Annotated in this window: 49 protein-coding genes and 5 tRNA genes (2 of these 54 cut by a window edge); 35 read left to right on the forward strand and 19 right to left on the reverse strand. The window is 61.7% G+C overall.

Translation table 11 applies throughout. From position 1 onward, the window contains the following. From ASF84_RS11165 to ASF84_RS11175, 3 genes are all read left to right on the forward strand, one after another. A protein-coding gene (locus ASF84_RS11165) for an ABC transporter ATP-binding protein (protein ID WP_162241259.1) crosses the window boundary here: on the forward strand, positions 1-558 show its final stretch. 1,233 nt of this gene lie to the left of the window's left edge; 558 of the gene's 1,791 nt are visible here — the last part of the coding sequence; the start codon falls outside the window, past its left edge; it ends in the stop codon at positions 556-558. Between the two features lie 110 nt (positions 559-668). Then, positions 669-3,140 carry an EAL domain-containing protein gene (locus tag ASF84_RS11170; protein WP_056838252.1) on the forward strand — a complete coding sequence of 824 codons (2,472 nt, stop codon included), beginning with the start codon at positions 669-671 and terminating at the stop codon, positions 3,138-3,140. Beyond that, complete coding sequence (locus ASF84_RS11175; protein WP_056838254.1) at positions 3,137-3,928, forward strand: TenA family transcriptional regulator; 792 nt, start codon at positions 3,137-3,139, stop codon at positions 3,926-3,928. The genes ASF84_RS11170 and ASF84_RS11175 overlap by 4 nt, the downstream gene beginning before the upstream one ends. 9 nt (positions 3,929-3,937) lie before the next feature. Here ASF84_RS11175 and ASF84_RS11180 read toward each other — a convergent pair whose 3' ends face one another. The 5 genes from ASF84_RS11180 to ASF84_RS11200 form a co-directional block, all read right to left on the reverse strand. Further along, the gene (locus ASF84_RS11180) at positions 3,938-4,873 is read right to left on the reverse strand and encodes a GGDEF domain-containing protein (protein ID WP_056838256.1); all 936 of its coding nucleotides are present in this window, start codon (positions 4,871-4,873) and stop codon (positions 3,938-3,940) included. 211 nt (positions 4,874-5,084) lie between these two features. Then, the gene (locus ASF84_RS11185) at positions 5,085-5,825 is read right to left on the reverse strand and encodes a YciK family oxidoreductase (protein ID WP_056838259.1); all 741 of its coding nucleotides are present in this window, start codon (positions 5,823-5,825) and stop codon (positions 5,085-5,087) included. A 37-nt stretch (positions 5,826-5,862) separates the two neighbouring features. Further along, positions 5,863-6,534, reverse strand: coding sequence for an N-acetylmuramic acid 6-phosphate phosphatase MupP (gene mupP, locus ASF84_RS11190; RefSeq protein ID WP_056838261.1), 672 nt, complete (start codon positions 6,532-6,534; stop codon positions 5,863-5,865). Between the two features lie 2 nt (positions 6,535-6,536). After that, the gene (gene ubiG, locus ASF84_RS11195) at positions 6,537-7,235 is read right to left on the reverse strand and encodes a bifunctional 2-polyprenyl-6-hydroxyphenol methylase/3-demethylubiquinol 3-O-methyltransferase UbiG (RefSeq protein ID WP_056838263.1); all 699 of its coding nucleotides are present in this window, start codon (positions 7,233-7,235) and stop codon (positions 6,537-6,539) included. An 84-nt stretch (positions 7,236-7,319) separates the two neighbouring features. After that, positions 7,320-8,651 (reverse strand): TRZ/ATZ family hydrolase, encoded by a 1,332-nt coding sequence (locus ASF84_RS11200; RefSeq protein ID WP_056838265.1) that lies wholly within the window; start codon positions 8,649-8,651, stop codon positions 7,320-7,322. 218 nt (positions 8,652-8,869) lie between these two features. Here ASF84_RS11200 and mtnA point away from each other — a divergent pair, with 218 nt between their 5' ends. From mtnA to fabF, 15 genes are all read left to right on the forward strand, one after another. Continuing rightward, entirely contained in the window at positions 8,870-9,946 is a 1,077-nt protein-coding gene (mtnA, locus tag ASF84_RS11205; RefSeq protein WP_056838268.1) for an S-methyl-5-thioribose-1-phosphate isomerase, read from the forward strand. Between the two features lie 313 nt (positions 9,947-10,259). Then, positions 10,260-12,926, forward strand: coding sequence for a DNA gyrase subunit A (gene gyrA, locus ASF84_RS11210; RefSeq protein ID WP_056838270.1), 2,667 nt, complete (start codon positions 10,260-10,262; stop codon positions 12,924-12,926). A 197-nt stretch (positions 12,927-13,123) separates the two neighbouring features. Next, positions 13,124-14,209 (forward strand): 3-phosphoserine/phosphohydroxythreonine transaminase, encoded by a 1,086-nt coding sequence (gene serC, locus ASF84_RS11215; protein WP_056838271.1) that lies wholly within the window; start codon positions 13,124-13,126, stop codon positions 14,207-14,209. Continuing rightward, positions 14,209-15,303, forward strand: coding sequence for a prephenate dehydratase (gene pheA / locus ASF84_RS11220; RefSeq protein WP_056838273.1), 1,095 nt, complete (start codon positions 14,209-14,211; stop codon positions 15,301-15,303). Before serC ends, pheA begins: the two co-directional genes overlap by 1 nt. Before the next feature lie 28 nt (positions 15,304-15,331). Beyond that, positions 15,332-17,539 carry a bifunctional prephenate dehydrogenase/3-phosphoshikimate 1-carboxyvinyltransferase gene (locus ASF84_RS11225; RefSeq protein ID WP_056839059.1) on the forward strand — a complete coding sequence of 736 codons (2,208 nt, stop codon included), beginning with the start codon at positions 15,332-15,334 and terminating at the stop codon, positions 17,537-17,539. Then, complete coding sequence (gene cmk, locus ASF84_RS11230) at positions 17,536-18,225, forward strand: (d)CMP kinase (RefSeq protein ID WP_056838275.1); 690 nt, start codon at positions 17,536-17,538, stop codon at positions 18,223-18,225. Before ASF84_RS11225 ends, cmk begins: the two co-directional genes overlap by 4 nt. 119 nt (positions 18,226-18,344) lie before the next feature. Next, positions 18,345-20,030: a 30S ribosomal protein S1 gene (gene rpsA / locus ASF84_RS11235; protein ID WP_056838277.1), complete on the forward strand. Its 1,686-nt coding sequence runs from the start codon at positions 18,345-18,347 to the stop codon at positions 20,028-20,030. 283 nt (positions 20,031-20,313) lie between these two features. Continuing rightward, the gene (ihfB, locus tag ASF84_RS11240) at positions 20,314-20,628 is read left to right on the forward strand and encodes an integration host factor subunit beta (protein WP_056838279.1); all 315 of its coding nucleotides are present in this window, start codon (positions 20,314-20,316) and stop codon (positions 20,626-20,628) included. A 3-nt stretch (positions 20,629-20,631) separates the two neighbouring features. Further along, complete coding sequence (locus ASF84_RS11245; RefSeq protein WP_056838281.1) at positions 20,632-20,874, forward strand: LapA family protein; 243 nt, start codon at positions 20,632-20,634, stop codon at positions 20,872-20,874. Positions 20,875-21,293: 419 nt separating this feature from the next. Continuing rightward, positions 21,294-22,748, forward strand: a complete 1,455-nt coding sequence (locus ASF84_RS11250; protein WP_056838283.1) for an MBL fold metallo-hydrolase RNA specificity domain-containing protein — start codon at positions 21,294-21,296, stop codon at positions 22,746-22,748. 369 nt (positions 22,749-23,117) lie between these two features. After that, on the forward strand, positions 23,118-24,098 hold the full coding sequence (locus ASF84_RS11255) for a UDP-glucose 4-epimerase family protein (RefSeq protein ID WP_056838286.1): 981 nt from the start codon (positions 23,118-23,120) through the stop codon (positions 24,096-24,098). Next, positions 24,091-25,107: an MraY family glycosyltransferase gene (locus ASF84_RS11260; protein ID WP_056838288.1), complete on the forward strand. Its 1,017-nt coding sequence runs from the start codon at positions 24,091-24,093 to the stop codon at positions 25,105-25,107. The genes ASF84_RS11255 and ASF84_RS11260 overlap by 8 nt, the downstream gene beginning before the upstream one ends. Before the next feature lie 114 nt (positions 25,108-25,221). Then, positions 25,222-27,216 carry a polysaccharide biosynthesis protein gene (locus ASF84_RS11265; protein WP_056838290.1) on the forward strand — a complete coding sequence of 665 codons (1,995 nt, stop codon included), beginning with the start codon at positions 25,222-25,224 and terminating at the stop codon, positions 27,214-27,216. 146 nt (positions 27,217-27,362) lie between these two features. Next, on the forward strand, positions 27,363-27,695 hold the full coding sequence (locus ASF84_RS11270; RefSeq protein ID WP_056838292.1) for a ComEA family DNA-binding protein: 333 nt from the start codon (positions 27,363-27,365) through the stop codon (positions 27,693-27,695). Positions 27,696-27,853: 158 nt separating this feature from the next. Next, complete coding sequence (fabF, locus tag ASF84_RS11275; protein ID WP_056838294.1) at positions 27,854-29,128, forward strand: beta-ketoacyl-ACP synthase II; 1,275 nt, start codon at positions 27,854-27,856, stop codon at positions 29,126-29,128. On the opposite strand, the gene ASF84_RS11280 is transcribed toward fabF, so the two are convergent. After that, positions 29,129-29,683: a TetR/AcrR family transcriptional regulator gene (locus ASF84_RS11280; protein WP_056838296.1), complete on the reverse strand. Its 555-nt coding sequence runs from the start codon at positions 29,681-29,683 to the stop codon at positions 29,129-29,131. 294 nt (positions 29,684-29,977) lie between these two features. Here ASF84_RS11280 and ASF84_RS11285 point away from each other — a divergent pair, with 294 nt between their 5' ends. Next, positions 29,978-31,255 (forward strand): serine/threonine transporter, encoded by a 1,278-nt coding sequence (locus tag ASF84_RS11285; RefSeq protein ID WP_056838298.1) that lies wholly within the window; start codon positions 29,978-29,980, stop codon positions 31,253-31,255. 48 nt (positions 31,256-31,303) lie between these two features. Here ASF84_RS11285 and ASF84_RS11290 read toward each other — a convergent pair whose 3' ends face one another. The 3 genes from ASF84_RS11290 to ASF84_RS11300 form a co-directional block, all read right to left on the reverse strand. Then, positions 31,304-31,501 (reverse strand): hypothetical protein, encoded by a 198-nt coding sequence (locus tag ASF84_RS11290; protein ID WP_056838301.1) that lies wholly within the window; start codon positions 31,499-31,501, stop codon positions 31,304-31,306. Between the two features lie 140 nt (positions 31,502-31,641). Continuing rightward, positions 31,642-32,124, reverse strand: coding sequence for a GreA/GreB family elongation factor (locus ASF84_RS11295; RefSeq protein ID WP_056838303.1), 483 nt, complete (start codon positions 32,122-32,124; stop codon positions 31,642-31,644). Positions 32,125-32,127: 3 nt separating this feature from the next. Beyond that, on the reverse strand, positions 32,128-32,517 hold the full coding sequence (locus ASF84_RS11300; protein WP_056838305.1) for a hypothetical protein: 390 nt from the start codon (positions 32,515-32,517) through the stop codon (positions 32,128-32,130). Between the two features lie 118 nt (positions 32,518-32,635). On the opposite strand from ASF84_RS11300, the gene earP reads away from it, so the two are divergent. After that, a complete protein-coding gene (gene earP, locus ASF84_RS11305; protein ID WP_056838307.1) occupies positions 32,636-33,769 on the forward strand; it encodes an elongation factor P maturation arginine rhamnosyltransferase EarP in 1,134 nt (377 codons plus the stop codon). A 99-nt stretch (positions 33,770-33,868) separates the two neighbouring features. Then, positions 33,869-34,438 (forward strand): elongation factor P, encoded by a 570-nt coding sequence (locus tag ASF84_RS11310; protein ID WP_056838310.1) that lies wholly within the window; start codon positions 33,869-33,871, stop codon positions 34,436-34,438. A gap of 68 nt (positions 34,439-34,506) precedes the next feature. Here ASF84_RS11310 and ASF84_RS11315 read toward each other — a convergent pair whose 3' ends face one another. From ASF84_RS11315 to ASF84_RS11325, 3 genes are all read right to left on the reverse strand, one after another. After that, on the reverse strand, positions 34,507-34,926 hold the full coding sequence (locus tag ASF84_RS11315) for an organic hydroperoxide resistance protein (protein WP_056838312.1): 420 nt from the start codon (positions 34,924-34,926) through the stop codon (positions 34,507-34,509). A gap of 304 nt (positions 34,927-35,230) precedes the next feature. Continuing rightward, positions 35,231-37,330, reverse strand: a complete 2,100-nt coding sequence (locus ASF84_RS11320) for a TonB-dependent receptor (RefSeq protein ID WP_056838314.1) — start codon at positions 37,328-37,330, stop codon at positions 35,231-35,233. 187 nt (positions 37,331-37,517) lie between these two features. Continuing rightward, on the reverse strand, positions 37,518-37,982 hold the full coding sequence (locus ASF84_RS11325) for a MarR family winged helix-turn-helix transcriptional regulator (protein ID WP_056838315.1): 465 nt from the start codon (positions 37,980-37,982) through the stop codon (positions 37,518-37,520). A 126-nt stretch (positions 37,983-38,108) separates the two neighbouring features. Here ASF84_RS11325 and ASF84_RS11330 point away from each other — a divergent pair, with 126 nt between their 5' ends. Continuing rightward, complete coding sequence (locus ASF84_RS11330) at positions 38,109-38,855, forward strand: sulfite exporter TauE/SafE family protein (RefSeq protein ID WP_056838317.1); 747 nt, start codon at positions 38,109-38,111, stop codon at positions 38,853-38,855. A gap of 31 nt (positions 38,856-38,886) precedes the next feature. On the opposite strand, the gene ASF84_RS11335 is transcribed toward ASF84_RS11330, so the two are convergent. Next, positions 38,887-40,233: a class II 3-deoxy-7-phosphoheptulonate synthase gene (locus ASF84_RS11335; RefSeq protein ID WP_056838319.1), complete on the reverse strand. Its 1,347-nt coding sequence runs from the start codon at positions 40,231-40,233 to the stop codon at positions 38,887-38,889. A 174-nt stretch (positions 40,234-40,407) separates the two neighbouring features. Between ASF84_RS11335 and ASF84_RS11340 the strand changes: the two genes are divergently transcribed. Beyond that, positions 40,408-41,163, forward strand: coding sequence for a spermidine synthase (locus ASF84_RS11340; RefSeq protein ID WP_056838322.1), 756 nt, complete (start codon positions 40,408-40,410; stop codon positions 41,161-41,163). 409 nt (positions 41,164-41,572) lie between these two features. Then, positions 41,573-43,291: a DEAD/DEAH box helicase gene (locus ASF84_RS11345; RefSeq protein ID WP_177339464.1), complete on the forward strand. Its 1,719-nt coding sequence runs from the start codon at positions 41,573-41,575 to the stop codon at positions 43,289-43,291. A 208-nt stretch (positions 43,292-43,499) separates the two neighbouring features. On the opposite strand, the gene ASF84_RS11350 is transcribed toward ASF84_RS11345, so the two are convergent. The 3 genes from ASF84_RS11350 to ASF84_RS11360 form a co-directional block, all read right to left on the reverse strand. Then, positions 43,500-44,267, reverse strand: coding sequence for a DODA-type extradiol aromatic ring-opening family dioxygenase (locus ASF84_RS11350; RefSeq protein ID WP_056838326.1), 768 nt, complete (start codon positions 44,265-44,267; stop codon positions 43,500-43,502). A gap of 153 nt (positions 44,268-44,420) precedes the next feature. Further along, a complete protein-coding gene (gene htpX, locus ASF84_RS11355) occupies positions 44,421-45,308 on the reverse strand; it encodes a protease HtpX (protein ID WP_056838328.1) in 888 nt (295 codons plus the stop codon). 207 nt (positions 45,309-45,515) lie between these two features. Then, a complete protein-coding gene (locus tag ASF84_RS11360) occupies positions 45,516-46,727 on the reverse strand; it encodes a pyridoxal phosphate-dependent aminotransferase (RefSeq protein WP_056838329.1) in 1,212 nt (403 codons plus the stop codon). A 202-nt stretch (positions 46,728-46,929) separates the two neighbouring features. Here ASF84_RS11360 and msrB point away from each other — a divergent pair, with 202 nt between their 5' ends. Both msrB and ASF84_RS11370 read left to right on the forward strand, forming a co-directional pair. Continuing rightward, complete coding sequence (gene msrB, locus ASF84_RS11365; protein ID WP_056838331.1) at positions 46,930-47,349, forward strand: peptide-methionine (R)-S-oxide reductase MsrB; 420 nt, start codon at positions 46,930-46,932, stop codon at positions 47,347-47,349. Between the two features lie 12 nt (positions 47,350-47,361). Further along, a complete protein-coding gene (locus tag ASF84_RS11370; protein WP_056838333.1) occupies positions 47,362-47,844 on the forward strand; it encodes a glutathione peroxidase in 483 nt (160 codons plus the stop codon). 19 nt (positions 47,845-47,863) lie between these two features. Here the strand turns inward: ASF84_RS11370 and ASF84_RS11375 are convergent, their stop codons facing one another. Then, positions 47,864-50,236 carry a hybrid sensor histidine kinase/response regulator gene (locus ASF84_RS11375; protein ID WP_056838334.1) on the reverse strand — a complete coding sequence of 791 codons (2,373 nt, stop codon included), beginning with the start codon at positions 50,234-50,236 and terminating at the stop codon, positions 47,864-47,866. A gap of 81 nt (positions 50,237-50,317) precedes the next feature. Between ASF84_RS11375 and ASF84_RS11380 the strand changes: the two genes are divergently transcribed. Together ASF84_RS11380 and ASF84_RS11385 are read left to right on the forward strand one after the other, a co-directional pair. After that, complete coding sequence (locus ASF84_RS11380) at positions 50,318-51,208, forward strand: ATP-binding protein (protein ID WP_056838336.1); 891 nt, start codon at positions 50,318-50,320, stop codon at positions 51,206-51,208. Continuing rightward, entirely contained in the window at positions 51,205-51,687 is a 483-nt protein-coding gene (locus tag ASF84_RS11385) for a GAF domain-containing protein (protein WP_056838338.1), read from the forward strand. Before ASF84_RS11380 ends, ASF84_RS11385 begins: the two co-directional genes overlap by 4 nt. Before the next feature lie 55 nt (positions 51,688-51,742). Here the strand turns inward: ASF84_RS11385 and ASF84_RS11390 are convergent, their stop codons facing one another. Next, positions 51,743-52,501, reverse strand: coding sequence for a hypothetical protein (locus tag ASF84_RS11390; RefSeq protein WP_109511973.1), 759 nt, complete (start codon positions 52,499-52,501; stop codon positions 51,743-51,745). Between the two features lie 285 nt (positions 52,502-52,786). Here ASF84_RS11390 and ASF84_RS11395 point away from each other — a divergent pair. The 5 genes from ASF84_RS11395 to ASF84_RS11415 all read left to right on the forward strand — a co-directional run bounded on the left by ASF84_RS11395 (position 52,787) and on the right by ASF84_RS11415 (position 53,406). Further along, positions 52,787-52,862, forward strand: a tRNA-Glu gene (locus ASF84_RS11395). Positions 52,863-52,866: 4 nt separating this feature from the next. Next, positions 52,867-52,942: transfer RNA gene (locus tag ASF84_RS11400), tRNA-Gly, on the forward strand. A gap of 99 nt (positions 52,943-53,041) precedes the next feature. Beyond that, positions 53,042-53,117 (forward strand) — tRNA-Glu (locus ASF84_RS11405). A gap of 5 nt (positions 53,118-53,122) precedes the next feature. Beyond that, positions 53,123-53,198, forward strand: a tRNA-Gly gene (locus ASF84_RS11410). A 132-nt stretch (positions 53,199-53,330) separates the two neighbouring features. Continuing rightward, positions 53,331-53,406, forward strand: a tRNA-Gly gene (locus ASF84_RS11415). Between the two features lie 97 nt (positions 53,407-53,503). Here ASF84_RS11415 and kdgR read toward each other — a convergent pair. Beyond that, positions 53,504-54,289 (reverse strand): DNA-binding transcriptional regulator KdgR, encoded by a 786-nt coding sequence (gene kdgR, locus ASF84_RS11420; protein WP_056838342.1) that lies wholly within the window; start codon positions 54,287-54,289, stop codon positions 53,504-53,506. A 151-nt stretch (positions 54,290-54,440) separates the two neighbouring features. Here kdgR and ASF84_RS11425 point away from each other — a divergent pair, with 151 nt between their 5' ends. Both ASF84_RS11425 and manD read left to right on the forward strand, forming a co-directional pair. Continuing rightward, complete coding sequence (locus tag ASF84_RS11425; protein WP_056838344.1) at positions 54,441-55,442, forward strand: sugar kinase; 1,002 nt, start codon at positions 54,441-54,443, stop codon at positions 55,440-55,442. 5 nt (positions 55,443-55,447) lie between these two features. Further along, on the forward strand, positions 55,448-56,406 hold the 5' portion of the coding sequence (gene manD / locus ASF84_RS11430; protein ID WP_056838345.1) for a D-mannonate dehydratase ManD. Its footprint extends 253 nt past the window's final position; only the first 959 of its 1,212 coding nucleotides appear in the window; the start codon lies at positions 55,448-55,450; its stop codon lies off the right edge, out of view.

Raw genomic sequence — 56,406 nt, forward strand, 5'->3', positions numbered from 1 at the left:
GACAGTGGCAGTATCCGCTTCGGCGGGGCGACCGTGCAGGACATCGGTCTTGCGCGGGTACGCGAGCAGGTGGCAGTGGTGCTGCAGCATCCGGCCCTGTTCAATGACAGCGTGCGCGCCAACCTGACCATGGGCCGTCCTTGCAGCGATGAGGCGTGCTGGCAGGCCCTGGGCATTGCGCAGTTACAGGACACCGTGCGCAGCATGCCGCTGGGGCTGGATACCATTCTGGGGCGTTCCGGCGTACGGTTGTCCGGTGGTCAGCGTCAACGCCTGGCGATTGCACGCATGGTGCTGGCCGAACCGAAGGTAGTGATTCTCGACGAAGCCACCTCGGCGCTGGACGCGGCCACCGAATACAACCTGCACCAGGCCCTTGGACGATTCCTGCAAGGGCGCACCACCTTGATCATTGCGCACCGTCTGTCGGCGGTGAAGCAGGCTGACCGGGTGCTGGTGTTCGATGACGGGCGCATTGCCGAGGATGGCGATCACCAGCAGTTGATGGCCGAGGGTGGTCTGTATGCCCGGCTCTATGGTCATCTGCAGCAAGTCTGAGGCCTGTTTCAACGTTATGCAGGGTCAATGACCGAATCGGCCTGCCGGCTCGATGGATCTGACCTAGTCTGAGGGCTGGATCATCAGTCGGCAGTCGGTGAACGCACCCCATGAAGTCCTCGCGACCCTTTGCCAGGCCCCGTTTTCTGGGCATTGTCTGGCCTTTCATTGCCGTGGCGCTGTTCCAGGCGCTGCTGGGCTGTTTCAGCCTGTACCTGATGTCGGCCGTGCGCAGCTACGTCGGTGGCGAAAGCCTGTGGTCCAAGGGCCAGAAAGACGCCATTCATGCGCTGGACCTGTATGTGCTCAGCCGCCATGAACGCGACTGGTTGCGGTATCGTCAGGCCATGCTCATTCCCGAAGGTGACCGGTTGATGCGCGAGGCGCTGGACCGGCCCGAGCCGGACACGGCCGCGGCGCGCAGCGGCATTCTGCAAGGCGGCAACCATGCGCAGGATGTCGCCGGGATCATCTGGCTGTACCGCTATTTTCGCGATGCCCCGCCCATGAAGGAGGCCCTTGGCTGGTGGGCGCTGGGCGACACCTACCTGAGCGAGCTCGACACCCTGGCGCAGAGCGTGCGTGTGCGTATCGCCCAGGGCGAGCCGACGCCTGCCGAGGTGACGGCGTGGCGCACGCAGATCGATACGCTCAACGCCAGGATCACGCCGGCAGCCGTGGCATTCAGCAATGCGCTGGGTGCAAGCTCCCGGCAAATGCTGGCGCTGCTGGTGGGCATCAACCTGATCACGGCGGCGGGCCTGATCGTGCTGGCGCTGTGGCGAACCCACAAGCTGCTGGCCTTGCGTCGTGCCGTTGCCGATGCCCTGCGTATGGAAAAGGAGCGGGCGCAGGTGACGCTTGCTTCCATCGGCGATGGCGTGATCAGCACCGACGTGCATGGCGCCATTGTCTACATGAACCCGGCCGCCGAGCAACTCACGCACTGGCAAGGCGCGCAGGCCGCCGGCATGCCTCTGGCGGCCCTGTTTCATCTGCTGGACGAGAGCGAACGTCACGACAGCTCGACGCTGATCGAGCATATCCGGCGCGGCCAGTTCAAGCGCGGCAGTGTGCATTGCCGGCTGATCCAGCGCCTGGACGGCAGCACCGTACCCGTGGCGCTGGTGGGGTCGCCGATCCACACCGACGGTCAGGTCAGTGGCATGGTGCTGGTGTTGCACGACCTGACCCAGGAGCGCCAGTACGTGGCCAATCTGTCCTGGCAGGCCGCCCACGACGCGCTGACCGGACTGGTCAATCGCAGCGAATTCGAATACCGCCTTGAGCAACTGCTAGGCCATGAGGGATCGTGCCATGCGCTGTTGTTGCTCGACCTGGACCAGTTCAAGCTGATCAACGATGGCCATGGCCATGCAGCCGGTGATCAACTGTTGCGCCATTTGTGCACCGTACTGCCGCAGAGCCTGCGTGAAGGCGACACCCTGGCGCGGCTGGGAGGCGATGAGTTCGGTATCTTGCTGTACCAGTGCTCGCCACAGAGTGCCCGGGAAATCGCCGAAGGCTTGCGGCGCATTGTCGAAAACCTGCACTTCGTCTTGAAAGGACGTACGTTCATGGTCACTGCCAGTATCGGCATGGTGCTGATCGACAGTGCTTGCCAGCGCCTGGAAGATGCCCTGCGCGGTGCTGACCTGGCCTGTTACATGGCCAAGGAAAAAGGCCGCAACCGGGTTCAGGTCTATCACCCGGACGATCTGGATCTGTCATTGCGCTCCGGCGAAATGGCCTGGATCCAGCGCCTGCACATGGCGCTCGAGGAGGATCGTTTCTGCTTGTACGCCCAGGAAATTGCCGCGCTGGATCCTGAAGGCAAGGATCATGGCCCGCGCCATATTGAAATTCTCCTGCGCCTGCGCGATGAGTCCGGCGCCATTGTCGTGCCGGACCGGTTCATCCCGGCGGCCGAACGCTTCGGGTTGATGACGACCCTGGACCGCTGGGTGGTGCGTACGGTGTTCCGGCTGCTCGCTCAGAGCCGTGAGCATGAAGCGGGTGGGGCATCGCCGGCGCTGTGCTCGATCAACCTGTCGGGGTCCAGCATTGGTGACAGCGCTTTTCTGGAGTACCTCAAGCAGCAGTTCCACAGCCATGGCGTGGCGCCAGGCATGATCTGCTTCGAGATCACCGAAACCACCGCCATTGCCGACCTGGGGCGGGCCATCGCCTTTATCAACGAACTCAAGGCGTTGGGGTGCCTGTTTTCGCTGGACGATTTTTGTGCGGGTATGTCCTCGTTCGCCTACCTCAAGCACCTGCCGGTGGACTTTCTCAAGATCGACGGCAGTTTCGTCAAGGACATGCTCGACAACACGGTCAACCGCTCGATGGTCGAGGTGATCAATCACATCGGCCATGTCATGGGCAAGCGCACCATCGCCGAATACGTCGAAACGCCATTGATCGAAGAGGTCCTGCGCGAGATGGGCGTGGATTTTGCCCAGGGCTACCTGATCGGTCGCCCAGAATTGTTGACCCGTGACAGTCTTTACAGGGAGCCGGTACGGCTTGGCGGGCGCCACTACCCACGCAAGGATTTTTCAACAGGAGTTACACAGTGATCGATACTTTCGTCAGAACCGGTCCGCTCATGGAAGCCAGCAGTTATCCCCTCTGGGCGCAGCAACTGATCAGTGACTGCAGCGAGGCCAAGGCGCGTGTAGTGGAGCACGAACTCTATCAGCGGATGCGCGACGGGCGTCTGAGTCCTGCGATCATGCGTCAGTACCTGATCGGCGGGTGGCCGGTGGTCGAGCAGTTTGCGGTGTACATGGCGCAGAACCTGACCAAGACCCGCTTTGCCCGCCACCCCGGCGAGGATATGGCGCGGCGCTGGCTGATGCGCAACATTCGTGTCGAGCTCAATCATGCCGATTACTGGGTCAACTGGTGCCAGGCCCACGATGTGAGCCTGGACGATCTCAAGGCCCAGCGCGTGCCACCCGAGCTGCATGCCCTGAGCCATTGGTGCGCACAGAGTTGCGCCAGCGACAGCCTGGCGGTGGCCATGGCGGCGACCAACTATGCCATCGAAGGCGCCACCGGGGAATGGTCGGCACTGGTGTGTTCCACGGGCGTCTATGCCGAGGGCTTCCCCGAGGCCTCACGCAAGCGGGCCATGAAGTGGCTGAAGATGCACGCCCAGTATGACGATGCCCACCCGTGGGAGGCGCTGGAGATCATCTGCACGCTGGTCGGCCGCCAGGCCAGTGAGGCCCGACAGCATGAGCTGCGCCAGGCGATCACGCGAAGCTATGACTACATGTACCTGTTTCTGGAGCGCTGCCTGCAACCTGAGCGGCAGGAGCGCAGTCGTCCGGTACGTGAACGGGCCGCGCAGTCGGCATAGCCAGGCCGTTCAGCCGGCCATCATCATCCGGTTGCGCCCCTCGCGCTTGGCCGCGTACAGGGCGCTGTCGGCGCGGCGCAGCAGGCTGTCGGTGGACTCGGCCGGCAGCAAGGTAGAGCACCCCAGGCTGATGCTCGGCCTGAGGCTGCCCAGGCTGCTGAAGTCCAGATCGTTTACGGCCTGGCGCAGGCGTTCACCCACCAGGGCTGCGGTGTCGCGGTCCGTGTTGGCGAGGATGATCACGAATTCCTCGCCGCCATAGCGGAACACCCGGTCGACATTGCGCACCTGGCTTTTCAGGGTCTGGGCGACACGCTTGAGTACCTGGTCGCCGTGGTAATGGCCATAGGTGTCGTTGATGCGCTTGAAGTGATCGATGTCCAGCATCAACAGCGACAACGGCTGGCGATGACGGCACGACGCTTCGGCTTCGCGCGACAGGGTCTGTTCCATGGCGATGCGGTTGCCGGTTTCGGTCAGCGGATCACGCATGGCGTTCTGGATGGCCAGGCGATAGAGCAGGGCATTGCGCAGCGGGTACAGCAGGTGGCTCAGCAGGCTTTCGAGCTCGGTGTGCTGCGCATCGTCCAGCGGCTGGCGCCGGTGCAGGACCAGTTCGCCGAGCGATTCGTGCTCATGGCTGAGGCTGTAGCTGGCCACCGCCAGAGTCCGTTCGCCCAAATGCAACTGCAGGTCGCTGACCGCATGGCTGTAGAGCAGGCCATCAAGGTTCAGGTAAGGCTGCAGGTTCTGAAAAAACAGGCTCAGGATGCGGTCGGCTTCCAGGCTGGTTTGCAGTTGCTGGGCCAGGAGCAGGCTCAGGTGCGGCAAATCCATGGCCGGGCGAGTGACGGGCGAACGGTCCTGCGCGCGATCCTGCGCATGCAGGTGCTGCACGACGCGGGTGTCGATATCCACTGACCCGATCCGGGTGGGAGAACTCATGTCTTCACTCCTGCGCACATTCCTTGCTGGCTGGTTGGGTTAGAGCGAAACGCGTGCCATTCGGTTCATTCATCCCTGAGTTCTTGAAAATCAACGGTTTGCTGGCAGGGTTCAGAGCAATACGGCGGCAGTTGCTTGGCGTTTTAACGGTTTTAACCGGTCAAGGCGTCAGCAGGTGTCGACTGGCCGTCACCGCTGAGCTTTCTTTATATCACTGGGCGTTGAGGGCCTGGCCATTGATGGCTGCGCTGTCGGGGCCCATCAGGTACAGGTAGACCGGCATGATCTGCTCGGGCGTCGGGTTGCGCATCGGGTCTTCCGCCGGGTACGCCTGGGCGCGCATGTCGGTGCGAGTGGCGCCCGGGTTGACGCTGTTGGCGCGTACCAGGGTCACACCGTCAAGCTCGTCGGCCAGGGTCTGCATCAGCCCTTCGGTGGCGAATTTCGAGACCCCGTAGGCACCCCAGTGGGCACGGCCCTTGCGCCCGACACTGCTGGAGGTAAAGACCACCGAGGCATCGACCGATTGCTTGAGCAGCGGCAACAGAGCGTGGGTCAGCATGTGCACGGCATTGACGTTGATGTGCATCACACGCATGAAGTGCTCGCCCGGCAAGTGCTCCAGCGGCATGCGCGGACCGATGATCGAGGCGTTGTGCAGCAGGCCGTCGAGGACCCCGAATGCATTTTCGATCATTCGCGCCAGTGCATCGTACTGCTGCGGTCCTGCCGTTTCCAGGTCAAGAGGGATCACCACCGGGGGCACGTGGCCGGCCGCGACGATCCGGTCGTGAACCTGGTTCAGGTGGGCTTCGGTCCTGCCCAGCAACAGGACAGTGGCGCCATGCGCGGCAAAGGTGCTGGCGGCAGCGGCCCCGATGCCGCGCCCGGCACCGGTGACCAGAATGACCCGGCCCTTGAGCAGGTCGGGGGATGCGGTGTAGTCGAACATCGTCAACCTCCTTGTCAATGACGTATCAGGTGCGGTATCAGCAACTGCACAGGGCGTTGTCGAGTACCTTGCGCAGCTCCAGCGGGTGGTCGACCACCACGTCGGCACCCCAATGGTCGGGGTTGTCGTTGGGATGAATGTAGCCGTAGCGTACCGCAGCGGTGCGGGTGCCGGCATCACGGCCCGACTCGATGTCACGCAGGTCGTCACCGACGAACAGCACGCTGGCAGGGTCCAGGTCCAGTTGCGTGCAGGCCAGGATCAAAGGCTCCGGGTGCGGCTTGCTGTAGGTGACATGGTCCGGGCAGATCAGCAGCGCCGAGCGCTCGGCCAGCCCCAGGCGGGCCATGATCGGTTCGGCGAAACGCACCGGCTTGTTGGTCACCACGCCCCAGATCAGGCCGGCTTTTTCGATGTCGGCGAGCAAGGTGTCCATGCCGTCGAACAGCCGGGTGTGCACGGCACAATCGGCCTGGTAGCGCTCCAGGAACTCCAGGCGCAAGGCCTCGAACTCCGGTGCGTTGGGCGACAGGGCGAAGGTCGCGGCGACCATGGCCTTGGCACCGCCGGAAATCTCGTCGCGAATCAGTTTGTCATCGACCGCCGGAAAGCCGCGTTCGGCCAGCATGGCCTGGCAGATGGCAATGAAGTCGGGCGCGGTGTCCAGCAAGGTGCCGTCCATGTCGAACAGGATTGCTCGCAGGCGCATGCTCAAGCCTCCCGTACGGTCTGGATCATGTAATTGACGTCGACATCGTTGGCCAGCTTGTAGTGCTTGGTCAGCGGGTTGTAGGTCAGGCCGATGATGTCCTTGACCTGCAGGCCCGTGGCCCGGCTCCAGGCGCCCAGTTCGGAAGGGCGGATGAATTTCTTGAAGTCATGGGTGCCGCGTGGCAGCAGGTTGAGCACGTACTCGGCGCCGACGATGGCAAACAGGTAGGCCTTGGGGTTGCGGTTGATGGTCGAGAAGAACACCTGGCCGCCCGGCTTGACCATGCGGTAGCACGCGGCGATCACCGAAGACGGGTCGGGCACGTGCTCAAGCATCTCCAGGCAGGTCACTACGTCAAACTGCTCGGGCATTTCCAGGGCCATGTCTTCGGCGGTGATCTGCCGGTACTCGACTTCCACGCCAGACTCGAGCTGGTGCAGGCGGGCCACGGCCAGCGGTGCCTCGCCCATGTCGATGCCGGTCACGGTGGCGCCGCGCAAGGCCATGGCCTCGCTGAGAATGCCACCGCCGCAGCCGACGTCGAGCACTTTCTTGCCGGCCAGGCTGACGCGCTCGTCAATCCAGTTGACGCGCAGCGGGTTGATGTCGTGCAGGGGCTTGAACTCGCTTTCGCGGTCCCACCAGCGATGGGCAAGGGCCTCGAATTTGGCGATTTCTGCGCGGTCGACGTTGCTCATGGGATGTCCCTCTTCAACTCTGGATTCGGTGTGGTCCGGCGGCCGGCGCAAGGCCTGGCACTGATGATGGGCCGGTGCTGCATGTTATTGGTCCTGGCCGGCAATGCGCCGTCCCCAGGCCATGGCGGTGTCGCGCAGGACCTGTTCGTCCATGCGGGTCAGGCGGCCGTCTTCGAGCAAGGGCTTGCCGGCAACCCACACATGGCGCACACAGTCGCGGCTGCAGGTGTAGATCAATTGCGAGACCGGGTCATAGACCGGTTGCTGGTTCAGCCCGCTGAGGTCGAAAGCGACCATGTCGGCTGCCTTGCCAGGCTCCAGCGAGCCGGTTTCTGCCTGGATGCCCAGGGCCCGGGCGCCGTTGAGCGTGGCCATGCGCAAGGCCCGGTGGGCGTCGAGCGCAGTGGCGGAGCCGGCCACAGCCTTGGCCAGCAAGGCGGCGGTACGGGTTTCGCCGAGCAGGTCCAGGTCATTGTTGCTGGCCGCGCCATCGGTGCCGATAGCCACATTGACGCCGGCCTGCCAGAGACGTTCCACCGGGCAGAAGCCGCTGGCCAGTTTCAGGTTCGATTCGGGGCAATGGATCACGCTGGTGTTGCTTTCGACCAGCAGCGCCAGGTCGTCCTCGCTGATCTGGGTCATGTGCACCGTTTGCAGGCGCGGACCCAGCAGGCCGAGCCGATGCAGGCGCGCCAGCGGGCGTTCCTGATGCTGCTCGAGGGATTGCTCGACTTCGAAGGCGGTTTCGTGCACATGCATCTGGATCATGGCATCGAGCTCGTCGGCGATCACCCGCACGCGCTCCAGGTTTTCGTCACTCACGGTGTAGGGCGCATGCGGGCCGAACGCGACCTTGATGCGCGAATGGTGCGCCAGGTCGCTGAACAGCTCAATGCCGACGTGCAGGGCCTCGTCGATGTTTCGCGCTCCCGGAACCGGAAAATCGAGCACCGGTACGCAGATTTGTGCACGCATGCCGCTGTCGTGGACGCGCTCGGCGGCCACCTTGGGGTAGAAGTACATGTCTGAAAAACAGGTGATGCCACCCTTGAGCTGCTCGGCGATGGCCAGGTCGGTGCCGTCGCGCACGAAGGCCTCGTCGACCCATCGGCCTTCGGCGGGCCAGATGTGCTCCTGCAGCCAGGTCATCAGCGGCAGGTCGTCGGCCAACCCGCGGAACAGGGTCATGGCTGCATGCCCGTGGGCGTTGATCAGGCCGGGGGCCAGCAGCATGCCGGGCAACTCGATGACTTGTTCACAGGGGTGACGCAAGCCCTCGTCACGTGGCCCGATCCAGGCGATCAGTCCGTCGCGGATGCCAATGCCATGACCCTGCAGCACCACACCCGCAGGTTCGACCGGCACCAGCCAGGCGGGCAGGAGCAGCAGATCGAAGGGCGCAGGAGGTGTTGACATGACAGGGCTTCCGGGGGTTTGTTCAGCGAGTGTGAAGGACCTGCATGGCCGCGAGGCTGGCCAAAGGCTTGCAAGCGAGGCTCAGGTATCGCACGTGCTGCGTCTATAAAGGTCTGTACCAAGGGTGATGGCGAAGTATACCCGAGCACCCTCAGGGTGGGCTCGCTATAATCGACCGCTTTTTTATTCGGGTTTTGACTGTGATAACGGAGTTGGCAATGCGCGATCGGTTATTGGCTGCGGAGAAAGTACAGGCCATCGATTGGCGGGATGACGCTCTTTATTTGCTGGACCAGCGGGCATTACCGTTTACAGAAACCTGGCTGCCCTATGACAGCGCGGCCGGCGTGGCCGAGGCGATTCGCACGATGGTGGTGCGCGGCGCCCAGGCCATCGGCATCAGCGCCGCCTATGGCCTGGTGCTGGCGGCTCGTACCCGCCTGGCGGCCGGGGGTGACTGGCGAGCGGCGCTGGAGGCGGATTTTGCCCTGCTGGCCAGGGCACGGCCTACAGCGGTGAATGCGAGCTGGGCACTCAATCGCCTGCGTGAGCGGCTGCAGCGCCTCAAGGAAAACGAAGATCCGCTGGCGGTACTCGAGGCGGAGGCGGCGGCCATTCATCTGAGCGACCGTGAGGCCAACCTGACCATGGCGCAACTGGGCACCGAGCTGATTCGCAAGCATCAGGGCAATCTGCAGACCGTGTTGACCCATGGCAACGCCGGCGCCCTGGCCACGGGCGGCGTGGGCACCGCGCTGGGCGTGATCCGCGCCGCTTATCTGGAGAGCATGATCGAACGGGTGTATGTCGATGAAACCCGCCCCTGGCTGCAAGGTTCACGACTGACCGCCTGGGAACTGGCCAGCGACGGTGTGCCGGTCAGCCTCAATGTCGATGGGGCTGCGGCGCACCTGATGCGTACCAAGGGCATCACCTGGGTGATCGTCGGCGCCGACCGCATTACCGCCAACGGCGATGTGGCCAGCAAGATCGGCACCTACCAACTGGCAGTGGCGGCCATGCACCACGGCGTGCGCTTCATGGTGGTGGCGCCCAGTTCGAGCATCGACATGAGCATGCCCAGCGGTGATGACATCCTGCTCGAGGAGCGCCAGGGGCGCGAGCTGCTGGAGCTGGGCGGGCAACGGCTGACGACGACGGTCGAGGTGGTCAATCCGGTGTTCGACGTGACGCCGGCGGACCTGATCGACGCCATCGTCACAGAAAAAGGCATTGTCGAGCGTCCTGACACCGCCAAGCTGGCCCAGTTGATGAGCCGCAAGCACCTGCATTGAGTGCCGGCGGTTGCGACAGGGGATCGTGTTTGTCCTGCGGGGTCGTCTGTGCGGGGCTGTGAGCGCTTCTCGGGCGATTCAGGCCTGGATGGCTCATTTGCGGCCTGAGCAAAGGATAGGAGCGTAGCGGCGATTGTGGTAACATCCGGCGGTTTCCGGGGACGCTAATCGCCGTCCCTCCTACTGCGCAGATCCATGGCGTAACTCGTTGATTTGTCGTAAGTCGCTGCATGGCCATTGGCCTGCGGCGACGAGCCTTTGCCGTTTCGCAGGGAATGGCGGGCTTTCACCAGAAAAAGGAATCAGGCTTCTCATGGGTGAACTGGCCAAAGAAATTCTCCCGGTCAATATCGAAGACGAGCTGAAACAGTCCTACCTCGACTACGCCATGAGCGTGATCGTCGGTCGAGCGCTGCCGGACGCGCGCGATGGCCTGAAGCCCGTGCATCGGCGTGTGCTGTATGCCATGAGCGAGCTGGGCAACGACTGGAACAAGCCGTACAAGAAGTCCGCCCGTGTGGTCGGCGATGTGATCGGTAAGTACCACCCGCACGGCGACACCGCTGTCTACGACACCATCGTGCGCATGGCGCAGCCGTTCTCGCTGCGCTACCTGCTGGTCGACGGCCAGGGCAACTTCGGTTCGGTCGACGGTGACAACGCAGCAGCCATGCGTTACACCGAAGTGCGCATGACCAAGCTGGCGCACGAGCTGCTGGCCGACCTGCACAAGGAAACCGTGGACTGGGTGCCCAACTACGACGGCACCGAGCTGATCCCGGCGGTCATGCCGACCCGGATCCCCAACCTGCTGGTCAACGGTTCCAGTGGTATTGCCGTGGGCATGGCGACCAACATTCCGCCGCACAACCTGGGCGAAGTCATCGACGGTTGCCTGGCCCTGATCGACAATCCCGAACTGTCGGTCGACGACCTGATGCAGTACATCCCCGGCCCCGACTTCCCGACGGCAGGTGTGATCAACGGTCGCGCCGGCATCATCGAGGCCTACCGCACCGGTCGCGGGCGCATCTACATGCGGGCCCGCTCCACGATCGAAGACATCGACAAGGTCGGTGGTCGCCAGCAGATCGTCATTACCGAACTGCCGTACCAGCTCAACAAGGCGCGCCTGATCGAGAAGATCGCCGAGCTGGTCAAGGAGAAGAAGCTCGAAGGCATCACCGAGCTGCGTGACGAGTCCGACAAGGACGGCATGCGCGTGGTCATCGAGCTGCGCCGTGGCGAAGTGCCCGAGGTCATCCTCAACAATCTTTATGCCCAGACCCAGCTGCAAAGCGTGTTCGGCATCAACATTGTTGCCCTGATCGACGGCCGTCCGCGCATTCTCAACCTCAAGGACCTGCTGGAAGCCTTCGTGCGTCACCGCCGCGAAGTCGTGACCCGCCGCACCGTGTTCGAACTGCGCAAGGCGCGCGAGCGCGGGCACATCCTTGAAGGCCAGGCCGTGGCGCTGTCGAACATCGACCCGGTCATCGCCCTGATCAAGGCCTCGCCGTCGCCGGCCGAGGCCAAGGAAGCGCTGATCAGCACCGCGTGGGAATCGAGCGCCGTGGTCGAGATGGTCGAGCGCGCCGGGGCCGACTCGTGCCGCCCGGAAAACCTTGATCCGCAATATGGCCTGCGCGACGGCAAGTATTTCCTTTCGCCCGAACAGGCCCAGGCCATTCTCGAACTGCGCCTGCACCGCCTGACCGGGCTGGAGCACGAGAAGCTGCTGGGCGAGTACCAGGAGATCCTCAAGCAGATCGGCGAGCTGATCCGCATCCTCAACAGCGCCGAGCGACTGATGGAAGTCATTCGCGAAGAGCTGGAGCTGATCCGCAGCGAATACGGCGATGTGCGCCGCACCGAGATCCTCGATGCGCGCCTGGACCTGACCCTGGGTGACCTGATCACCGAGGAAGACCGCGTGGTGACCATTTCCCACGGCGGCTACGCCAAGACCCAGCCGCTGACCGCCTACCAGGCCCAGCGCCGTGGCGGCAAGGGCAAGTCGGCCACCGGTATCAAGGACGAAGACTACATTTCGCACCTGCTGGTCGCCAACAGCCACACCACGCTGCTGATGTTCTCCAGCAAGGGCAAGGTGTACTGGCTCAAGACCTACGAGATCCCGGAAGCCTCGCGTGCTGCGCGCGGTCGTCCGCTGGTCAACCTGCTGCCGCTGGATGAGGGTGAGTACATCACCACCATGCTGCCGGTCGAGGAGTACACCGAAGGCCACTACATCTTCATGGCCACCGCCAATGGCACCGTGAAGAAAACCCCGCTGGAGCAGTTCAGTCGTCAGCGCAGCGTGGGCCTGATCGCCCTGGAGCTGGACGAAGGCGATGTGCTGATCCGTGCAGCGATCACCGATGGCGAGCGTGAGGTCATGCTGTTCTCCGACGGTGGCAAGGTCACTCGCTTCAAGGAGTCCGATGTGCGAGCGATGGGCCGTACCGCCCGTGGTGTGCGCGGCATGCGCCTGGCCGAAGGCCAGAAGCTGATTTCCATGCTGATCCCGGAGGAGGGCAGCCAGATTCTCACCGCCTCCGAGCGCGGCTATGGCAAGCGTACGGCGATTGACGAGTTCCCCGAGTACAAGCGTGGCGGCCAGGGCGTGATCGCCATGGTCAGCAACGATCGCAACGGCCGTCTGGTCGGCGCGATCCAGGTGCTCGACGGCGAAGAGATCATGCTGATCTCCGACCAGGGCACCCTGGTGCGTACCCGTGTCGGTGAAGTGTCCAGCCTGGGTCGTAACACCCAGGGCGTGACCCTGATCAAGCTGGCCAGCGACGAGAAACTGGTGGGCCTGGAGCGGGTGCAGGAGCCTTCGGAAAGCGAAGACGACGAAGTATCCGTACTGGACGACGAGGCGCTGGAGGCGGATCTTGACGCCGATGAAGCCGGTGACGAGGCGGGCGATGAGCTGTCGGCCGACACCGCAGGTGATGAAGAGCCTCAGGGCTGAGTCATGAAGTAAATCAGTCGGGGGCCGGTTCGTTTGTGCATGCGCACCTTCGTACCTGCCCTCGCTGCGTTTCGGCCGTTCTGCAGATCGCGGACGGTCGATGCGGATTTCCTGCGCAGGCAGGCCAGGGCCATCGAGCGTCCTGCCGGCTGTGCAACGTTGCGCGAACAGACCCAACGCATTTGACGAGAGTGGATATGAGCAAGCGAGTCTTTAACTTCTGCGCAGGTCCTGCTGCGCTCCCTGAAGCTGTGCTGTTGCGTGCCCAGGCCGAGCTGCTGGACTGGCATGGCAAGGGCCTGTCGGTCATGGAGATGAGCCATCGCAGCGATGAGTTCGTGTCGATTGCCAACAAGGCCGAGCAGGATTTTCGCGATCTGCTGCATATCCCTGCCAACTACAAGGTCCTGTTCCTGCAGGGCGGTGCCAGTCAGCAGTTCGCCCAGATTGCCCTGAACCTGCTGCCGGAGAACGGCGAGGCCGACTACGTCGACACCGGGATCTGGTCGCAGAAGGCCATCGAAGAAGCGTCGCGCTATGGCAAGGTCAACGTGGCCGCCACCGCCAGGCCCTATGACTACTTCGCCATTCCGGGCCAGGACGAATGGACCCTGTCGAAAAACGCGGCCTACGTCCATTACGCGCCCAACGAGACCATCGGCGGCCTGGAATTCAACTGGATTCCCGAGACCGGTGACGTACCGTTGATCGCCGACATGTCCTCGGACATCCTGTCGCGCCCTGTCGATATTTCCCGTTTCGGCATGATCTACGCCGGCGCCCAGAAGAACATCGGCCCCAGCGGCGTGGTGGTGGTCATCATCCGTGAAGACCTGCTGGGCCGCGCCCGCGCCCTGTGCCCGACCATGCTCAACTATAAGGTCGCGGCCGATAACGGCTCGATGTACAACACCCCGCCGACCCTGGCCTGGTACTTGTCGGGCCTGGTGTTCGAGTGGCTCAAGGAGCAGGGTGGCGTTGAAGCCATGGCCCGTGTCAACGAGGCCAAGCAGCGCCTGCTTTACGACTACATCGATGCCAGTGCGCTGTACAACAACCCGATCAACAAGGCCGATCGCTCGTGGATGAACGTGCCGTTCCGCCTGGCCGATGATCGCCTGGACAAGCCGTTCCTGGCCGGCGCCGATGCCAACGGCCTGCTCAACCTCAAGGGGCACCGTTCGGTCGGTGGCATGCGCGCCTCGATCTACAACGCCGTGGGCCTGGATGCGGTCAATGCGCTGGTCACCTACATGAAAGACTTCGAGCGGGAGCACGGTTGATGTCAGAGCAGGAACTCAAGGCACTGCGGGTGCGCATCGATGCACTCGACGAAAAGATCCAGGACCTGATCGGCGAGCGTGCGCGCTGCGCCCAGGAAGTGGCGCGGGTCAAGATGTCGTCCCTGGCCGAGAACGAAGTGCCTGTGTTCTATCGCCCGGAGCGTGAAGCCCAGGTGCTCAAGCGGGTCATGGAGCGTAACCGCGGCCCGCTCAGCAATGAAGAAATGGCCCGGCTGTTCCGCGAGATCATGTCTTCGTGCCTGGCCCTTGAGCAGCCGCTCAAGGTGGCTTACCTGGGGCCTGAGGGGACCTTTACCCAGGCGGCGGCCATGAAGCATTTCGGCCATGCGGTAATCAGCCGGCCGATGGCGGCCATCGATGAAGTGTTCCGTGAGGTGGTGGCCGGTGCGGTCAATTTTGGTGTCGTGCCAGTGGAGAACTCCACCGAAGGCGCGGTCAACCACACCCTCGACAGTTTCCTCGAGCACGACATGGTGATCTGCGGCGAAGTCGAGCTGCGCATTCACCACCACCTGCTGGTGGGCGAGAGCACCAAGACCGAAAGCATCACCCGTATCTACTCCCATGCCCAGTCGCTGGCGCAATGCCGCAAGTGGCTTGACGCCCATTACCCGAACGTCGAGCGCGTGGCCGTGGCCAGCAATGCCGAGGCGGCCAAGCGGGTCAAGAGCGAATGGAACTCGGCGGCCATCGCCGGCGACATGGCGGCCGGCCTTTATGGCCTGACGCGCCTGGCAGAGAAGATCGAGGATCGCCCGGACAACTCCACGCGTTTTCTGATCATCGGCAGCCAGGAAGTGCCGCCGACCGGTGACGACAAGACCTCGATCATCGTGTCGATGAGCAACAAGCCCGGTGCCTTGCATGAGCTGTTGGTGCCGTTCCACGAAAATGGCCTGGACCTGACCCGCATCGAGACCCGCCCTTCGCGCAGCGGCAAATGGACCTATGTGTTCTTCATCGACTTCGTCGGGCATCACCAGGACCCGCTGGTCAAGGCGGTGCTCGAGAGCATTCGCCAGGAAGCCGTGGCCCTGAAAATACTGGGTTCGTACCCCAAAGCGGTGTTGTAGGGCGATGGTCGTGCAAGCAAGCGGGCCTGTGATCGGTCGCCTGGTGGTGGTCGGACTCGGCCTGATCGGTGGCTCCTTTGCCAAGGGCATCCGCCAGAGCGGCCTGTGCCGCGAAGTGGTTGGCGTCGACCTGGACCCGCATTCGCGCGGTCTGGCGGTCGAGCTGGGCGTGGTCGACCGCTGTGAAGCGGACCTGGCCGACGCCTGCCGGGGGGCAGACGTGATCCAGCTGGCGGTGCCGATCCTGGCTATGGAAAAAGTCCTGGCCCGGTTGGCGCCGCTTGACCTTGGCAATGCCATCCTCACCGACGTCGGCAGCGCCAAGGGCAATGTGGTGCGTGCCGCGCAACGGGCATTCGGTGCCATGCCGGTGCGCTTCGTCCCAGGCCATCCGATTGCCGGTTCGGAGCAGAGTGGGGTGGAGGCGTCCAATGCCGACCTGTTCCGTCGCCACAAGGTGATTCTCACGCCGTTGCCCGACACCGATCCTGATGCGGTCAGTGTGGTGCACAGGCTGTGGGCCGCGCTGGGCGCCGATGTCGAACACATGCGCGTCGAGCGCCATGACGAAGTATTGGCCGCGACCAGCCATTTGCCGCACCTGCTGGCGTTCAACCTGGTGGACTCGCTGGCCAAACGCAACGAGAACCTGGAAATCTTCCGCTATGCGGCCGGTGGTTTTCGTGACTTTACCCGCATTGCCGGCAGTGATCCGGTGATGTGGCATGACATCTTCCTGGCCAACCGCGAGGCGGTCCTGCGTACCCTGGACCTGTATCGCAGCGACCTGGACGAGCTGCGCGAGGCGGTTGAGGCCGGGGACGGGCATCAACTGCTCGGCGTCTTCACCCGGGCGCGCATGGCGCGTGAGCATTTTGGCAAGATCCTTGCCCGGCGGGCCTACGTCGAGCCCCAGGTGCAGGTCGATCAGGTCTTTGTCGCCAGCCCGGGCGGGCAGGTCAACGGCTGCCTGCGGGTGCCGGGCGATAAGTCGATTTCCCACCGGGCGATCATTTTCGGCTCGCTGGCCGAAGGCACGACCGAAGTCGAAGGTTTTGTCGAAGGCGAAGATGGCCTGGCGACGCTGCAGGCGTTCCGCGACATGGGCGTGGTCATCGAGGGGCCGCACCATGGCCGCGTGATCATTCATGGCGTGGGCCTGCAGGGCCTGAAATCGGCGCCCGGGCCGATCTACCTGGGCAACTCCGGCACCTCGATGCGCTTGCTGTCGGGCCTGTTGGCGGCGCAGAGCTTCGACAGCACCCTGACCGGCAATGCCACCCTGTCCCGGCGCTCGATGAGCCGGGTGATCGAGCCGTTGCGGGCCATGGGCGCGGTCATTGAAACCGCCCCGGAAGGGTGTGCGCCGCTGGTGATCCGTGGCGGACACACGCTGAGAGGGCAGGTGTGCGAGTCGCCGCTGGCCAGCGCTCAGGTCAAATCCTGCCTCTTGCTGGCCGGCTTGTATGCCGAGGGCAGCACCACGGTGGTCGAGCCGGCGGCCACGCGTGATCACACCGAGCGCCTGCTGCAGGGGTTCGGCTATCCGCTGGAACGCAGTGAGGGCCATGTCACCCTGGAGCCAGGTCATCACCTGCAGGCTGCCCGTATCGAGGTGCCCGGCGACATCTCCTCGGCGGCGTTCTTCATGGTGGCTGCCACGATTGCCGACGGTTGCGAGCTGCTGCTCGAACATGTCGGGGTCAACCCGACCCGGACCGGGGTCATTGATATCCTGCGCCTGATGGGGGCTGATATCAGCCTGGAAAACATGAGGCAGGTGGGCGGCGAGCCGGTGGCCGATGTGCGGGTGTGTTCGGCGCCGCTGGTCGGTATAGAGATTCCCGAGGCGCTGGTGCCGCTGGCCGTCGACGAGTTCCCGGTGCTGTTCATCGCGGCCGCCTGCGCCCGAGGGCGTACGGTGCTGCGCGGTGCCCAGGTGCTTCGTGGCCGGGACTCTGACCGTATCGCGCTCATGGCTGACGGCTTGCAGGTGCTGGGAATCAGTGCCCGGCCGACGGCGGATGGCATCATCATTGACGGTGGCGCGCCGGTCGGGGGCGACATCGATGCCTGTGGCGACCATCGCGTGGCCATGGCCTTCAGTGTCGCCGCCTTGCGGGCGGCGGCACCGATCCGGATCCGTGACTGTGCAAATGTCGCGACATCCTTTCCTAATTTCCTGGCGCTGTGCGCTCAAGTCGGCATGTCTGTCGCGCAAGAGGAACAACCGTGAAGATCAAAGCTCCCGTTATCACCATCGATGGACCCAGCGGTTCGGGGAAGGGCACCATTGCCGGTCTGCTGGCCGGCAAGCTTGGCTGGTGCCTGCTCGATTCCGGCGCGCTGTATCGCCTGCTGGCGTTTGCCGCCAGCAACCATGGGGTCGACCTGACCAACGAAGAAGCCCTCAAGCTGCTGGCCGCACACCTGGATGTACAGTTCGTGGCCGGCGCCAATGGGCAGAGCCAGCGCATCATCCTCGAGGGTGATGAGGTGACCCAGGCGATTCGCAACGAGCAGATCGGCAGCGGTGCCTCGCAGGTGGCTTCGCTGCCGGCGGTGCGCGATGCCTTGCTGCAGCGCCAGCGCGCCTTTCAGGAAGCACCGGGTCTGGTGGCTGACGGTCGGGACATGGGCACCGTCGTGTTTCCGGATGCGCCCCTGAAGATTTTCCTGACCGCCAGTGCCGAGGAACGTGCGCGTCGTCGCTACCTGCAGTTGAAGGCAAAGGGTGATGATGTTAGTCTTACGAGTCTGCTAGATGAGATACGTGTCCGCGACGAGCGTGACACCCAGCGAGCGGTCGCACCGCTCAAGCCGGCGCACGACGCCATACAGCTGGATTCCACGGAATTGTCCATCGAGCAGGTGCTGCAACGCATCATGAGTGAAGTCGCACTCCGCGACCTCGCCGGGTGACCAAGAAGCCTCGGGAGACCAGACAACGGCCCGCAGGTATCTTCTATATGAACGAAACCCACGTGGTCTGGAACGTGGCAGATGGGCGTATTCTTCGCCCTTGATCAACAGGAATTAAAATGAGCGAAAGCTTTGCAGAACTTTTTGAAGAAAGCCTGAAAACCCTGAATCTTCAGCCGGGCGCAATCATTACCGGTATCGTTGTCGACATCGACGGCGACTGGGTAACTGTACACGCCGGTCTGAAGTCCGAAGGCGTCATCCCGCTCGAGCAGTTCTACAACGACGCTGGCGAGCTGACCATCAAGGTTGGTGACGAAGTTCACGTAGCGCTGGACGCGGTCGAAGACGGCTTTGGCGAAACCAAGCTGTCCCGCGAGAAAGCCAAGCGCGCCGAGTGCTGGATTGTTCTGGAAGCAGCTTTCGCCGCTGAAGAAGTGGTCAAGGGCGTTATCAACGGCAAGGTCAAGGGCGGTTTCACCGTCGACGTCAACGGCATCCGTGCGTTCCTGCCGGGTTCGCTGGTCGACGTGCGTCCAGTGCGCGACACCACGCACCTGGAAGGCAAGGAACTCGAGTTCAAGGTCATCAAGCTGGACCAGAAGCGCAACAACGTTGTTGTTTCGCGTCGCAGTGTCCTGGAAGCCGAGAACAGCGCCGAGCGCGAAGCTCTGCTGGAATCGCTGCAGGAAGGCCAGCAAGTCAAGGGTATCGTCAAGAACCTCACCGACTACGGCGCATTCGTGGATCTGGGCGGCGTCGATGGCCTGCTGCACATCACCGACATGGCCTGGAAGCGTATCAAGCATCCATCGGAAATCGTCAATGTTGGCGATGAGATCGACGTCAAGGTTCTGAAGTACGATCGCGAGCGTAATCGTGTTTCCCTGGGCCTGAAGCAACTGGGCGAAGACCCATGGGTTGCTATCAAGGCTCGCTACCCGGAAAGCACCCGTGTGACTGCACGCGTGACCAACCTGACCGACTACGGCTGCTTCGCAGAGCTGGAAGAAGGCGTGGAAGGTCTGGTGCACGTTTCGGAAATGGACTGGACCAACAAGAACATCCACCCTTCGAAAGTCGTTCAGGTTGGCGACGAAGTGGAAGTCATGGTTCTGGACATCGACGAAGAGCGTCGTCGTATCTCCCTGGGCATCAAGCAGTGCAAGTCCAACCCATGGGAAGACTTCTCTGGCCAGTTCAACAAGGGCGACCGCATCTCCGGCACCATCAAGTCGATCACCGATTTCGGTATCTTCATTGGTCTGGACGGCGGCATCGACGGTCTGGTTCACCTGTCCGACATCTCCTGGAACGAAGCCGGTGAAGAAGCCGTTCGTCGCTTCAAGAAAGGCGATGAGCTGGACACCGTCATCCTGTCGGTTGACCCGGAGCGCGAGCGCATCTCCCTGGGTATCAAGCAACTGGAAAGCGATCCGTTCTCCGAGTACGTCACTGTCAATGACAAAGGCGCTATCGTTCGCGGTATCGTGAAGGAAGTTGACGCCAAGGGCGCTATCATCACCCTGGCCGACGACATCGAAGCGACTCTGAAAGCTTCCGAAATCAGCCGTGACCGCGTTGAAGACGCGCGTAACGTTCTGAAAGAAGGCGAAGAGATCGAAGCGAAGATCATCAGTGTTGACCGCAAGAGCCGCGTAATCAGCCTGTCGATCAAGTCGAAAGACGTCGAAGAAGAGAAAGAAGCCATTCAGAGCCTGCGTAACAAGCCTGAAACGGTAGAAAGCACCGGCCCGACCACCATTGGTGATCTGCTGCGTGCCCAGATGGAAAAACAGAACTAAGTTCTGCTGACCATTGAAAAAGGGCGACTTCGGTCGCCCTTTTTTGTGCGCGCAGGAAATGTTTAGTCACTTTTTCTTCCGACATGCCAGGCCTGTGTCGATCATGCCATTCGAGCCTCAAAGGCTGGCGGGCTGTGAGCTGCCATGCAGGAGGGAGCGATTGCCTGGGCAGGTAGGGTTTGGAGTACTTCACATAAGTCAAGATGCAGGCTGTTCAAATTCATCCGGTCATGCTAAAACCTTTGAAGCGCTGATCTAGCTGCTTGAAAAAGAAGGGAAAATTATGACGAAGTCGGAGTTGATCGAACGAATTGTCACCCATCAGGGGCTGCTCTCATCCAAGGATGTGGAGCTGGCCATCAAGACCATGCTTGAACAAATGTCCCAATGCCTGGCCACGGGCGATCGTATCGAGATACGAGGCTTCGGCAGCTTTTCGTTGCATTACCGGGCGCCTCGCCTGGGGCGTAACCCCAAGACCGGTCAGTCAGTGAGTCTGGACGGCAAGTTCGTCCCCCACTTCAAGCCGGGCAAGGAGTTGCGGGACCGGGTCAATGAGGATGAAGAAGACTTTGTCCACGAAGCGCAGAGGGATTGATCGATGCGGGCATTCAAGAAAGTGGTGTCGGTTGTGGTGTTATTGCTGATGGTCGGGGTGACCGCAGTGTTTGTCCTGGAAAACCGCCAGCCTGTAGGTCTTACGTTCTTCGGCTGGTCAGCTCCGCAGTTGTCCCTGGCTGTTCCTGTGATTCTGGCGCTGCTGCTGGGCATGCTGATCGGCCCGGTACTGGCCTGGTTTGCCGGGCTCAGAAAGAAGCGCTCGGGCGCTGTACGCTCAGCCTGAACATGGCAGTGGTCGATGTGCGGACAGTGAATGCCATTGGCTGCATGCACAGATTGTGCTGCTCTTGAGTCATGTGTGCGTCGTGCCGGCATGGCTGGCTGCCTTCGTGGCGGAAGTAGGGCTTTTCCCGGCCCGCTTAAAGAATATTCATTTTCGTTTGTAGGAATTTTCTGCAATTTAATGCGGAGGTTTCTACTACCTTTGTGGTGAATTTCTACTTGTTCTCTTCAGGTCGCTATCGGCGGTCTTCTTCGCTAAAAACGCTTGGTTCCTGACGTTACGGCAACTGTCCGGCGTCGGTTGAAAACCGGCGGTTCCCATGCAAAATGCGCCTCTTCTATTCAAGAAACCTGTCAGTCAGGCTTTCCGTGGGCCGGTCTGCAGCCTGCAGGGCTGTGTCCTGATGCCGAGGCCATTCAATGCAGTATCCGCATATTCTCCATCACGGTGCGACCGAGCGTGTGACCGGTTCCTGCCATCAGTTGTTCATGGACCCGCACACCAGCGTTCTGATCGACTGTGGTGCCGATCACGATGTTTCCAGCCCGAACGTCCTTAATGTCAGCCCTGCCACGCTCAAGGCGCTGATCATTACTCATGTACACAATGACCATGTCGGTCGTCTGCATGAGCTTCTGGCTTCAGGTTTCAAGGGGCCGATTCTGTGCAGCGAGGCATCGGCCCGATTATTGCCACTGGTCATGGAGGATGTGCTCAAGCAGGGTCGTGCCCACGACAGCCAGCAGACCAAGCGTGTTCTGGAAACCATCCGGCGCAAAATCGTCGCCTTGCCGTTCGAGCGCTGGTTCACAATGGTCGACACGCCCTTGCTGCAGTGCCGCTTGCGCCTGCAACGGGCCGGTCACATTCTCGGCTCGGCCTATGTCGAGTTTGATTTGCAGTATCCAGAGTCGGGGCATGATGCGCGCATTGTCTTTTCAGGTGATCTGGGCGCCTGTCACACCCCGATCCTGCGTCGTCCCCGCTCGCCTGAGCGTGCCGATATCCTGGTCCTGGAAAGCACTTACGGTGACCGGCTGCATGCCGATCGTACACAGCGACAGGCACGCCTTGAGCAGGTTATCGACCAGGCACTGAAGAACGGCGGCAGTGTGTTGTTGCCAGCCTTCAGCATTGGACGCACACAAGAATTGTTATACGAACTTGAGGATATCTTGCGTCGAAAGGCATTGTTAAGTCCGGCAGCGGCCCAGCCGCGCCCCGATCAGGCCCCTGTCGATTGGGCGCAATTGCCGGTCATTCTGGATTCTCCGCTGGCCAGTCGCTTTACCAGGGTTTATCGCGCCTTTCATGCTGACTGGGACGCGCAGGCGCAGCAACGGCTGGACGAGGGTCGAACCCCATTGGGGTTTGATCAGCTCATCACTGTCGATGGTCATGTCAAGCACATGCAGGTCGTCAATTACCTGGCCAAAACAGCACGTCCTGCCATCGTGATTGCAGGGCACGGCATGTGTTCAGGCGGGCGAATCGTCAATTACCTCAAGGCCATGCTGGGGGATCCCCGGCATCACGTTGTATTTGTCGGTTATCAGGCCAAGGGCACGCCCGGGCGCATGATTCAGGTTCAGGGCCGCGCATCACAGCCTGCCCAGGTCGAGCTGGACGGTGCGTTCTACGCTATCCGTGCCGGTGTCACGACCGTGGCGGGGTACTCCGCGCATGCCGATCAGCAGGGGCTGGTGTCATTCGTCACCGGCATGGCGCACTGGCCGGGTCAGATTCGCCTGGTGCATGGCGAGCACGCTGCCAAGACCGCTCTGGGGCAGGCACTTGTCAGTGTTTACCGGCAACATGACAAGGCATTGCACTTGTTGATTCCAGGCATGCGAGAGCAATCACAGCGTCTGTAGGCAATGGCCTACAGGCACTTGAGATTGATCTGACGCCTCAGCGAGTGCCGACGTGTGCAAGCAGGCGATCGCACCTGTGCACCCTGTTGCCGACCAGTGTCTGACAGGGTCTCGCTTTGGCTGCTGGGTTGCAAACGGCTGGCTCCGGGGTCGTTTCATGACAGAGGCTGCCAAGGTAGGGGGCTGTGAAGCAAGGTTTGAAGTCGAGGTTGATGTTAGACTGCCGGCCTGTTCGGAATGAGCTTTCAATCGTGTGGCAAAGGGGCTGGGTAATAAGAGCCCATCACTGCGCTGTCGCGCGCCTCCAAGTGTTGAATTCAATATCCAATAAAATCAGTAAGTTATTTTTTGTTTGATGAGAGGCGGCGCATGACAGATTCACGTGTCTCCATTGCAGTTACCGGGGCAACGGGATTTGTCGGAAGCGCCATCGTTCGACACCTTTTGGAGCGAACACCCTATCGCGTCTGCGTGGCGATACGTCGCGAGGGTGCGCTGATCGATACGCGCGCAGAAGCGGTGAAGGTAGGCGATCTTGCGCCCGACAATCACTGGCAGGCGCTGGTGGCCGGCTGCGATGTGGTGATTCATTGCGCTGCCCGTGTGCATGTGTTGAGCGACATGGCCGCCGATCCCGAGACCGAGTACTTCCGGGCCAACGTGGCCGCAACGCTGAACCTGGCCGAGCAGGCGGCGCAAGCCGGGGTCAAACGCTTTATCTTCATCAGTTCGATCAAGGTCAATGGCGAGCATTCGCAACCCGGCATGCCTTTTCATGCCGATGATCAGGCCCGGCCGCTGGACCCTTACGGAGCGTCGAAGCACGCCGCCGAAGAGGGCTTGCGTGAACTGGCCAGGCGTACCTCGATGTCAGTGGTCATCGTGCGTCCCGTGCTGGTCTACGGACCTGGGGTCAAGGCCAACTTCAGGAACATGATGCGCTGGCTGGACAAGGGCATACCGCTGCCACTGGGGGCCATCGACAACCGTCGCAGCCTGGTGGCACTGGGCAATCTGGTGGATCTGGTGGTCAGGTGCATCGATCATCCGAATGCGGCCAATCAGACGTTTCTGGTCAGTGACGGCCATGACCTGTCGACCACCCAGCTGTTGCAACGCCTGGCCCATGCGCTTGGCAAGCCTGCCCGCCTGCTGCCGGTGCCGATGCACTGGCTTACGGGCCTGGCTTCGCTACTGGGCAAGCGCGCCTTCTCGCAGCGCCTGTGCAGTTCGCTGCAGGTCGACATTGAGAAAACCCGTACGCTGCTCGATTGGACGCCTCCGGTGGGCATCGATGAAGCCATGAATGAAACTGCCGCTTATTTTCTGGAACACAAACACCATGGTTGAGTGGTTGTCGATTGTTGCGATTGCCCTGCTGTCTCTGTCATTGACCGCAGGGGTCCGGCGCTACGCCTTGTCCAGAAGTCTCATGGACATTCCCAATGCCCGTAGCTCGCATTCGGTGCCCACGCCGCGGGGTGGAGGTGTGTCGATCGTGATTGCCTTTGTGCTGGCGTTCTCGCTGCTGGGTATCAGCGGGGGGGTAGGGCGCGATTTCCTGTTGGCGATGATCGGAGGCGCAGGCCTGGTGGCGGTGATCGGTTTCATGGACGACCACGGCCACATTGCGGCGCGCTGGCGTCTGTTGGGACACTTCGTGGCGGCGGGGTGGGCACTGTTCTGGCTCGGCGGCATGGCACCGCTGGACATACTCGGCTGGCGCATGGAGTCAGGCTGGATCGGTGCGATCCTGGCGGCGTTCTATCTGGTCTGGATGCTCAATCTCTATAACTTCATGGATGGCATTGACGGTATTGCCAGTGTTGAAGCGGTAACAGTGTGCGTTGGTGCTTGTCTGATCTATTGGGCGGCAGGCTTTGGCGCACTGGTCGCTGCCCCTGCGTTGCTGGCCGCCGCCGTGGCAGGCTTTCTGTACTGGAATTTTCCACCGGCCCGAATCTTTATGGGCGATGCCGGCAGCGGTTTTCTGGGCATTGCACTGGGTGTGCTGTCGTTGCAGGCCGCCTGGGCGTCGCCGTTGCTGTTCTGGGCCTGGCTGATCCTGCTGGGCACCTTTGTGGTGGATGCCACGCTGACCTTGCTGCGCCGTCTGTCGCGCGGCGAGAAGGTTTATCAGGCCCATCGCAGTCATGCGTACCAGTTCGCTTCGCGTGACTATGGCAGCCATCTGCCGGTCACCCTGGCCGTGGCCGCTATCAATATCGGCTGGCTGCTGCCCTGGGCCTTGGTCGTGGCACTGGGCCGGGTCGATGGTCTCGCAGGCCTGCTGTTGGCGTATGCGCCTCTGGTGGCGCTGGCGTGGAAGTTCAAGGCGGGCCAGGCGGAGGGCAATTGAGCCCACGGGGCCCGGGTTTTTCATATAGATTGTCACAATCGTATCTGCGCATTTCAGACATGAACGGCTGCAGACAGGATTCAAACGAGGTGAAAGGGATTGGTTGAAGGAGTCATGGGCAAATTGCGAGCTTTTCTGCTGGCGCTGCCGCGTCGGCAAAAGCGAATAATCCAGGTCTCGACCGATGTATTGTTGGTCTGGATTGCCCTGTGGGCGTCATTCCTTGTTCGACTGGGCGTCGATGACCTGATCAATCCGCTGGAGAAACACACCTGGCTGTTCATCAGTGCGCCTGTCGTGGCGATCCCGCTGTTCATCCGTTTCGGCATGTACCGGGCGGTGATGCGCTACTTCGGCAATGATGCGCTGATTGCGATCATCAAGGCCGTCACGTTGTCTGCGCTGATCCTGGGCTGCATGGTCTACGCCTACAGCAATCACCAGCAGATCGTGCCGCGTTCGATCATGTTCAACTACTGGTGGTTGAGCATGGTCATGATCGGCGGGCTGCGCCTGGCGATGCGGCAGTACTTTCTGGGTGACTGGTTCGCTGCCGTTCAGCATGTGCCGTTCGCCAACCGCGACGATGGCCTGCGCAAAGTGGCAATCTATGGCGCCGGTGCCGCCGGCAACCAGCTGGTTGCAGCACTGCGCATGGGACGCCTGATGCGCCCGGTGGCCTTTATCGACGATGACGAGTCGATCTCCAATCGTGTCATCTCCGGCCTGCAGGTCTACAAGCCCAAGCACATCCAGCGCATGATCGAGGTCACCGGTGCCCAGGAGATCCTCCTGGCGATTCCATCCTCTACCCGTGGTCGCCGCCGTGAAGTGCTGGGCTACCTCGAAGGATTCCCGTTGCACGTACGCAGCGTGCCCGGTTTCATGGACCTGGCGGCCGGACGCGTGAAGGTCGACGATTTGCAGGAAATCGACATTGCCGACCTGCTGGGGCGTGATTCGGTGCCGGCCCGCGAAAACCTGCTGGAGCACTGCATCAAGGGCCAGACCGTCCTGGTGACCGGGGCCGGTGGCTCGATCGGCTCGGAACTGTGCCGGCAGATCCTGCTGCTCAAGCCCACCGTGCTGTTGTTGTTCGATCACAGCGAGTTCAACCTCTACACCATTCTCAGCGAGCTGGAGCAGCGCATCAGTCGCGAGTCGCTGACCGTCAAGCTGTTGCCCATCCTGGGGTCGGTGCGCAACCATCCTCGTCTGCTCGACATCATGAAGACCTGGAAGGTCGATACGGTCTACCACGCAGCGGCCTACAAGCATGTGCCCATGGTCGAGCACAACATTGCCGAGGGCGTTGTCAATAATGTGGTCGGCACGCTCAATACCGCGCAGGCGGCCTTGCAGGCGGGTGTTTCGAACTTCGTGCTCATCTCCACCGACAAGGCCGTCAGACCCACCAACGTGATGGGCAGCACCAAGCGCTTGTCCGAGATGATTCTCCAGGCCCTGAGCCGTGAAGCCGCACCGGTGATGTTCGGCGACCAGTCCAACGTGCACCAGGTCAACAAGACGCGTTTCAGCATGGTTCGCTTCGGTAACGTGCTGGGTTCGTCAGGTTCGGTGATTCCGCTGTTCCACAAGCAGATCCAGTCGGGCGGCCCGCTGACGGTGACGCACCCGAAGATCACCCGGTATTTCATGACCATCCCGGAAGCCGCGCAACTGGTTATCCAGGCCGGTTCCATGGGGCAGGGCGGCGATGTATTCGTGCTCGACATGGGTGAGCCGGTGAGGATCATCGAACTGGCCGAGAAGATGATCCATCTTTCAGGGTTGAGCATTCGTTCGGAAAAGAACCCTCACGGTGACATTTCCATCGAGTTCACCGGCCTGCGACCGGGCGAGAAGCTTTACGAAGAGTTGCTGATCGGTGACAACGTCGTGGCCACCGAGCACCCGATGATCATGAGTGCCAGCGAGGACTACCTGCCTTGGGAAACCATGAAAATGTTGCTCACCCGCCTGCTGACTGCCGTCAATGACGACGATTACAACACCGTCCGCCAGTTGCTGCGCGAGACGGTCAGCGGCTATGCACCCGATGGCGAAATCGTCGACTGGATTCACCAGGAACGCCGCCAGGAACCCTGAACAGGCGTATTGCAACCTGCATTTGTAAGCGCTTTTAAGGACATACCCCGACACGCTCCGGCCCTGTTGCGGGCCTGTAGATTCAACTAGTTTGCAAGGGCAGCACCGGATGCTGCCTCGAACCTGTGAACCTATGGAGTACCTGTATGCGCAATGTCTTGTTTTCTTCCTTGCTGACTGCACTGCTTGCCACTTTTTCGATGGGCGCCATGGCCAATTCGCCAACGGCTCCGGCTGCCGCAACCCCCCAGGCGGCCACGGCCGCGATGCAGCAATCAGTCGACAAGACCAATATCAACACGGCCGACGCCGATACCCTGCAAAAGAACCTGTCGGGAATCGGAGCCAACAAGGCCAGTGCCATCGTGGCGTACCGTGAAACCAACGGCAACTTCACTTCGGTCGATGAGCTGCTAGAAGTCAAGGGCGTCGGCAAGACCCTGCTGGATCGCAATCGCGACAGAATCAGCATCGAGTAAATCCATTCCTGCGTACCAGAGGCCGATCATCGATCGGCCTTTTTGCGTCTGTGTGCCTCGTGAGCTGCCTTGACACATTGAATGTCGGTCGACATATTGACTGATTAAATGATGGTCAACATATGAAGGCCTGTCAAAGGTCTGCTCAAGGGGTCTATATGAGTGCGCGTCGCATTGTGATAACCGGCATGGGGCTGGTAACACCACTGGGAACCGGGCTTGAAACAGTCTGGCAACGCCTGCTGGCAGGGCGTTCGGGCATCGTCCGTTTGCCGGAAGACGTTGTACTGGACCTGCCGACAAAGGTAGGGGGGCGTGTACCTGGGCTTGACCAGGACAGTGTGGCCGGCTTCGATCCCGAGATGGCCGCGCCTGCCAAAGAGCAAAAGAAGATGGACCGTTTCATTCTGTTTGCCCTGGCCGCTGCCAGGCAGGCACTGAATCAGGCCGGTTGGGTCGCCGGCACCGAGGCCGAGCAGGAACGCACGGCGACGGTGATCGGTTCCGGGGTAGGCGGTTTCGGTTCGATTGCCGAAGCGGTGCGCATCACCGACAGCCGTGGTCCGCGTCGGCTGTCGCCGTTCACGATTCCGTCTTTCCTGGTCAATCTGGCAGCAGGGCATGTGTCGATCCAGCACGGTTTCAAGGGGCCGCTCGGTGCGCCGGTGACGGCCTGTGCCGCCGGCGTGCAGGCAATTGGTGATGCGGCACGCATGATTCGTGACGGCGAGGCCGACATCGCGGTGTGTGGTGGTGCGGAGGCGGCCATTGACCGGGTCAGCCTGGCCGGTTTTGCTGCCGCCAGGGCGTTGTCCAGTGGTTTCAACGAAACACCCGAGCGGGCCTCGAGGCCGTTTGATCGCGACCGGGACGGTTTTGTCATGGGCGAGGGCGCCGGCATGCTGGTCATCGAATCACTGGAGCATGCGCTGGCGCGGGGCGCCACGCCGATCGTCGAAATCGTTGGCTATGGCACCAGTGCCGATGCCTACCACCTGACGGCCGGCCCCGAGGACGGCAGCGGGGCGCAACGCGCCATGCGCGCGGCCCTTCGCCAGGCCGGCATCCAGGCCTCGCAGGTGCAGCATCTCAATGCCCATGCCACCTCGACCCCGGTCGGCGACAAAGGCGAGCTGGCGGCGATCAAGGCGGTTTTCGGCGAGCAGAGCGCGGTGGCGGTGACTTCAACCAAATCGGCCACCGGTCATCTGTTGGGCGCGGCCGGCGGCATCGAGGCGGTGTTCACCGCCCTGGCGATTCGTGACCAGAAGGTGCCCGCCACGCTGAACCTCGATCACCCGGATGAAGCGGCACAGGGTGTCGATATTGTGCAGGGTACGGCGCGTTCGATGCCGATCGAATACGCGCTGTCCAATGGCTTCGGTTTTGGCGGGGTCAACGCCAGCCTGCTGCTCAAGCGCTGGACGGCCTGATCAGCACTCACGCTTGAGGCGCGCCGCAGTCGTTTGCAGAATGTGCTCTGACAGTTGCGGGTCTTGCACGCTGCGCGCCAGCATCAAGGCGCCCGCCATGGTCGAAAACATCATCAGGCTCCTGATGCCTGCCTCGGGGCCTTGCAATTGGCTTTCGATAAACGCCAGGCGCAGACCCAGGGCTTGATCGGTCAAGGCGCTGGGTTGGCCCTGCTGACCCAGCTCGGCACACAAGGTCGGCAGTGGGCAGCCTTGTTCAGGGCGATCGCGGTGGGTGGCAGACAAGTACAGGTCGATAAATGCATGCAGCGGGTTTTCATCCGTCTGCAGCTCATCGACACGCGTGCGCAATTGCTCGGCTGCGCAGTGCAAAGCCTGTTCAACCAGATCGTCCTTTGACTTGAAATGCGCATAAAAACCGCCGTGCGTCAGGCCCAGCGCCTTCATCAAGGGTTGCAGGCCCGTGGCAGTGATACCGTCGCGGCGAAAACGTGCCGCCGCTTCCTCGACGATTTTCTGGTGGGTCTGGGTCTTGTGCTCCTGGGTGTAACGCATGCAACGGCTCCTGATCAGGGCGCTTGATAAGGGTGCGACATTCTTGCATGGATCAGCCCTGATGATGCGCTGGCCGTGCATGAGGCGCAGTAAAGGTGCTCGTAATCTTCACTAAAGTGCCCGATTAATGCGCTTTTGATCCGATAACTCTTGCTTTCCCTAGCTGATGGCGGAAAATCGCGACCCTGTTTTTCAGGGTGGGCGCCGCACTGCCACTCCTGGGGTGCCGGACCTTTCCGACACCCTGTTGCGGCGTCCTGCACTTGCGCTAACCGGCAACGGAGACACGACCGGATGAACGATCAGGCCAATGGCGTCGTAGAACGCCTGGATACAGCCCCCGCAGCCAGTACCGCGTGGAACCGTCACGATACCACCTGGATGCTCGGGCTGTTCGGCACCGCCATCGGCGCCGGCACTTTGTTTCTGCCCATCAGCGCCGGCATGGGCGGCTTCTGGCCGCTGCTGGCCCTGGCAGTACTGGCTTTTCCGATGACCTTCTATGCGCACCGTGGGCTGACTCGCTTCGTGCTCTCGGGTCGCAAGGGTGGCGACATTACCGACGTGGTCGAGGAGCATTTCGGCAAAGGCGCGGGTGCAATGATCACCCTGCTGTATTTCTTCGCCATCTTCCCCATCCTGCTGATCTACAGCGTGGGCCTGACCAACACGGTCAGCAGTTTCCTGCAGAACCAGATGCACCTTGAGCCGCCGCCGCGTGCGCTGCTGTCCTTCGTGTTGATTCTCGGCCTGCTGGTGGTGGTGCGCTGCGGCGAGCGGGTGATCGTCAAGGTCATGAGCCTGATGGTCTATCCGTTCATTGTCTCGTTGCTGTTTCTGTCGGTGTTTCTGATTCCGCACTGGAACGGCGGCATTCTCAGCACCGCCAGTACCCTGCCCGAGCCTTCGAGTTTTCTGCCGGCGCTGTGGCTGGCCATTCCGGTGATGGTGTTCTCGTTCAATCACACGCCGATCATCTCGGCGTTTGCCGTTGACCAGAAGCGCCGCTACGGTGACCAGGCCGAAGTGCGCAGCTCGCAGATCCTGGCACGTGCGCACCTGTTGATGGTGTTCATGGTGCTGTTCTTCGTATTCAGCTGCGTACTGACCCTGTCGCCTGCGCAACTGGCCGAAGCCAAGGAACAGAACCTGTCGATCCTGTCTTACCTGGCCAACCATTTCCGCAACCCGACCATTGAGCTGGTGGCGCCGCTGATCGCGCTCGTGGCTATCTCCAAGTCGTTCCTGGGTCACTACATCGGCGCCAGCGAAGGCTTCAAGGGGCTGGTGCTCAAGTCCGGCCTGCGTCCCGGTGCCAAGGCCCTGGATCGCTTGACTGCACTGGCCATGCTGCTGGTGTGCTGGATCGTGGCCATCCTGAACCCGAGCATTCTGGGCATGATCGAAAAACTGGGCGGCCCGGTGATCTCGGTCCTGTTGTTCCTGATGCCGATGTACGCCATCCGCAAAGTGCCAGCCATGCGCCAATACGCCGGCAAGCTGTCCAACGCGTTCGTGGTGGCAGCCGGGGTCGTGGCCATCTCGGCACTGGTCTGGTCGCTGGCGCACTGACAGGGCATCGCAAAGCCCTGCCATCAGGCGGGGCTTCGTGACGGCGCTTCAGTTGGGGTGCAGGGGGCGGGTCATGTACATGATGCTGGCGTACTCATGGACGTACTGGCGGCCTGCATGACTGGTCAGGCGCAGTTGGTCGATCAGTAATTGCTCTTTCTTGCTCAGGTATCTCAACGCCGGACTTTCGCTGGACTTCAGGCGATCACGTTCATGGGCGTCAGGGAATGCAATGACGTTCGTCATGAAAAATCTCCTTGGGAATGGTCCTTGTCGTACTGCCCCGTCGCTTTCACGTAGTGCGCTCATATCGCACTTTAAACGTAGCGACGACGCACCTTAACCAGAAACTCCGTGCACGGGCAAGCCCGTAAATGCGGGGCCTGTCACAGCACCTGTGTGACGTCGAACACCTGGCGTTCCCCGTTGACCACGATCGCGACCTCATCGCCTTCCAGTTTGCCCACCAGGCTCTGGCCCAAGGGTGCCCGAGCGGTGATGACCGTCACCAGGCAATCGTCCGCCTGGATTTTAAGCCCGGCGGCCTCCGGGCCGAGGAACAGATGGCGCACGTCGCCGCTGGCACTTTCCAGGGTCACCAGGTCACCCACCTGAATACCGCGTGACTGATCGAACGGCCTGGCCGGTGCCTGGCGGTACAGGGTCACGGCCTGACGGATTTCCTCGACGCGGCGCGCCTGCCCGGCGGCCAGATATGACGCCTCCAGGCCCAGCGTGTCGTACTTGTTCTCGGCAATGTTCTCTTCGTGGGTCGCCGCTTCATAAGCGGTCTGGGCCGCACGCTGGGCGATGTCCAGGTCGAACGCCAGGCGCTCGATGATCAGCTGCAGCAGGTGGGTCTTGTTCATGGCTTATCCACAGAATTCGGTGACGCCGGCACGGCTCTTGTCGCTGGGCGCGGTACGGTCCTGCTGCAGCCAGAAATCGCACTTGGCACGGTTGAAGGTGTTCTTGCGCTGGCTGTCAGCGTATTCGCGGGCCTGGCGGGCTTCGCTTTCACGCAGGCTTTGCTGGTACTTGTCGAACAGCGCGCCGGGCTGGGTCTCGACCGGGGCGGCCGGTGGCTCGGTCAGGCGCTGGGCGGCCGCTTCCAGAGGGCGGGTCTGCTCGGCGGGCAGGGCCTTGTACAGCAGCAGGCCGGTCAGCACGACGGCCACCACCCCCAGCCAGATGCCCAGGGCAATGCACAGGATCAGCTTGAGAGAGACATAGACTTCGCGACGATTGCTGTGGGACGACATGGCGGTCACTTCCGGGCGCGGGACGACAGGGGGTAATTGTGCCATGAGCGGCGCTGGTGCAAGCGGCCGGATCTGACGGACAATCGACTTTTAATCTGCCTGGCCATACGGAGCCGTGATGCAAGCCTCTTGGGACATCTTTTGCGATGTCGTGGATAACTACGGTGATGCAGGCGTTACCTGGCGTCTGGCGCGCCAATTGGTCGCCGAGCACAACTGTGCCGTGCGCCTGTGGATCAACGACCTGGCCGCCTTTGTGCGCCTGTGTCCGCAGGCCGACGGTACCGCCGCTGTACAGTGGCAATGGGGGGTACAGATCTGTCACTGGTCCGAGCCCTGGCTGCCGACCTCCGTCCCCGATGGGGTACTCGAAGCCTTTGCCTGTCGCCTGCCGTCGGCCTATACCGAGGCCATGCTGCAACGCAACCCCCGGCCGCTGTGGCTGAACCTGGATTATCTGAGTGCCGAAGACTGGGTCAGCGGGTGTCATGGCCTGCCGTCGCCGCAGGCCAACGGGCTGAAGAAGTTCTTTTTCTTTCCCGGCTTCAACGACCGCACCGGTGGCCTGTTGCGCGAACAGAACCTGATCGCGCAACGTCAGGCTTTTGTGACCGATCCTCAGGCGCAGCGCGATTTCCTGCAGGCGTTGGGCGTTAAACCTGAAGCGGGTGCGCGGTTGATCTCGCTGTTCGCCTATGAGAACCCGCAGCTGGGCAGTTGGCTGGATGAACTGGCCGGCGAGGCCCGGGTTTCTCATTTGCTGGTGCCGCCAGGGCGCATTCTCGGGGATTTGCAGCGCTGGCTGGGGGAGGCGGACTTGCCGGTCGGCACCCTTCGTCGGCGCGGGGCCCTGACGGTGCAGATCGTACCGTTCGTCCCGCAGCAGGATTACGACCGTCTACTGTGGTGTTGTGACTTCAATGTCGTGCGCGGCGAAGACTCGTTCGTGCGTGCGCAGTGGGCAGGAAGGCCGATGCTGTGGCACATTTATCAGCAGGACGGCGACGCGCATGAGCCCAAGCTCGATGCGTTTCTTGATCTTTACTGCGCCGGGCTTTCAGCCGAAGCCGCACAAGCCATGGCCGGGCTGTGGCGCTCCTGGAGCGCAGGCCAGCCGCTTGGCGAGTATTGGCGGCGCTTGTCCGGGCACTGGCCACAGATACGCCAACAGGCCGGCGTCTGGTGCCAACAGCAGGCATCAAGGCCTGATCTTGCGCAGGCGCTGGTACAGTTTTACCGAAATTCGCTATGATACGCGGCCTTGATATAAGGCTCTGTACGGAAACTGCCTGCGCAGGCTATTTCTCGTACAGAGCCTTTGGTTAATTCCATCCAATTTCGGATATATGCAATGAAAACTGGTAAAGAGCTGAAACCCGGTACCGTGATCCGTATCGACAACGATCCTTGGCTGGTGCAAAAGGCCGAGTTCACCAAGTCCGGTCGTAACAGCGCCATCATGAAGACCAAGCTGAAGAACCTGCTGACCGGTTACAAGACCGAGACCGTGTACGGTGCAGACGACAAGCTGGACGACGTGATTCTGGACCGCAAGGAAGCCACCCTGTCTTTCATCAGCGGTGACACCTACACGTTCATGGACACCACTGACTACACCATGTACGAACTGAACGCCGAAGACATCGAGTCCGTTCTGCCTTTCGTCGAAGAAGGCATGACCGACGTCTGCGAAGCCGTGTTCTTCGAAGAGCGCCTGGTTTCGGTAGAACTGCCGACCACCATCGTGCGCCAGATCGACTACACCGAAGGTTCCGCTCGTGGCGACACGTCGGGCAAGGTCATGAAGCCTGCCAAACTGAAAAACGGCACCGAGCTGAGCGTGGCTGACTTCATCGAGATCGGCGACATGATCGAGATCGACACCCGCGAAGGCGGTTCCTACAAAGGCCGTGCCAAATAAGCACTGCTTTGTAAGCGCCCACAAAAAAGCCCGCAATGATTGCGGGCTTTTTTGTGCCTGGTGTTTGATCAGACCGTGACGTGCAGGCGCACATCGACATTGCCACGGGTGGCGTTGGAGTACGGGCACACCAGGTGGGCGGCATCGACCAGTTGCTGGGCGTCAGCCTGCTCCAGGCCGGGCAGGTTGATGTGCAGGTCGATGTCCAGGCCAAAACCGCCAGGGATCTGGCCGATGCCGACATGGGCGGTGATCGACGCATCGGCCGGGATGCTGCGCTTGGCTTGTCCTGCAACGAATTTCAGGGCACCAATGAAGCAGGCCGAGTAACCGGCGGCAAACAGCTGCTCAGGGTTGGTGGCTGCACCGCCTGCACCGCCGAGTTCCTTGGGCGTGGCCAGCTTGACGTCGAGAATCTGGTCGCTGGAAATCGCACGACCGTCACGGCCACCGGTGGATGTGGCAACAGCAGTGTAGAGCGCTTGCATGGCATGTCCTCGCAGGAGTGGTGTTGCGCGCTAAAGTTTAGCGCGCTAACTGAATGTGAGGCGACTGTACTCCGTGATTAGTTTGCGCGCAAGTTAATTTTTGAAAATATGGACTGTGGCTGTAGGAGCGCGCTTGCCGGAATGCCGGACCACCGCGACCGAGTGCGTAGCGCTCGCAGAAATCTCGGAAACGCTGCAAATTTACGACTGCTAACGCAGCCGGTCGCGGGCAAGCGCGCTCCTACAAGGCCATGTCAGCCGCAGAGAGCCGGCACGTTATTCGGGTTTGATGAGGACGGGCAGGTCAGAAGCTGTAGGTCCCTGTCACCACCACGCTGCGCGGGTCACCCAAACGGATCTGGGCGGCGCTGGTGGCCGAGCTGTAATAGGTTCGGTCGTTGATGTTGTTCAGCGCCGCCCGCAGGTCCCAGTCCTTCTGGCGATAGCCGGCCAGCGCGTCCCAGCGGCCATAGCCGGGCAGGACCGTGGTGTTCTGGTTGTCGGCATAACGCTGGCCGACCAGGGTCAGGCCGCTTTCGGCGTACCAGCCCATTTCCGGTTTCCAGGTCACGAACAGGCTGGCGTTGCGCTTGGCGACGTTGCTGACCCGATTGCCTTCAAGGCCGTTGTTGTCCTCGACGATCGTTGCGTCCTGCAGGCCGATGCCACCGCGCATCGACCAGTGGCCACCCAGTTGACCGGTGGCCGTCAGTTCGATGCCGCGCGAGCGCTGCAGGCCCGACAGCAGGGTCAGGCCCGGATTGTCCGGGTCGCTGGTGCGACGGTTATAGAGTTCCAGCTCGTAGACGGCCAGGGTGGTGCTGAGGCGATCGTCCAGCCAGTCGCTCTTGACGCCGATTTCCTTCTGCTTGGTCAACTCCGGGCTCAGGTCATTGGTGTTGCCCGTGGCCCCCGGCGTAATGCCGATCAGGCCACCGCCGACCGGCGAGAAGGTCTTGGTCCAGGAGGCGTAGAACGAGTGATCGACCAGCGGCGTCCAGACCACGCCCACCCGCGGGCTGGTGCTGTGGCTGTCGCGTTCTTCATGGATATTACGCAGACGGTTGGTGGTCTCGACCTCGAAGCGGTCGTAGCGCAGGCCACCCAGCAGTTGCCACTGATCGTTGAGGCGCAATTGATCCTGCACATACAGGGCACGGCTTTCCACTTCGGTGTAGTTGCTGCTTGAAGGCGTCATCAGGCCGGTATGGCGCTGGTTGCGGTCAGGGTTGAAGAGATTCAGCGAGGGCACCGGCTGGCTGCCCGCGCCACTGGTCGCCGCGGTGTACAGCTTGGGATCACGCCGCTGGCTGCCGGTTTCGATGCCGGTGAGCAGGCGATGCTCCAGGCCGAAGGTGTCGACGCTGCCTTCAAACTCGATGTTATTGAAGACATTGCGGGTGCGCAGGTCCTGCTGCCAGTGCTGGCGGGTGACCCGGCCGGTGGTGGCGTCATAGGCGGTCTGGTAGGTGTTGTCGAAATCGCTGTCGAGCTTGAACACGCCCAGGGTCTGACGTACCTGCCAATTGTCGTTGAGTTCATAACTCAAGCGTGAGCGCAGCGATTGCGCCTTGTCATCGATGAAGTCGCCGCTGCTGCCATAGGTGGTGTCACGCCCGACATCGGCCGGACGCCCGTCGACGCCCGGGATGCCGCGATCCGGGGTGCGGTCGAAGCGGCTGTATTCGTACTGCACCAGCCAGTTCAGGCGTGGGGTGAGTTGCCAGCTCATCGAGGGGGCGAACAATTGCCGATGGCTGGAAATGTCATCGCGAAAACTGTTGCTGTCCATGTTGCCCATGTTCAGGCGCAGGCTGATGGTCTCGCTGGGGTCGGCGCTCAGGTCGGCATACAGGCTGCGCAGGTCTTCGCTGCCGCCCTGGGCTTCGATCGTCGAGCGACGCCCGGCCTGCGGGGTCTTGCTGACCCGGTTGACGATGCCGCCCTGGCTGCCGCGTCCGTAAAGCACGGCTGCCGGCCCCTTGAGCACCTCGAGCCGCTCGATATTATGCAGGTCGCGCACGTACTGGCTGTCGTCGCGAATGCCGTCCAGATAAAAGTCGTTACTGGCATCGAAGCCGCGAATGCGCAGGCCATCGAAGCGGGTGTCGGCGCTGTTGCTGACGTTGGGCAGGCCGCTCAAGGCCGTGCCCAGGTCCTGGGTACCGTAATCGAGCACATTGGCGGTCTTGACCGTATCGATGGCCTGCGGCACATAGCGCACAGGCGTCGAAGTACGGGTCGCGGTGCTGACCTCCTTGACCCTGGGACTGGATTCGTCCTGTTCAACGTCGGCGTTGATCGATGTGGCAGGCAGGGAGGTCGGGGCAGCACAGGCAAGGCCGGCGCCGAGCAAGGCCGAAATACCAAGGGCCAGCGGCGTAAGGCGGGAAGGGGCAGACATGGGGTGATGCATCCTGAGTGTGGGGCATTATGATTTTAGGATGCGAATGGTAATGCTTGCTATTTGCTGCTGCTAAGCCTTCTTTTTCCCCTGTGTTACGCAGTTGTTACAGGGTGTGTCTTGGTCGCCGGTAAAGGTTATCCTAGACACATTCTGCCTTTGGCGAGTCTTGCTGTCTGAACGCGGTCTACAAGTGCTTTTGCAAACTGTCACGCAGACCCACCAGTTGTTCTTGCAGCTCGCGCAGCGTGTCCAGTTCCAGCCCGCTGGCCGAAAGAATGCAATTGGGGACGCTGAGGGCTTTGTGCTGCAAGGCACGGCCTTGCTCGGTCAGGTGCAATAACACCACACGCTCATCCTGTTTACTGCGTGTGCGGCTGATCAGGCCTTCGCTTTCGAGGCGTTTGAGCAAGGGTGTCAGTGAGCCGGGATCGGTCAGCAGGCGCGTACTGACGTCGCCTACGGTCAGGCCATCCTGTTCCCAGAGCACCAGCATGGCCAGGTATTGTGGATAGGTCAGGCCCAGTGCCTGGAGCAGGGGCTTGTAGACCTTGGTCATCGACAATGAAGTGGAATACAGCGCGAAACACAACTGGTTATCCAGGCGCAGTGCATCGCAGGCAGGGGTGTCGTCGGTTTTTGGGCCAGTCATGGGTTATCCAGGGCAGTAGCGAACAATAGGTTTAATTTAGTGCTGCGATCTTTAATGCGCCAGATAATTCATCGGCGCAGGGATAGGCAGGCTGTGATGTCTTGACTGTTTTATCGAGGAAACCCAGTGATTGAGGTGGTGATGTTCATCGTGCTCGGGGCCGCCATGGGCACCCTGGGCGGCTTGTTCGGGATTGGTGGCGGGCTGGTGGCGATTCCGGCGCTGGGTGTGCTGTTCGGCCTGGACCAGCAACTGGCCCAGGGCACGGCCTTGTTGATGGTGTTGCCTAATGTGTTGCTGGCACTCTGGCGTTACAACCAGCGCAACCGGATCCGCCTCAGGCATGCCTTGCAGTTGATCGTGCCCAGCTTTGTCTTTGCCTGGATCACATCGCTGTGGGCGGTGCGCCTGGACCCGCAAGGCATGCGTCTGGCCTTTGTGCTGTTCTTGCTGGTGCTGATTGTTTTCAATCTGATGCAGATGGTGCGCAGCAGCGCACGCGTGGGTGCCGGTCTCAGGCATGAGCGCCGGTTGTGGATGCTGGGCATCGTGTCGGGCGTGACCGGCGGTCTGTTCGGGGTCGGCGGCGGTGTGGTGGCCACGCCGGTTCTCACCAGTGTGTTCGGCACCAGCCAGGTGGTGGCCCAGGGCCTGGCACTGGCACTGGCAGCCCCCAGCACCGGCATTACCTTGCTGACCTATGCCTGGCACCAGCATGTCGACTGGCACATGGGCATACCGTTGGCCATCGGCGGCCTGGCCAGTATCAGCTGGGGCGTCAAGCTGGCCCATTCGCTGCCCGAGCGGCGGTTGCGCACCCTGTTCTGCGTGTTTCTGATGTTCTGTGCTGCGGCCCTGGCCTTGAAGGGCTAGAGCGCAGCGTGAAGCTTGCAGTTGTACGTGCTCAGGCACGCACGCCCTTGAGGGTGTCGGCAATCAGGAAGGCCAGTTCCAGCGACTGGTCGGCGTTCATGCGCGGGTCGCAGTGGGTGTGGTAGCGATCCGACAGGCCGTCTTCGGTGATCGGGCGCGCGCCCCCGATGCATTCGGTGACGTTCTGTCCGGTCATCTCGATATGAATGCCGCCGGCATGCGTGCCTTCGGCCTGGTGTACCTGGAAGAATTGCTTCACTTCGCTGAGGATCTGCGCAAAGTCCCGGGTCTTGTAACCGCTGCTGGCCTTGATCGTGTTGCCATGCATCGGGTCCGAACTCCACAGCACCTGGCGGCCTTCGCGTTCGACGGCGCGAATCAGGGCCGGCAGATGGTCACCGACCTTGTCGGCACCCATGCGCGCGATCAGGTTCAGGCGTCCGGGGTCATTGTCCGGGTTGAGCACATCGATCAGGCGGATCAGGTCTTCGGTGTTCATGCTCGGCCCGACCTTGACGCCGATAGGGTTGTGCACCCCACGCAAGAATTCGACATGGGCGCCGTCCAGTTGCCGGGTACGGTCGCCGATCCACAGCATGTGCGCCGAGCAGTCGTAGAAATCCTGGGTCAGGCTGTCGCGGCGCACGAAGGCTTCTTCGTAATTGAGCAGCAGGGCTTCATGGGCGGTGAAAAAGCTGGTTTCGCGCAGTTGCGGCGCGGTGTCCAGGCCGCAGGCGCGCATGAACGCCAGGGTTTCGTCGATGCGGTCGGCCAGTTGTCCGTACTTTTGCGCCAGCGCCGAGTTGGCGATGAAGTCCAGGTTCCACTGGTGCACCTGGTGCAGGTCGGCAAAGCCGCCCTGGGCAAAGGCGCGCAGCAGGTTGAGGGTGGCGGTGGACTGGTGATACGCCTGCAGCAGGCGATCGGGGTCCGGTACGCGGCTTTTGCTATCAAAGCCGATGCCATTGACGATATCGCCGCGGTAGGCGGGCAGGGTGACGCCCTCGAGGGTTTCATCGTTGGACGAGCGAGGCTTGGCAAACTGCCCGGCCATGCGCCCGACCTTGACCACCGGGCAACCGGCGGCAAAGGTCATGACAATCGCCATCTGCAGCAATACCTTGAAGGTGTCGCGAATCTTGGCGGCTGAAAATTCGGCGAAGCTCTCGGCGCAATCGCCGCCTTGCAACAGAAACGCACGGCCCTGGGTGACCTCGGCAAACTGGCGACGCAGCTCGCGGGCTTCGCCGGCAAACACCAGCGGCGGAAAACTGGCCAGGCTCTGCTCGACCCGCTGCACATGCGCAGCATCGGGGTAGAGGGGTTGCTGCTGGATCGGCAAGGCTCGCCAGCTGTCCGGGCTCCATGTTGGCTTCATTGTAAGCACTCTTTATCAGGGCTGATCGAAAGCGGCATGGTAGGGGCTGTTGCCATTGCATCACAACCGCGCCGAGGCCTGTTTGCCGCTTGCTGCGTCGACAAAACCGCCCGCTTGGTCGACAATTCCCGTTTTGCGCGTGGCCTTTGCACGCGCGCGCCGCCAGGAGAGGTCATGACCCACGAGCGTGAAGAGCGGGTTCTGGCTGAAGTCCATGATGACTTCGGCAAGATTCGCGTACTGGAAGTGGACGACTACCGTTTCCTCGAATTCGGCGATGCCATCGAGCAAAGCTGTACCTTCACCGCCGATCCCAGCTGGCTGGAATACGACTACACCCGCGCCATGCTGGTCGGTGCGTTGTGCCACGAGGCGCCGGACAGTGCCTTGTTTCTCGGCCTGGGTGCCGGCACCCTGACCCAGGCCTGCCTGAAGTTCCTGCCGCTGGAAGATGTCGAGGCGATCGAACTGCGCCCTGAGGTGCCACGCCTGGCCATGGAATACATGGGGCTGGACGATGACCCGCGCCTGTACGTGCGTATCGGTGATGCTCTGGAACTGCTTGAGACGGCAGAGCCCGCCGACCTGATCTTCGTCGACCTGTATACCGATGTCGGCCCTGGTGTCGGGCACCTGGCCTGGGTGTTTCTGGAGAATTGCCAGAAACGCCTGAATCCTGGTGGCTGGCTCATCATTAACCAGTGGGCAGCCGATGACGGCCGACCCTTGGGCGCTGCGTTGTTTCGCGGTCTCTACCATCGGCACTACTGGGAGTTGCCGGTCAAGGAGGGCAACGTCATTCTGATTGTGCCGGCCGATCTGGATCAGGAACTGTGCAAGGAATCGCTGATCGAGCGCGCCGAGGCCCTGGCGCCGCGTCTTGGCTACTCGCTGCAGACACTGATCCGCGACCTGCGCCCGGCGACCTGAACAAAGGCTGTAAAACCGTTCAACGGGCGAGGCATTTTGTCGCGCCCGACCAACGGTGAGGGGCCGGCTTTTTCGCCGAACATGAATCGTTTTAGCAGGCGCAGCCGGATAATCGCCCTTGTGTCACTGGTCATGGCACAGAAAGTCGGTATGAACACGCATTAAACAGGCGTGGTGGACGCAAGTATTCATAAAAAAACCCTCACTTTTTCCGCTAATTCCGGTATAGTGCGCGCCGGCCTTTACAGGGCCGTTATCCAGGCGATGCACTCACCGGAGCCTGCTTCGGTGGCATGTTCGTAACGCGAACTACCCTGGTTAATCCATTCATCAATTGTTTTCGCAAATCCCCGCCACAAAGCAGCCAGGGTGACTCTTGAGTCGTACACGGCACGCGCAGCTTTGCAGCATGGGTCTTTGCGGATGCACCAGAGGCAGACCCATGACCCAGGAAATTGGCGGCTTCGCCGCTCTCGACCTTCATCCAAGTATTGTTGCCGCCGTCATCGCGACAGGCTACGAAGAGCCTTCGGCGATTCAGCAGCAATCGATCCCTATTATCCTTGCCGGCCACGACATGATCGGCCAGGCGCAGACAGGTACCGGTAAGACCGCTGCCTTCGCTCTGCCTATCCTGAGCCGTATCGACCCGAGCAAGCGTGAGCCCCAGGCCCTGATCCTGGCGCCCACCCGCGAGCTGGCCCTGCAAGTGGCCACCGCCTTTGAAACCTACGCCAAGCAGATGCCAGGCGTGAACGTCGTGGCCGTCTACGGCGGTGCGCCGATGGGCCCGCAGCTCAAGGCCATCCGCAACGGCGCGCAAATCGTCGTCGCCACCCCGGGCCGCCTTTGCGACCACCTGCGTCGTGACGAAAAAGTCCTCGCCACCGTGAACCACCTGGTTCTCGACGAGGCTGACGAAATGCTCAAGCTGGGCTTCATGGATGACCTTGAAGTCATCTTCAAGGCCATGCCTGAAACCCGTCAGACCGTCCTGTTCTCGGCCACCCTGCCGCAGTCGATCCGTGCCATCGCCGAACGCCACCTACGCGATCCGAAGCACGTCAAGATCCAGACCAAGACCCAGACCGTCACCAAGATCGAGCAGGCTCACCTGCTGGTTCACGCTGACCAGAAGACCAACGCCGTCCTGAGCCTGCTGGAAGTCGAAGACTTCGACGCCCTGATCATGTTCGTGCGTACCAAGCAGGCCACCCTGGACCTGGCCAGCGCCCTGGAAGCCAAAGGCTACAAGGCTGCTGCCCTGAACGGTGACATTGCCCAGAACCAGCGTGAGCGCGTCATCGACTCGCTCAAGGACGGTCGCCTGGACATCGTGGTTGCCACCGACGTCGCCGCTCGCGGCCTGGACGTTCCGCGCATCACCCACGTGTTCAACGTCGACATGCCGTACGATCCTGAATCCTACGTTCACCGTATCGGCCGTACCGGCCGTGCCGGTCGCGAAGGCCGTGCGCTGCTGCTGGTCACCCCGCGTGAACGCCGCATGCTGCAGGTCATCGAGCGTGTGACTGGCCAGAAGGTTGCCGAAGTTCGCCTGCCGGACGCCGAGACCATTCTGAGCGCCCGTATCAAGAAGCTGACCAACAGCCTGACGCCGCTGGTGGCCGATGCCGAAGCCAGCCATGGTGAACTGCTCGACCGCCTGACCGTCGACATCGGTTGCTCGCCGCGTGCCCTGGCTGCGGCCCTGCTGCGCAAGGCCACCCTCGGCCAGGCGCTGACCATGGCTGACATCGAGCGTGAGCGTCCGCTGGTGCCGAACAACGCCCCGCGTGGCGATCGCCCTGAGCGTTCCGGTGCTGACCGTGCCGATCGCGGTGATCGTCCAGAGCGCGAGCGTCGTGCGCCGCTGCCACTGGCCGAAGGCCGTGCCCGTTGCCGTACCGCGCTGGGTGCGCGTGACGGTATCGCCGCCAAGAACCTGCTCGGCGCCATCCTCAACGAAGGTGGCCTGGCCCGTGATGCGATCGGTCGTATCCAGATTCGTGACAGCTTCAGCCTGGTTGAACTGCCAGAAGAAGGCCTGGAGCGTCTGCTGACCAAGCTCAAGGACACCCGCGTCGCCGGTAAGCAATTGAAGCTGCGCCGGTATCGTGAAGACTGATCCAGTCTGAATGAAAAAATCCCCGACTGGTTCGGGGATTTTTTTTGCCTGTGTATTGCATGCGGGTCGCATGACACGCCCGGCCGGTCCTGCCCGTAGGAGCGGCTTCAGCCGCGAACGGCACAGCACAGACCTGGCGTCGCCTGCGTCCCGGCTGAAGCGGGTTGCCGCCCGGCCGGTCCTGCAGGTAAAGCGCCGCCCGGTCGGCTCAGCCGAAACGATAGATATCCATCCCCAGCGCCCCCAGGGTAAAGCCCTGGTGCGCAATGCTGAACGCACCCCCGGCGCCGCGGGCGAAGTACAGTGGCAGCAGGTGTTCGTCGCTGGGGTGGTTGCGCACAGCGTGCGGTGCCAGGCGCCGATAATCGTGCAGGGCCGCTTCATCATCGCGCACCAGGTGCTCGATCATCCAGTCGCGAAACGCCAGGGCCCAGTCGGTGGCGTGTTCGGGGCCGGCCTGCCAGTCCAGCTCGCGCAGGTTGTGGGTGATGCTGCCGGAACCGATGATCAGAATCCCTTGTTCGCGCAACCCGGCCAGCGCCTTGCCCACCTGCGTCTGCAGCACAGGACCCTGCCGGCTTGGCAATGACACTTGTACGATCGGGATATCGGCCTGCGGGTACATCAGCGACAGGGGCACCCAGACGCCATGGTCGAACGGTCGCTGGCGGTCGAACTGCACCGGCAGGTCAGCGGCTTCAAGCAGCCTTGCAACCTCGAGAGACACTTCAGGCGCACCCGGGGCCGGGTACTGCACGGCAAACAGTGCCGGTGGAAAGCCACCGAAGTCGTGCCAGGTGTCCGGTTGCGGATTGCTGTTGATGCTCAGGTGAGCGCTTTCCCAGTGTGCCGAGACGATGACAATAGCGCGTGGGCGTGGCCATTCGGCAGCCAGGCGGGCCAACGCCGGGCCACTGGCGCCAGGTTCCAGCGCCAGCATGGGCGAGCCGTGGGAAATGAACAGGCTGGGAAACATGAGCGACGTCCTGAAGATGAGCGATGGCCTATCTTCAGGCACAGCAACGATCCGAATCTAATATAAGTTCTGCGGTTTATTCATCGAATTTCTTGAAGTGTCCAAAGCAAAAGTGGCGACTCGCGTCGCCCCCTCTGCATTCCCCCCTCACTGTCAGCCGCGCTGGCGCAAGGCCTCGATGCGCTGTTCGAGCGGCGGGTGGCTCATGAACAGGCCGGCCAGGCCGTGCTTGAGGCCGCCGTTGATGCCAAAGGCACTCAGGGTGGCCGGCATCTGCACCGGCACGCCCTGTTCGGCCTGCAGGCGCTGCAGCGCACCGATCATCGACTGGGTGCCGGCCAGGCGGGCACCGGCTTCGTCGGCGCGGTATTCACGCTTGCGCGAGAACCACATGACAATGGCACTGGCCAGAAAGCCCAGGACCAGTTCGGCGAAGATCGTGGTGATATAGTACGCCACGCCCTGGCCGTTCTCGGTCTTGAAGATCACCTTGTCGACAAAGTTGCCGATGATGCGCGCAAAGAACATCACGAAGGTGTTCACCACGCCCTGCACCAGGGCCAGGGTCACCATGTCGCCATTGGCCACATGACCGATCTCGTGGGCCAGCACTGCCTTGACCTCGTCAGGCGAGAAGCGCTCCAGCAGGCCCTGGCTGACCGCGACCAGTGCATCGTTACGGTTCCAGCCGGTGGCAAAGGCATTGGCCTCGTAGGCCGGGAAGATGCCTACCTCGGGCATCTTGATGCCCGCCTCGCGGGCCAGCTCCTCGACGGTTTGCAGCAACCATTGTTCATGGCGGGTGCGCGGCTGGGTGATGATCTGGGTGCCGGTGCTCATTTTTGCCGACCATTTGGAGATCAGCAGCGAGAACAACGAGCCGGCAAAACCAAACACGGCGCAGAAGACCAGCAGCTGATTGAGGTTCAGATCCACCCCATTGGCCGCCATGAACCCGTTGAAGCCAAACAGGCTCAGGGTGATGCTGGCAATCAGCACCACCGCCAGGTTGGTGGCCAGAAACAGCAAGATGCGCATCATGGTCGAAACGTTCTCCTCGGAACAAATATGTAACGCGATGCCGGGTATATAAGGCGATGCCAGTCGCTATTCAACAGAGGGACTATTTCAAACTGTGTCGTTTTCTTGCAGACAGGATAAATCGTTCAACCTGAACGCCGGCTGAGGGGGGGTGGGAGGGCGGGGAATGGACGGTCCTGCCTGGAACGGCAGGACCGAGGGCAGAGCTTACTGGCGATAGCCCTTGAGGAAATTACCGATACGGCCGATGGCCTGCTCCAGGTCATCGACCCGTGGCAGTGTGACCACGCGGAAGTGGTCTGGCCAAGGCCAGTTGAAGGCGGTGCCCTGGACGATCAGCAGTTTTTCCGAGAGCAGTAAGTCAAGGGCGAACTTCTCATCGTTATGGATCGGGCAGACCTTGGGGTCGATGCGCGGGAAGGCATACAGCGCACCCATGGGCTTGACGCAGCTGACGCCGGGGATGTCATTGAGCAATTCCCAGGTGCGGTTGCGCTGCTCCAGCAGGCGACCCGGCGGCAGCACCAGGTCATTGATGCTCTGGTAGCCGCCCAGCGCGGTCTGGATGGCGTGCTGGCTCGGCACGTTGGCGCACAGGCGCATGTTGGCGAGCATGTCGATGCCTTCGATGTAGCTCTGCGCGGCATGTTTGGGGCCGGAGATGGCCAGCCAGCCGGAGCGGAAGCCCGCGACCCGATACGATTTGGACAGGCCGTTGAAGGTCAGGCACAGCACGTCGGGGGCCAGCGAGGCGGTGCTGATGTGCACGGCTTCGTCGTAGAGGATCTTGTCGTAGATTTCGTCGGAGAAGACCACCAGATTGTGCTGGCGGGCCAGCTCCAGCATGCCCAGCAGCACTTCGCGCGGGTACACGGCGCCGGTCGGGTTGTTCGGGTTGATGATCACCAGGGCCTTGGTATTGGGGGTGATCTTGGACTTGATGTCGGCCAGATCCGGCCACCAGTGCGCCTGCTCGTCGCACAGGTAGTGCACCGGGTTGCCGCCCGACAGGCTGACCGCCGCGGTCCACAGCGGGTAGTCCGGGGCCGGGATCAGCACTTCGTCGCCATTGTTGAGCAGGGCCTGCATCGACATCACGATCAGTTCGGAGACGCCATTGCCCAGATAGATGTCCTCGATGCCGACACCTTCAACCTGCTTTTGCTGGTAGTACTGCATGACCGCCTTGCGGGCGCTGAACAGGCCCTTGGAGTCGCTGTAGCCCTGGGCGGTGGGCAGGTTGCGGATCACGTCCTGGAGGATTTCATCAGGGGCTTCGAAACCGAATGGCGCCGGGTTGCCGATGTTCAGCTTGAGGATGCGATGGCCTTCCTCTTCCAGGCGTTTGGCGTGCTTGAGCACAGGCCCGCGAATGTCGTAGCAGACGTTGGCGAGCTTGTTCGATTTGCTGAACTGCATGTGGAAAATCCCGAAAATGGACGTGCGAATGCCTGGACAACGAGGTGGCGGCCGCAGGGCGCCCCATGGCGGCCGTGAAAAATTGGGTTTGTCTGTGTCAGACGCGGATGACAGACTGACGACTGATGAGGCGCAATCATACGTGCCACCCGATCCGTGGAAAAGACACAGATCGGGGTTTTTCGGACGCGGAGGTGTACCAGTGGACAAGTTGCAAAAGACCCGTGAAGAATGGGAAGCGATGCTCGATCCTCTCCAGTACCAAGTGTGCCGGCTCAAGGGCACCGAGCGGCCCTATACCGGCAAATACACCGACACCAAGACAGACGGCGTCTATCATTGCGTCTGTTGCAACGAAGCGCTGTTCGACTCGGCGACCAAATTCGACTCCGGCTGCGGCTGGCCCAGTTTCTATGCGCCTATCGGTCAGAGCGCGGTGGTTGAAGTGCGCGATATCAGCCACGGCATGATCCGCACCGAAACCGTCTGCGCGCGCTGCGATGCGCACCTGGGTCATGTCTTCCCGGATGGCCCGCCGCCCACCGGCTTGCGCTATTGCATCAACTCGGTGTGCCTGACCCTGGTGCCGCGTGCTGAATCCTCGTCCCAAGCGCCTGACTGATCCGGATCGACCATGAGCCAAGACCTGCTGAGCATTCCCTGTACGACCCTGAGCGGCGAGCGCAAGACCTTCGGCGAGCTGGCCGGCAAGGCTACGCTGGTGGTCAACACCGCCAGCCAGTGCGGCTTTACCCCGCAATACAAGGGGCTGGAACAGCTCTGGCAGCGTTATCGCGAGCGCGGGCTGGTGGTGCTGGGCTTTCCGTGCAACCAGTTCGGCCATCAGGAGCCGGGCAGTGCGCGGGACATCGGCCAGTTCTGTGAGCTGAACTTCGGCGTCAGTTTTCCGTTGTTGGGCAAGGTCGAAGTCAACGGCGGCGGGGCGCATCCGCTGTTTGTCGAACTCAAGCAGCGCGCTCCCGGCCTGCTGGGCAGCCAGCGTATCAAATGGAATTTCACCAAGTTCCTGATCGGTGCCGATGGGCAGGTCCAGCGCTTCTCGCCACTGGTCAAGCCACAGGCGCTCGAGGCGCGAATCGAAGCGCTGTTGGGCTGACTGGCGGCGCTGTTGTGTGTCACTGGGCTATGTGGGGCAGCGCCGTACGTTCCTGGCTGGCCGGCACCCACTGGTGCAACAAGTCCTGCAACTCGGCCCGGCGAAACGGTTTGGCCAGGTAGTCGTCCATTCCGGCGTCCCGACAGCGCTCGCGTTCCTCGGGCATGGCGTTGGCGGTCAAGGCAATTATCGGCAGGTTGGGCCAGCGCCCGCTGCGTCGAATCAACCGACTGGCCTCGTAGCCATTCATCACGGGCATGTTGCAGTCCATCAGCACCAGGTCAAAGCGGCTGTGCTCCAGCGCTTCAAGCGCCTCGCCGCCATGGGCACTGATGATCACCTCGCAACCGAGCTTGTCCAGCATGCCCTTGGCTACCATCTGGTTGACCGGATTGTCTTCCACCAACAGTACACGCGCCTTGCAGGGGAGGGTGCTTTCGCGCAGCACGTCTTTGCCTTCGGCCGTTTCCTGGCGCAACGCTCGGCGCAGCATCTGATAGAGCGCATTGCGCGCCAATGGTCTGGCCAGTTGCTGCAAGGGGGCGAGGGCGCTGACCTGCTCGGCCGGTATGAAATTGCCATAAGCGGTGACCAGCAGGATCGGCACCGAGGTGGTGCGGCGAATATCGAACAGGCATTCGGGGCAGTCGGTGATCAGCAGGTCGGGCCGGGCGTCGGTCTGCGCACAGCTGCCTGCCTCATCGATCCCCCGGCGCTCCAGTGTGACGCCCCAGCCAGGCAAGTGATTGCCCAGCAGTTCCACCAGGCCGCTGCCGGCGGTGCTGACGACAGTGACTCGCCCGCTCAGTCGCGCATGGGGCACCGCTTCAAGGTGCACCGGCAGAGGCAGGTCGGCGCAGAAGCGGCTACCGAATCCGGGCTGCGACTCGATCTCCAGGCGGCCGTTCATGGCCTCGCAGAGATTGTGCGTCAGCGCCAGGCCAAGGCCGGTGCCGCCGAACTGCCGGGTAATCGCCGTCTCGGCCTGGGTGAACGGCTGGATGATCCGGGCTTGTGCTTCGCGGGCAATGCCGATGCCGGTATCGCGCACCTCGATCCGTACCCGGTGGATCAGGCTGTCGCTTTCCAGGTAATGGCCCAGGCGGACATCCACCCGGCCGAAACGGGTGAATTTCAAGGCGTTGGACAGCAGGTTGCTGACGATTTGCCGCACCCGCGTCGGGTCGCCCAGAACGGACGCCGGGAAGTCAGGGGCGATCAGGCACGTCAGTTCGACGCTGGGGGCGGTGTTCTGCGAGAGCAGGATGGCGGTGTCTTCGGCCAGCGCGCACACATCGAAGGGGATGCGCTCGAACTCCAGGTGCCCGGCATTGAACTTGGACATGTCGAGAATATCGTTGAGCAACTCGACCAGCACCTTGCCCGAGTCGTGGGCGATTGCCAGTTGCTGGCGTTGCTCCGGATTCATTGGCCCATCCAGGGACAAGGCCAGCATGCCCAGCAGGCCGTTGAGCGGGGTACGGATCTCATGGCTCATGTGCGCCAGGAAGGCCGAGCGCGCCTGGGCCATGTCCAGGGCCGTGCTGCGCGCCTGTTGCAGCTCTTCGTTGGACTGGCTCAGGCGCAGGTTGCTGGCCTTGAGTTCGGTGGTGCGTGCGGCAACGATGTTTTCCAGTTCATCCAGGTGGCGGGTCAGCCGGTCTTCGGCTTCATGGCGCTGGGCAAACTCGCTGGCCACGGTTTCGATCTGGCGGTTGACGGTCTGGACCAGCACGCCGATTTCGTCATGCTGATGACCGGGCGGGCAGACCAGCTTGTCCTGCTCGTGCCGGCGCGGGTCATGACGGGTAAGGGCACCAATCAGGTCGACCAGCGGCTTGGTCAGGGTCATATAGAACAACACGCACAGGATCGCCGCCAGCGCCAGGCTGCGCACGAAACCGTTGAGCAGGGTAATCTCGGCGCGCTGCAGGAACGGGCTGCCGAAGGCGAAGGTGTCGACCGTCAGGCGCAGGGTGCCGATCGGCTCGTTGGGCATATTGTCCAGGCTCAGGACTTGTTCGAACTGGCGGCTTTCGCCGAACAGGTGATCGCTGAGCATCCTGAAGCGACCTGAGCTCATGGGACGATCAACACTGGCCAGCACGATATTGTTATTGTCGGTCAGCCGGGCACTGACCACGGCCGATGAATGCAGCAGGCCCAGGGTCAGTTCCTGCGCCAGTTCGGCGTCGAGGTTGTAGGCGATGCGTGAAGCCGGATTGTGGCTGATTTCCAGCAACGAGCGAATTTCACGATCGATGGACGCATCTTCGCTGGCATAATCGAGGCTGATCTGCAGCAGACTGAGCAAGGTCCCGAGCACAAAGCCGATCACGACGGTCAGGCGCGCCTGCTTGAACGACAACCTGTTGGTAAAGGCTATATCCATAGGTACTGCTGCCTGCTGTCCGGCTTTGTAGCATAGCTGATCGCCGCCTCGGTCAAATCAGTCAATAGACAAGGAGATACAGTGGATTCCCGGCTCAATGCTTTTCTTGAACGCGCCGAAGCGGTGCTGGCCCGCCTGGAGCCTTTGCTTCCGGCGCCGCGCCAGACTATCGACTGGTCGCACAGCCTGGCCGCGCGCTGGGTGCGCGAAGGTCGCAGCGGCTACTTGCTGCCCCTTGAGGTCAGCCTGGACATGCGCCTGTCCGACCTGATCGGCGTCGACCTGCAGCGCGACCAGTTGGGGCGTAACACCCGCCAGTTCATCGACGGCCTGCCGGCCAACCATGCCTTGCTCTGGGGCTCGCGCGGCACCGGCAAATCGTCCCTGGTGCGGGCCTTGCTGGCCGAGTATGCCGATGCCGGCCTGCGCCTGATCGAGGTCGAGCGCGATCATCTGGGCGATCTGCCGCGCCTGGTCGAGCAACTGCAGGCCTTGCCGCAGCGTTTTGTGCTGTTCTGCGACGACCTGTCGTTCGAGTCGGGCGAGGGCGATTATCGCGTGCTCAAGAGCGTGCTCGACGGCTCGCTGGAGCAGGCGCCTGACAATGTGCTGCTGTACGCGACCTCCAACCGCCGCCACCTGGTGCCGGAAAAGGAAAGCGACAACCTCAACTGGCAGCGCGTCGACGGTGAGCTGCACCCCAGCGAAGCGGTGGAAGACAAGATCGCGTTGTCGGACCGTTTCGGCCTGTGGCTGTCGTTCTACCCCTTCACCCAGACCCATTACCTGGACGTGGTCGAACACTGGATCGGCCAGTTGGCCACCCAGGCCGGCCTGAGCTGGCAGCGCGACGAGGCGCTGGATATCCTGGCGGTCCGTTGGGCCACCGGACGCGGTAACCGTAACGGGCGCTGTGCCTATCAGTTCGCGCGCTACTGGGTGGGCCTGCAACTGCTGGAGCAACGCGCATGATCGACCTCAGCGAAGCCGGTGATGGCCTGCAAGGCTACGCCCTGCTGGCAGCCCAACTTGAATCCTTGCTGGCCGACGAGCGCGATTTCATCGCCAATGCGGCGCAGTTTTCCGCCTTTCTGTACACCCAGCTCGACAATCTCAACTGGGCAGGCTTCTACCTGAACCGCAGCGAAGAACTGGTGCTGGGGCCGTTTCAGGGACAGATCGCGTGCGTGCGCATTCCCTTTGGGCGAGGCGTATGCGGCACCGCTGCCCAGAGCCGCCAGACCCAGCGGGTCGAAGACGTGCATGCCTTTGCCGGGCATATCGCCTGCGACAGCGCATCGAACAGCGAGCTGGTGGTGCCGTTAATCAAGGACGGGCATCTGATTGGCGTGCTGGACCTGGACAGTCCGGCTCTGGGGCGATTCAGCGTGCAGGACCAGGAGGGCATCGAGCGCCTGGCGGCGATCTTCCTGCAGGCCAGCGACTGCTGAGCCTGGCAGCCGTGCGCAGGCAGGGTCTGCGCATGGCAACAGACCCTGGGGATCATCAGTCGTAGATGACCTTCTTCTTCCATTCGGTCTGCTCGGCGTCGGCCTTGAGGCCTTCGGTCAGGGCATTCTCGTCGTTTTCGGTCGGGGCCGTGTTGGTCAGCACGATCGAATTGACCCGCGCCAGTTGCTTTTCCATGATCGCCAACTGGTTCTGGTAGGTCACAGGGTCCGGCTGGTTGCGCAGGTAATTCACGCCGCGCTCGAATGCCAGGCGCGCCTGACCGGGTTGCTCCTGGTTCATGGCTTCCTGGCCGAGCGTATTGAAGAACTCGATATGCAGCAGCACCAGGATGTGGCGAATCTCACGGATCCAGTGCTTGGCTTCACTGGTGTGCAAAAAGCCGTCATGCGCCGCGCGGGTGACCTGTGCGTGCAAGGCTTCAAGCAAAAAACGCACATCCTTGGCCGTGGCTTCGGTCTGGATGGCAATGACCGGGTTGGTGATCGGAATCGCCTCGCCCTTGGCAATCAATTCTTCGAGCTCCTCGGTGCGGAACTTGAGCTGGTCATTGGTCTTTTCAATGTTCAGCATGCGTTGCACCACATTAAGCTCAAGGCGGGTCAGCAGCAGCTTGAGGGCCGGGCTCATCAGTTGCCCTGGGAAGGTTTCACTGATTTCCGAGCAACGACGCAGGCGGTCGTTGAGTTCGACTTTATGGCGTGCCTTGTCCAGCTTTTTGTTCTCAGCCACATGGTTCAGGTAACCGATTGCTATAAGCAGTGCGATACCCACCAGTACGAGCACCGTGATCATGAGTGGTGTCACTGTGCAGACCTCTTTTTTAGTCCAGGTAATTAATGGCGAGTGTAGTGGCTAAGCACTATCGCGCCTAGATGTTGTTATCCGCAGGCCCACTTAAATCTTGATGCTGGCCGTCACCCGAGGCGACATGCGGTTGGACCGTCAATCATCACGAAGTAATTGATTTAAATAAATTTTCACAAGGGGGTTGACGACCTTCCGATCCATCCATAGAATGCGCGCCACTTGCAGCGTAAAGCACACAGCGAAGCGCAGCAAGGAGTGAAGTTGTAGCGTGTCCCCTTCGTCTAGTGGCCTAGGACACCGCCCTTTCACGGCGGTAACAGGGGTTCGAGTCCCCTAGGGGACGCCATTATGCGGGAATAGCTCAGTTGGTAGAGCACGACCTTGCCAAGGTCGGGGTCGCGAGTTCGAGTCTCGTTTCCCGCTCCAGTTTCAAGCAGTTCTGCTCACGCAGGGCTGGTGAAAACAGAAAATGACCGCTTGTCATTTTCTGGTTAGTTTGAAACATAGTGATATGTTTCGGGCAACGTCCCCTTCGTCTAGTGGCCTAGGACACCGCCCTTTCACGGCGGTAACAGGGGTTCGAGTCCCCTAGGGGACGCCATCTATGCGGGAATAGCTCAGTTGGTAGAGCACGACCTTGCCAAGGTCGGGGTCGCGAGTTCGAGTCTCGTTTCCCGCTCCAAATTTGGCCTTGAAGCTTTATAAGTTTCAGGTAAAAGAAATGCCCTGACGCGTTCAGGGCATTTTCTTTTGAATGAATCGTTCAGCGATTTATTCTGAATGTTGTAAAGGTCCATGTACGGATCGGCATCAAGCGGGAATAGCTCAGTTGGTAGAGCACGACCTTGCCAAGGTCGGGGTCGCGAGTTCGAGTCTCGTTTCCCGCTCCATATTCGCAGTTGAATGATTCAATCGTCAGTTGCACAAGAAAGGGCCCCTCCAGGGGCCCTTTTTTCGTTGTGCTGCAAATGACAGTGCAGCCCGGTATCAGCGGCCGCCATGCCAGCCCAACTGGCTGGAAATCTGCTGCGTCGCCGCCATCAGTTGCTTGACGTAGTCCTGCTTGAGCTCCTCACGAAAGCGAAAGCACGGGAAGGACACGCTCAGGCCGCCGATCACATGACCAAAGCGGTCGCGGATCGGCGCAGCCAGGCAGCGCATGTTGTCCTCGAATTCTTCATGGTCTTCGGCGTAGCCCAGGTCGCGCACTGTCTCCAGTTCCTGCAAGTAGGCCTCGATGCTGGTCAGGGTATTGGCCGTGCGCCGCTCGAAGCTTTCCTCGTGCAAGTGGGCCAGCAACTCGGGTTGCTCCAGCCAGGCCATCAGCACCTTGCCGATACCGGTGCAGTACAGCGGCGCCCGGCGCCCGATGCGCGAATACATCCGCAGGTTGTATTTGGAGTCGATCTTGTGCACGTAGACGATGCTGCCTTCATCAAGAATCCCCAGATGCACCGTCTCGCTGGTCAGTTCATTGATGCGGCGCATCCCCGGTTCCGCCTCACGGACGATGTCCAGATGGGGCAGGGCCTGGGCGCCCAGTTCAAACAGCCGCACGCTGAGCCGATAGCGGTCCTCGGCATCCTGCACCACATAGCCACGGGCCTTGAGCGACTGCAGGAAGCGATAGACCGTGCTTTTGGACATGTCCAGTTTTTGTGCGATCTCCGATACGCCACTTTCTTCGGGGTGCTCGGCCAGCGCCTCGAGCACGGCCATCGTGCGGCCGACGGCAGAGACCAGTTCATTGTTCTGGAGGGTGCTGTTGTCCATGAAGGCTCCAACGGAAACGAAAACCAGAGGATATACGCTGGCGCATCAAAACGCTGTTTCATTTTTCTTGACGATGGGCCAAATCCGATTAAACTCGGCCTCACAAGCTTAAAATGAAACGCCGTTTTAAAAATAACAAAGGCGCGCAGTGATGACGATAATGACAGGGCGATGCCCGCAAACCGTTCCATCTCGCCCGCTCAAGGTGGCTCTGGTCGGCGAGTGCATGATTGAAATGCGTGGCGACCCGGCCTCGGGGTTCAGCCAGACCTTCGGCGGCGATACGCTCAATACGGCCGTTTACCTGTCCCGGTTGAGCCCGGCCAGCCATCTTGTGACTGACTACATCACCGCCCTGGGCGCCGACAGCTTCAGTGATGCCATGCGCCAGCTGTGGCGCACTGAAGGCGTCGGTGACCGGCATGTGCGGGTGATCGACGGCGCCCTGCCGGGGCTGTACTTCATCCAGACCGATGCCCAGGGCGAGCGCCGCTTCCTGTACTGGCGTGGTGAGGCCGCCGCGCGGCAAATGTTCGACGGCCCCCAAGGCGACGGCTTGCTGGAAACCCTGGCCGATTATGACTACCTCTACCTGAGCGGCATCAGCCTGGCGATCCTCACCGCCACCGGCCGCGAGCGCCTGTTTCAGGCCCTGCGCCGCGCCCGTGAGTCGGGTACGCGTCTTGTCTTCGACAACAATTACCGTCCGCACCTGTGGCCTGATGCCGAGGCGGCGCGCCAGGCCTATGTCGAGGTGCTGCGCCTGACCGATCTTGCCCTGATCACCTGGGAAGACGATGCCTTGCTGTTCGGCTACGCCGATGCCGAGGCGCTGTTCGAGGCCTATGCCGGCTTTGGCGTAAGCGAAGTCGCGCTCAAGCGTGGCGAGGCGGCCTGCCTGATCCAGTGCGCGGCAGGACGCCTCGAGGTGCCCGCCGAGCAGGTGCGGCAGATCGTCGACACCACCGCGGCCGGCGACTCCTTCAGCGCGGCCTACCTGGCGTGTCGCCTGCAGGGCGGTGATCCGTCACTGGCGGCGCGCTGGGGCCATCGCCTGGCCGCTCAAGTGGTGCAGCACCGCGGTGCGCTGATCCCGCGCGCCGCCATGCCCAACCTTGCCCTGCCTTTATTTTCTTCTGCCGTCGAGGCCTGATCCCCATGAAAATCATCGAAGCCCGCGTCATCGTCACCTGTCCGGGTCGCAACATGATCACCCTGAAAATCGTCACCGACTCGGGCCTCTATGGCATCGGCGATGCGACCTTGAACGGCCGCGAGCTGGCCGTGGTCGCCTACCTTGAAGAGCACGTCCTGCCGGCGCTGATCGGTCGCGATGCCCAGCGCATCGAAGACATCTGGCAATACCTGTACCGCGGCGCCTACTGGCGCCGTGGCCCGGTGACCATGACCGCGATTGCCGCCGTCGACATCGCCCTGTGGGACATCAAGGCCAAGGCCGCGCAGATGCCGCTGTACCAGTTGCTCGGTGGCAAGAGCCGCGAGCGGGTCATGGTCTACGGGCATGCCACCGGCAAGGACATCGAAGGCTGCCTGGATGAAGTGGCCCGTCATGTCGAGCAAGGCTACAAAGCGGTGCGCGTGCAGTGCGGGATTCCCGGGATCGCCACCACCTATGGCGTGGCCAAGCGCAGCGGCGAACGGTACGAACCGGCCGACAGCAACCTGCCTGCCGAGCACGTCTGGGACACCGCCAAATACCTTAACCACGTGCCCAAGCTGTTTGCTGCCGTGCGCGAGCGCTTCGGCGATGACCTGCACATCCTCCACGACGTGCACCACCGCCTGACGCCTATCGAAGCGGGGCGCCTGGGCAAGGCGGTCGAGCCCTTCAACCTGTTCTGGCTCGAAGACTGCACCCCGGCCGAAAACCAGGAAGCCTTCCGCCTGATCCGCCAGCACACCACCACACCGCTGGCGGTAGGCGAAGTGTTCAACTCCATCCATGACTGCCGCGAGCTGATCCAGGAGCAGTTGATCGATTACATCCGCGCCACCCTGGTGCATGCCGGCGGCATCACCCATGTGCGGCGCATTGCTGATTTTGCCGCGCTCTACCAGGTGCGCACCGGCTTTCATGGCGCCACCGACCTGTCGCC

It is taken from the genome of Pseudomonas sp. Leaf127 (assembly GCF_001423155.1).
In the GTDB taxonomy this organism is placed as follows: Bacteria; Pseudomonadota; Gammaproteobacteria; order Pseudomonadales; family Pseudomonadaceae; genus Aquipseudomonas; species Aquipseudomonas ovata.

Bases quoted from the DNA above. Each gene is read 5' to 3' on its own strand.
- rpsA (WP_056838277.1), top strand. From the start codon at position 18,345: ATGAGCGAAAGCTTTGCAGAACTTTTTGAAGAAAGCCTGAAAACCCTG.
- kdgR (WP_056838342.1), bottom strand. From the start codon at position 54,289: ATGGACAACAGCACCCTCCAGAACAATGAACTGGTCTCTGCCGTCGGC.
- ASF84_RS11385 (WP_056838338.1), top strand. From the start codon at position 51,205: ATGATCGACCTCAGCGAAGCCGGTGATGGCCTGCAAGGCTACGCCCTG.
- ubiG (WP_056838263.1), bottom strand. From the start codon at position 7,235: ATGAGCAACGTCGACCGCGCAGAAATCGCCAAATTCGAGGCCCTTGCC.
- ASF84_RS11340 (WP_056838322.1), top strand. From the start codon at position 40,408: ATGACCCACGAGCGTGAAGAGCGGGTTCTGGCTGAAGTCCATGATGAC.
- ASF84_RS11170 (WP_056838252.1), top strand. From the start codon at position 669: ATGAAGTCCTCGCGACCCTTTGCCAGGCCCCGTTTTCTGGGCATTGTC.
- ASF84_RS11360 (WP_056838329.1), bottom strand. From the start codon at position 46,727: ATGCAGTTCAGCAAATCGAACAAGCTCGCCAACGTCTGCTACGACATT.
- ASF84_RS11345 (WP_177339464.1), top strand. From the start codon at position 41,573: ATGGGTCTTTGCGGATGCACCAGAGGCAGACCCATGACCCAGGAAATT.
- ASF84_RS11245 (WP_056838281.1), top strand. From the start codon at position 20,632: ATGCGGGCATTCAAGAAAGTGGTGTCGGTTGTGGTGTTATTGCTGATG.
- ASF84_RS11315 (WP_056838312.1), bottom strand. From the start codon at position 34,926: ATGCAAGCGCTCTACACTGCTGTTGCCACATCCACCGGTGGCCGTGAC.
- gyrA (WP_056838270.1), top strand. From the start codon at position 10,260: ATGGGTGAACTGGCCAAAGAAATTCTCCCGGTCAATATCGAAGACGAG.
- ASF84_RS11375 (WP_056838334.1), bottom strand. From the start codon at position 50,236: ATGGATATAGCCTTTACCAACAGGTTGTCGTTCAAGCAGGCGCGCCTG.
- ASF84_RS11390 (WP_109511973.1), bottom strand. From the start codon at position 52,501: ATGATCACGGTGCTCGTACTGGTGGGTATCGCACTGCTTATAGCAATC.
- ASF84_RS11255 (WP_056838286.1), top strand. From the start codon at position 23,118: ATGACAGATTCACGTGTCTCCATTGCAGTTACCGGGGCAACGGGATTT.
- ASF84_RS11200 (WP_056838265.1), bottom strand. From the start codon at position 8,651: ATGTCAACACCTCCTGCGCCCTTCGATCTGCTGCTCCTGCCCGCCTGG.
- ASF84_RS11335 (WP_056838319.1), bottom strand. From the start codon at position 40,233: ATGAAGCCAACATGGAGCCCGGACAGCTGGCGAGCCTTGCCGATCCAG.
- ASF84_RS11280 (WP_056838296.1), bottom strand. From the start codon at position 29,683: ATGCGTTACACCCAGGAGCACAAGACCCAGACCCACCAGAAAATCGTC.
- ASF84_RS11270 (WP_056838292.1), top strand. From the start codon at position 27,363: ATGCGCAATGTCTTGTTTTCTTCCTTGCTGACTGCACTGCTTGCCACT.
- ASF84_RS11285 (WP_056838298.1), top strand. From the start codon at position 29,978: ATGAACGATCAGGCCAATGGCGTCGTAGAACGCCTGGATACAGCCCCC.
- mupP (WP_056838261.1), bottom strand. From the start codon at position 6,534: ATGCGCCTGCGAGCAATCCTGTTCGACATGGACGGCACCTTGCTGGAC.
- htpX (WP_056838328.1), bottom strand. From the start codon at position 45,308: ATGATGCGCATCTTGCTGTTTCTGGCCACCAACCTGGCGGTGGTGCTG.
- mtnA (WP_056838268.1), top strand. From the start codon at position 8,870: ATGCGCGATCGGTTATTGGCTGCGGAGAAAGTACAGGCCATCGATTGG.
- ASF84_RS11265 (WP_056838290.1), top strand. From the start codon at position 25,222: ATGGGCAAATTGCGAGCTTTTCTGCTGGCGCTGCCGCGTCGGCAAAAG.
- ASF84_RS11185 (WP_056838259.1), bottom strand. From the start codon at position 5,825: ATGTTCGACTACACCGCATCCCCCGACCTGCTCAAGGGCCGGGTCATT.
- fabF (WP_056838294.1), top strand. From the start codon at position 27,854: ATGAGTGCGCGTCGCATTGTGATAACCGGCATGGGGCTGGTAACACCA.
- ASF84_RS11310 (WP_056838310.1), top strand. From the start codon at position 33,869: ATGAAAACTGGTAAAGAGCTGAAACCCGGTACCGTGATCCGTATCGAC.
- ASF84_RS11425 (WP_056838344.1), top strand. From the start codon at position 54,441: ATGACGATAATGACAGGGCGATGCCCGCAAACCGTTCCATCTCGCCCG.
- earP (WP_056838307.1), top strand. From the start codon at position 32,636: ATGCAAGCCTCTTGGGACATCTTTTGCGATGTCGTGGATAACTACGGT.
- ASF84_RS11370 (WP_056838333.1), top strand. From the start codon at position 47,362: ATGAGCCAAGACCTGCTGAGCATTCCCTGTACGACCCTGAGCGGCGAG.
- ihfB (WP_056838279.1), top strand. From the start codon at position 20,314: ATGACGAAGTCGGAGTTGATCGAACGAATTGTCACCCATCAGGGGCTG.
- ASF84_RS11260 (WP_056838288.1), top strand. From the start codon at position 24,091: ATGGTTGAGTGGTTGTCGATTGTTGCGATTGCCCTGCTGTCTCTGTCA.
- ASF84_RS11180 (WP_056838256.1), bottom strand. From the start codon at position 4,873: ATGAGTTCTCCCACCCGGATCGGGTCAGTGGATATCGACACCCGCGTC.
- pheA (WP_056838273.1), top strand. From the start codon at position 14,209: ATGTCAGAGCAGGAACTCAAGGCACTGCGGGTGCGCATCGATGCACTC.
- ASF84_RS11320 (WP_056838314.1), bottom strand. From the start codon at position 37,330: ATGTCTGCCCCTTCCCGCCTTACGCCGCTGGCCCTTGGTATTTCGGCC.
- ASF84_RS11290 (WP_056838301.1), bottom strand. From the start codon at position 31,501: ATGACGAACGTCATTGCATTCCCTGACGCCCATGAACGTGATCGCCTG.
- ASF84_RS11300 (WP_056838305.1), bottom strand. From the start codon at position 32,517: ATGTCGTCCCACAGCAATCGTCGCGAAGTCTATGTCTCTCTCAAGCTG.
- ASF84_RS11325 (WP_056838315.1), bottom strand. From the start codon at position 37,982: ATGACTGGCCCAAAAACCGACGACACCCCTGCCTGCGATGCACTGCGC.
- ASF84_RS11295 (WP_056838303.1), bottom strand. From the start codon at position 32,124: ATGAACAAGACCCACCTGCTGCAGCTGATCATCGAGCGCCTGGCGTTC.
- ASF84_RS11350 (WP_056838326.1), bottom strand. From the start codon at position 44,267: ATGTTTCCCAGCCTGTTCATTTCCCACGGCTCGCCCATGCTGGCGCTG.
- ASF84_RS11250 (WP_056838283.1), top strand. From the start codon at position 21,294: ATGCAGTATCCGCATATTCTCCATCACGGTGCGACCGAGCGTGTGACC.
- serC (WP_056838271.1), top strand. From the start codon at position 13,124: ATGAGCAAGCGAGTCTTTAACTTCTGCGCAGGTCCTGCTGCGCTCCCT.